The organism is Frankia sp. EI5c (genome assembly GCF_001636565.1).
In the GTDB taxonomy this organism is placed as follows: Bacteria; Actinomycetota; Actinomycetes; order Frankiales; family Frankiaceae; genus Parafrankia.
In genome coordinates this window covers 1-45,736 of the sequence record NZ_LRTK01000085.1, presented here as the reverse complement: position 1 = coordinate 45,736, position 45,736 = coordinate 1, and the positions used below count along the sequence as shown (strand labels likewise).

35 protein-coding genes, 1 tRNA gene and 5 pseudogenes are annotated in these 45,736 nt (G+C 72.2%); 13 read left to right on the top strand and 28 right to left on the bottom strand.

The genetic code is table 11. The features are described 5' to 3' along the window. Positions 1-1,310 precede the first annotated feature (1,310 nt). Positions 1,311-1,739, top strand: coding sequence for a hypothetical protein (locus tag UG55_RS29235; protein ID WP_157901547.1), 429 nt, complete (start codon positions 1,311-1,313; stop codon positions 1,737-1,739). 587 nt (positions 1,740-2,326) lie between these two features. Here UG55_RS29235 and UG55_RS23080 read toward each other — a convergent pair. From UG55_RS23080 to UG55_RS23025, 12 genes and pseudogenes are all read right to left on the bottom strand, one after another. Beyond that, positions 2,327-2,411: transfer RNA gene (locus UG55_RS23080), tRNA-Leu, on the bottom strand. Between the two features lie 196 nt (positions 2,412-2,607). After that, entirely contained in the window at positions 2,608-3,276 is a 669-nt protein-coding gene (locus tag UG55_RS23075) for a GPP34 family phosphoprotein (RefSeq protein WP_066072955.1), read from the bottom strand. A gap of 3,731 nt (positions 3,277-7,007) precedes the next feature. Next, positions 7,008-7,736, bottom strand: a complete 729-nt coding sequence (locus tag UG55_RS23060; protein WP_066072970.1) for a toll/interleukin-1 receptor domain-containing protein — start codon at positions 7,734-7,736, stop codon at positions 7,008-7,010. A gap of 602 nt (positions 7,737-8,338) precedes the next feature. Next, positions 8,339-9,097: helix-turn-helix domain-containing protein (locus UG55_RS30285; protein WP_206779412.1), on the bottom strand; the 759-nt coding region annotated here is incomplete at its 3' end. Between the two features lie 475 nt (positions 9,098-9,572). Then, positions 9,573-10,175: a serine/threonine-protein kinase gene (locus tag UG55_RS47995; RefSeq protein WP_396230985.1), complete on the bottom strand. Its 603-nt coding sequence runs from the start codon at positions 10,173-10,175 to the stop codon at positions 9,573-9,575. Position 10,176: 1 nt separating this feature from the next. Then, positions 10,177-10,380, bottom strand: a pseudogene (locus tag UG55_RS47990) (hypothetical protein); the annotation flags it as partial. 1 nt (position 10,381) lies between these two features. Further along, a pseudogene (locus UG55_RS47985) lies at positions 10,382-10,538 on the bottom strand (serine/threonine protein kinase); the annotation flags it as partial. 543 nt (positions 10,539-11,081) lie between these two features. Further along, positions 11,082-12,233: ATP-binding protein (locus UG55_RS30275; protein WP_206779411.1), on the bottom strand; the 1,152-nt coding region annotated here is incomplete at its 3' end. Positions 12,234-12,423: 190 nt separating this feature from the next. Beyond that, a complete protein-coding gene (locus UG55_RS23040) occupies positions 12,424-13,788 on the bottom strand; it encodes an NtaA/DmoA family FMN-dependent monooxygenase (RefSeq protein ID WP_066072945.1) in 1,365 nt (454 codons plus the stop codon). Between the two features lie 79 nt (positions 13,789-13,867). Further along, a partial coding sequence (locus UG55_RS23035; protein ID WP_242424969.1) for an LLM class flavin-dependent oxidoreductase occupies positions 13,868-15,077 on the bottom strand: 1,210 nt, incomplete at its 3' end. Next, positions 15,074-16,312 carry an LLM class flavin-dependent oxidoreductase gene (locus UG55_RS23030; protein WP_242424968.1) on the bottom strand — a complete coding sequence of 413 codons (1,239 nt, stop codon included), beginning with the start codon at positions 16,310-16,312 and terminating at the stop codon, positions 15,074-15,076. The genes UG55_RS23030 and UG55_RS23035, both read right to left, overlap by 4 nt. 202 nt (positions 16,313-16,514) lie before the next feature. After that, positions 16,515-16,811, bottom strand: coding sequence for a HypC/HybG/HupF family hydrogenase formation chaperone (locus tag UG55_RS23025; protein ID WP_066072939.1), 297 nt, complete (start codon positions 16,809-16,811; stop codon positions 16,515-16,517). Between the two features lie 463 nt (positions 16,812-17,274). On the opposite strand from UG55_RS23025, the gene UG55_RS23020 reads away from it, so the two are divergent. The 6 genes and pseudogenes from UG55_RS23020 to UG55_RS23000 all read left to right on the top strand — a co-directional run bounded on the left by UG55_RS23020 (position 17,275) and on the right by UG55_RS23000 (position 21,763). Next, entirely contained in the window at positions 17,275-18,459 is a 1,185-nt protein-coding gene (locus UG55_RS23020; RefSeq protein WP_066072937.1) for a hydrogenase small subunit, read from the top strand. Next, a pseudogene (locus UG55_RS42290) lies at positions 18,456-19,483 on the top strand (nickel-dependent hydrogenase large subunit); the annotation flags it as partial. The gene UG55_RS23020 and the pseudogene UG55_RS42290, both read left to right, overlap by 4 nt. 1 nt (position 19,484) lies before the next feature. Continuing rightward, positions 19,485-20,171, top strand: a 687-nt coding sequence (locus UG55_RS42285; protein WP_242424967.1) for a nickel-dependent hydrogenase large subunit, incomplete at its 5' end; no start/stop codon positions are given. Next, positions 20,168-20,875, top strand: coding sequence for a Ni/Fe-hydrogenase, b-type cytochrome subunit (gene cybH / locus UG55_RS23010; protein WP_066072932.1), 708 nt, complete (start codon positions 20,168-20,170; stop codon positions 20,873-20,875). The genes UG55_RS42285 and cybH, both read left to right, overlap by 4 nt. Further along, on the top strand, positions 20,872-21,450 hold the full coding sequence (locus tag UG55_RS23005) for a HyaD/HybD family hydrogenase maturation endopeptidase (protein ID WP_242424966.1): 579 nt from the start codon (positions 20,872-20,874) through the stop codon (positions 21,448-21,450). Before cybH ends, UG55_RS23005 begins: the two co-directional genes overlap by 4 nt. Then, complete coding sequence (locus UG55_RS23000; RefSeq protein WP_066072930.1) at positions 21,443-21,763, top strand: hydrogenase/urease maturation nickel metallochaperone HypA; 321 nt, start codon at positions 21,443-21,445, stop codon at positions 21,761-21,763. The genes UG55_RS23005 and UG55_RS23000 overlap by 8 nt, the downstream gene beginning before the upstream one ends. Before the next feature lie 48 nt (positions 21,764-21,811). Here UG55_RS23000 and UG55_RS22995 read toward each other — a convergent pair whose 3' ends face one another. The 3 genes from UG55_RS22995 to UG55_RS22985 form a co-directional block, all read right to left on the bottom strand. Continuing rightward, positions 21,812-22,756, bottom strand: a complete 945-nt coding sequence (locus UG55_RS22995) for an ADP-ribosylglycohydrolase family protein (protein ID WP_066072929.1) — start codon at positions 22,754-22,756, stop codon at positions 21,812-21,814. 2 nt (positions 22,757-22,758) lie between these two features. Beyond that, positions 22,759-25,209 carry a diguanylate cyclase gene (locus UG55_RS22990; RefSeq protein ID WP_128423139.1) on the bottom strand — a complete coding sequence of 817 codons (2,451 nt, stop codon included), beginning with the start codon at positions 25,207-25,209 and terminating at the stop codon, positions 22,759-22,761. Between the two features lie 222 nt (positions 25,210-25,431). Further along, positions 25,432-26,451, bottom strand: coding sequence for an alcohol dehydrogenase catalytic domain-containing protein (locus tag UG55_RS22985; protein ID WP_066072925.1), 1,020 nt, complete (start codon positions 26,449-26,451; stop codon positions 25,432-25,434). A 185-nt stretch (positions 26,452-26,636) separates the two neighbouring features. Here UG55_RS22985 and UG55_RS22980 point away from each other — a divergent pair, with 185 nt between their 5' ends. Next, on the top strand, positions 26,637-27,617 hold the full coding sequence (locus UG55_RS22980) for a helix-turn-helix domain-containing protein (protein ID WP_242424965.1): 981 nt from the start codon (positions 26,637-26,639) through the stop codon (positions 27,615-27,617). Positions 27,618-27,667: 50 nt separating this feature from the next. Then, positions 27,668-28,426: a DNA alkylation repair protein gene (locus UG55_RS22975; protein ID WP_083987112.1), complete on the top strand. Its 759-nt coding sequence runs from the start codon at positions 27,668-27,670 to the stop codon at positions 28,424-28,426. A 4-nt stretch (positions 28,427-28,430) separates the two neighbouring features. On the opposite strand, the gene UG55_RS22970 is transcribed toward UG55_RS22975, so the two are convergent. The 12 genes and pseudogenes from UG55_RS22970 to UG55_RS22920 all read right to left on the bottom strand — a co-directional run bounded on the left by UG55_RS22970 (position 28,431) and on the right by UG55_RS22920 (position 40,028). Beyond that, complete coding sequence (locus tag UG55_RS22970; RefSeq protein ID WP_396230986.1) at positions 28,431-29,114, bottom strand: adenosylcobinamide amidohydrolase; 684 nt, start codon at positions 29,112-29,114, stop codon at positions 28,431-28,433. A gap of 930 nt (positions 29,115-30,044) precedes the next feature. Beyond that, positions 30,045-30,692, bottom strand: coding sequence for a TetR/AcrR family transcriptional regulator (locus UG55_RS22960; RefSeq protein WP_066072921.1), 648 nt, complete (start codon positions 30,690-30,692; stop codon positions 30,045-30,047). A gap of 14 nt (positions 30,693-30,706) precedes the next feature. Further along, a complete protein-coding gene (locus UG55_RS22955) occupies positions 30,707-31,780 on the bottom strand; it encodes an SDR family NAD(P)-dependent oxidoreductase (protein WP_083987111.1) in 1,074 nt (357 codons plus the stop codon). Between the two features lie 46 nt (positions 31,781-31,826). Further along, positions 31,827-32,798, bottom strand: a complete 972-nt coding sequence (locus UG55_RS22950) for an alpha/beta fold hydrolase (RefSeq protein ID WP_128423138.1) — start codon at positions 32,796-32,798, stop codon at positions 31,827-31,829. Between the two features lie 161 nt (positions 32,799-32,959). Beyond that, positions 32,960-34,003, bottom strand: coding sequence for an ABC transporter ATP-binding protein (locus UG55_RS22945; protein WP_066072919.1), 1,044 nt, complete (start codon positions 34,001-34,003; stop codon positions 32,960-32,962). Next, positions 34,000-35,112, bottom strand: coding sequence for an ABC transporter ATP-binding protein (locus tag UG55_RS22940; protein ID WP_066072918.1), 1,113 nt, complete (start codon positions 35,110-35,112; stop codon positions 34,000-34,002). The genes UG55_RS22945 and UG55_RS22940 overlap by 4 nt, the downstream gene beginning before the upstream one ends. 4 nt (positions 35,113-35,116) lie before the next feature. Beyond that, entirely contained in the window at positions 35,117-36,043 is a 927-nt protein-coding gene (locus tag UG55_RS22935) for an ABC transporter permease (RefSeq protein ID WP_066072916.1), read from the bottom strand. Beyond that, positions 36,040-36,260: pseudogene (locus UG55_RS42280) on the bottom strand (ABC transporter permease subunit); the annotation flags it as partial. The gene UG55_RS22935 and the pseudogene UG55_RS42280, both read right to left, overlap by 4 nt. 1 nt (position 36,261) lies before the next feature. Further along, the coding region (locus UG55_RS22930) for an ABC transporter permease (RefSeq protein WP_242424963.1) at positions 36,262-37,014 on the bottom strand (753 nt) is incomplete at its 3' end. Positions 37,015-37,071: 57 nt separating this feature from the next. Continuing rightward, positions 37,072-37,875 (bottom strand): annotated as a pseudogene (locus UG55_RS42275) (ABC transporter substrate-binding protein); the annotation flags it as partial. Position 37,876: 1 nt separating this feature from the next. Then, a partial coding sequence (locus UG55_RS42270; protein ID WP_242424970.1) for an ABC transporter substrate-binding protein occupies positions 37,877-38,433 on the bottom strand: 557 nt, incomplete at its 3' end. Positions 38,434-38,861: 428 nt separating this feature from the next. After that, on the bottom strand, positions 38,862-40,028 hold the full coding sequence (locus UG55_RS22920) for an LLM class flavin-dependent oxidoreductase (RefSeq protein ID WP_066072909.1): 1,167 nt from the start codon (positions 40,026-40,028) through the stop codon (positions 38,862-38,864). Positions 40,029-40,191: 163 nt separating this feature from the next. Between UG55_RS22920 and UG55_RS22915 the strand changes: the two genes are divergently transcribed. After that, positions 40,192-40,869 (top strand): TetR/AcrR family transcriptional regulator, encoded by a 678-nt coding sequence (locus tag UG55_RS22915; RefSeq protein WP_066072908.1) that lies wholly within the window; start codon positions 40,192-40,194, stop codon positions 40,867-40,869. 46 nt (positions 40,870-40,915) lie between these two features. Here UG55_RS22915 and UG55_RS22910 read toward each other — a convergent pair whose 3' ends face one another. Then, positions 40,916-41,932 (bottom strand): LLM class flavin-dependent oxidoreductase, encoded by a 1,017-nt coding sequence (locus UG55_RS22910; RefSeq protein ID WP_066072906.1) that lies wholly within the window; start codon positions 41,930-41,932, stop codon positions 40,916-40,918. A gap of 193 nt (positions 41,933-42,125) precedes the next feature. On the opposite strand from UG55_RS22910, the gene UG55_RS22905 reads away from it, so the two are divergent. The 3 genes from UG55_RS22905 to UG55_RS22895 all read left to right on the top strand — a co-directional run bounded on the left by UG55_RS22905 (position 42,126) and on the right by UG55_RS22895 (position 45,454). Further along, entirely contained in the window at positions 42,126-43,601 is a 1,476-nt protein-coding gene (locus tag UG55_RS22905; protein WP_066072904.1) for an acyl-CoA carboxylase subunit beta, read from the top strand. 92 nt (positions 43,602-43,693) lie between these two features. Then, positions 43,694-44,161 (top strand): DUF6059 family protein, encoded by a 468-nt coding sequence (locus UG55_RS29020; RefSeq protein ID WP_066072902.1) that lies wholly within the window; start codon positions 43,694-43,696, stop codon positions 44,159-44,161. 78 nt (positions 44,162-44,239) lie between these two features. After that, complete coding sequence (locus UG55_RS22895) at positions 44,240-45,454, top strand: cytochrome P450 (protein WP_066072901.1); 1,215 nt, start codon at positions 44,240-44,242, stop codon at positions 45,452-45,454. The last annotated feature ends 282 nt before the right edge of the window (positions 45,455-45,736 follow it).

The following is a 45,736-nucleotide window of genomic DNA, read 5'->3' as shown; positions in this document are numbered from 1 at the left end:
GGCCGCGACGTCTGCTTCGGTGGTGGTGTACTGCGCGGTGCAGTCCATGATGCCGCCCGGTGGGANGGTGGTCGCCGGGCAGGTGATCGGCCCGAGCCTGTCATCGACCACCGCTATGTTCGACAGCTCCTCGGGGCTTCCGCCGAAATTTATCAGCCGGTAGGTGTAGGTGATTGTCTGGCCGGCTCCGGTGAACTCGGCCGGGCTGGCGAACTTGAAAAATGACAGGTTCGGTGACTGGGNAAATGCGGCCGCCGTCGTGAATGAGAACATTGCGCCACAGATCAGTAGCACTACAATAACCTGCGCGAGTAGGCGGCCGAACAGGCTCGGACCACTCCCGGGTCGGGCGGAATGCCCGCAGAACCGTGCCACGGAGAATTTCGGGCGAATCATGCGACTGACCTCGGAGTTGTGCTTCGAGCCGACAACCGGACTGCGAAGAGGCTAGTGAACTGTCCTCTCCTTCCAATGCAGGTGGCGGGTCGTGGCGTGTCATGCGAAGCGGTAATCCGTAGGTGGCCATTTTTCGACCTACCGTGACCGATCGCTCGGAAGTGGTCATCTTGTGGCCACCAAATGTAAAGCGACGCGCGCGTGATGATGCGCCGGTCCAGGTGATTGCGGTCCAGGTGATCGCGGAAGTGTCCCCCCGCATATGATCGACAGCTTGTGGGTGAAAGCAAAGGCGGGTGGCACGAACGACGGCGGCGCGGCGATGGTCTGCTGAACCTGATGGCAGGTGGTTCTGGAAAGGGCGCTCCGGGCCGAGATGACCGGTCATCTCGGCCCTTCCGGCAGGGGCGGCTGTCCGGAGAAATGTGGCGCCTCAGTGGCTCCTGGGCCACCTTCGACGCAACCTGCAGTTCACGCCGACATCGGCGTCGTTGACGGACCTGGTGGAACGCTGGTTTCCGGAGCTGGCCAACCGCAAGCAGCGTCGACCGGCGCAGCGGTCGGTCGTCGAACTCGAAGCCGACATCCGGCGGTGGTCCAACGCCCGGACGTTGACCGCAGCCGTTCGTCCGGGCCAAGACCGCGGACGAACGGCTGGAGACCCGCGCCGCGTACAGCCGGCGAATCGATGAACTCAGGACACTGGACACATGGGGTCGTACTGTGTCACGCTTACACCCGTCCCAGGCTGACGAGTCGCATGGAACAACCAAGTTCGACGCGGGTAAATCTCATGCTTCACCTGCCAGTGGCGCGCTGCGACGTCGACCTTTGTGAACACTGCGGGAATTGCTCGCTCAAGTTTATTCGGTACTGGACTCGCAATTTTCGGTCACAAAAGAGGGTGCTGAACTATGAATATCACCCGACGGAACATCGCCCGAGCCACAATTGGAGCCTGTGGTCCGGTCGCACTCATCGCCGGCTCCTCCTTTGTGGCACCCGCCGAAGCCGCGCCGACGGTGACGTGGATGGATTGCACAATTTACTCCTATGCGCCGGATGTCTACAATGGAAAAGTTCGCGGTGGAGGCGGTATGAATTGCGACGCCGGCCACCCCGGCGTTTTTCACACGTACCTTGATAAATACAACTCCAACACTGGCCAGTGGGTCGAGTCGGCGCACAACAGCTTCACGACATCAAATGCATCTGTCCAGCTGGACGCGCTTGCCGGTTGCCCTGGGGGGCCAGGTCTGTACCGGTCGCGCACATGGTTTGACGCCGTCAACTACTACGATGAACCGGTAGCAGTGACCGGCGGCGTGACTCGTACCTGCTAGTAGTTTCCGCTTCACGAACGGGGCGAGCGGCTCTGTTGCGTCGGCGGTAGCTGCCGGGAAGCGGACTCCGCCGATGCAACAAAGCCGCTGCACGTGATTGGCGCTGCGGGAGGCCGTAGGGCGGAGTACTCCAGCGGCGCTGCTGCATTCCGGGGACGCTGGGCACGCCAGCGGCCAGGGCTGCGTCATGCTCGCGTTTTGATCGGTTCTGTGGGTAGATCGCCGCTGACAGCGGTCTGTCCCGGTTGTCGGCGGAAGCCGTGAAGGTCGAGTGCGGCGTCGGCGACGGTGGCCGGAACAGGGCGAGGACGGCGGGACCGCGGCCGGTCCGGCTGGTGCCGGCGTCCTCCTCGGAGGTCACGTCGCGGACGTAGTGCTGACTGACCTCGGGTGCCACTGGGCCGTGGGCGAGATCGGCCAGTAGCGCGNGGCTGACCTGGCGACATCGCCAGCGCCTTGGCGGAAGCGGAGTCCGCCGACACGACGGATCTGTACCACTCGCTCCAGCTACGCCTGGTCTATCTTCATGATCAACATGGCAAGGGTCGACCTGAAGATCGGCGAAGGTCGCCACGGGTAATGGATTGTGTCCGAGGGGGGACTTGAACCCCCACGCCCGATAAAGGGCACTAGCACCTCAAGCTAGCGCGTCTGCCATTCCGCCACCCGGACAAGGTGTGGTTCTGGGCTGCTCGCCCGCACCGGAGATGACTCTACACGGTCGCGCGGGTGACTGACGCTACGCCCGACCACCAGCGGATCAAGCGCAGGTCGTGACTCCCTGTCGGCCTGCCCCGGCGGGGGCCACGGGCCACCGCTACCCGTCCACGCGGATGCGGACGGTCGGCGGTGCGCCTGGGTGGGACGGTCAGGAGGAGCCGATCGCCGCGGTCGCGGCCACGCTCGCGCCGATCGCCGCGGTCGTCGCTGCCTGGGCTTCCTGAAGGACGCGCGTCACGACCGGCGCGACCGGCGTCACGTTCGTGGCCGTGGCTATCCGCTCCTTCGCGTGTCTGCGGTGGGCGCGGTCGGGGGCCACGACTTCGAGGAGGCGGGACGGCCCGGCGAGCGCGAGCAGTGCGGCGGTCCGGGGGTCGAGCGGGCCGCTGCCGCGTGCGGCTTCCCGGGCCCGCCGCAGCACGTCGTCGCGCAGATCGGCGCGCAGCACCGGATGGCGGGTGACCGGGAACAGCAGTATCCGCCGCCGTTCCCGTCCGATGATCTTCTCTTCGGTGAGACGGTCGGTCACCGCGGTCCACACCCCGCCCAGGGCTTTGTCCAGCCCGCGTAGCTGGTCGGCGGCGCGGCGGCCTTTCACCTCGCCGATCGCTCGGTGCGCCGCGGCCAGCAGCGGGTCGGCCGGCGGTCGCCCCGCTGGCCGGAACCTCTTGCCGTCCACGACGACGCCGTCGGCGAGGCCGAGTTCGGCGATGAGCGCGCCGCTCAGGCTGATGGTCAGCGGTTGCCGCGACGAGTTCACCGTCGAGCCTTCGACCGGGTCGAGGGCGAGCAGAAGCAGTTCCTCGGCGATGAGCATGGTCAGCCCCCAAGATGGTTTCGGTCTGCCGCCGCTGGCGGTGACGGCGACCGGCCGCTCGGCGTCTCCGGCAGCCGCGACCGAACGGCCGCCGCCCGCCCACCGTGACACGGTGGGCGGGCGGCGTATCCGGACCGGCGTCGTGGTCTGGCGTCAGTAACGGCCGCCGGCTGTCGTGTGGTTCCGCGGCCGCCGCCGAAACCGCCGCAGACCCCGTGCCGCCGACCGGTCGGCCGCGTTCACGTCACGCCGGACCTCATTGCGGAGCCGTCGTAGCAACCTCATTGTTTCCTCCTCGGGCCTCGTCGTGTCCTTCGTCCCGCATGGACCTCGTCGTCCTGTCGTCGACCTGAACCCGACATGCCCGCCCTGCCGCCCTTAACACACCATCTCCGATTGTCTTTCTGTTGTGATGCCGCCCACCGGCGTAGGACGGTCCTCGGGGGCCGCCCGCGCTCAGCCGCCGTCGGGTGTGGTCAGGGGGCGCCATCCAGCTGGAGGAGAGGACGCGTCGTCTTCGGCCGACAGGCCGGCCGAACGATCCGTGTCCGTGTCCGTGTCCGTCTCGGTGCCGAGGCTCTCGTCGGCGTCACGCTCGGGACTTGCGGTGGACTGGTCGGACTCCTGGACCGCGGGCTGCCGCTCCGGCGCTGGTTCGCCCGGAACACCGCTGGGAGGCGTCGGTCGGAGTTTCTGCGCGAAGTCCGCCAGCTGGTATTCGTCAAAGAGATCGATGATCTGGTCGGCCAGCATCCGGCGCAGTTGCGCATCGTCGGTGAGGCCAGCGGCGTCCAGCAGGCTGTCGAGGTGGCTGACCGCGGTGTCGGGAGTGCGTTGGAAGGGGATGGCGTTCAGGTGGTGGGCCTCCGGGTCGTCGTCNCCGTCAGGATCATCGGCCTGGGGGAGGGGTTCCGGGGCTGGTGGGAAGGCGAGCTGGCGAAACCAGTCGGGCAGGTCGTGGTTGTTCGCGGCGGCGGAGAGCCGGGCGAGCTGGTGCAGATCCCCAACCGTGCGCTCAACGTGATGGTCGTTGCGGGCCAGCCACCACACGACCGTGCTGCCGATGTCCTTGAGCACGTCGTCGGCGAGGTACTGACGCCTGGTCTGCTCCCACCGCCATTCGTACTTCCAGACTTCCTCGTCCTTACGCATCTCCGCCAGGCGGTCGAGGCGTTCCTGATCCCCCCGCGAGAGGACGAGCTCAATGTTGTCGGCCATCACCAGCAGCTGCCCGGAACGGTCGCGCTCCAGGCCGCCGAGCCGACCGCCAAGCTCCTGTTCCACGAACGACGCGCCGGCGGGGGAGCGGTGCTGGGTCACCAGCCGGGCGCGTTGGACGATCGCCTCGCATGCGGCGCCTGCCTGGTTGCCGAGCATGCCTGCCTGAGCGGGCTCGTATACCGCCCATCGCACCGTCGCCGACAACAGGAAGTCGTAGTCCGCGGTGTCACTGGGCACCCGGACCGCGCTCAGCCGGAGCTCGTGTGGCCTTGCCGGTGGCGGCGCGGGGGCGGGAACGGAGAATGCGGGGCTGCTGCGGGGGGCGAAATCCCGCTGCCTCGCCTGGCGCAGAATCAGGTATCCGGCGGTAAGCGCGGCGAGCGCGAGTAGCACCGGAACCGTGGACCAGGACGGCCGGCCCCAGAAGGCGATCAGAATGACGACCAGGCCGCCGCCGACGACGAGCATGGCCACGACGGTTCCGCGGCGGATTGGCACGGTGATGTCTCCTCACACTGGTTCTCGGGTCAACACGCCCCGTCGGGCGGCGCGGATCTTCCGCCGCAGCTGTGCGGTGAGGTGGCCGCGCGCCGGGAGCGCGTCGGCGCCCGCGGCGTCCGCCCAGGAGCAGGCCACCCCGTAGAGCCGGGCCAGCAGGGCTACCTGGCGGTCGCAGGAGACCACCAGCAGCTCAAGGAGCACCTCGCGATAGCGCTGGGAACCGGCCGCCGCCTCAAGCCAGCTCTCGACCCGTTCGTTCCAGAGCACCTGGTCCTCGACCAGTACGCCGCGCCAGCAGGCCGCCAGGTGCTCGCGGACGGCCAACTCGTCGAGGAGCNGGCGAGCGACCCGGTCAGGAGCGTCGGTGAGACCCGCCGGGGCGGACAGCGTGAGGAAGAGCCCGGTGTCGACCTCCCAACGCGCCCGGTCAGGCATCTTCCCCTGCCTGAAGGTTCNGGCGAGCCGTTCGAACATCTGCCGTCGCAGGCTCTGGGAACCGGCGACCGTCCGTAGTAGTGCCGCGTAGGGTGAAGCCATGCCGCGGTGGCGTCGGGCAAGGTGGTGTAGTCGCACCATCGCCTNGTCCGAGTGACGTTCCGCCATCACCTCCGCACACATTTCGACNAGAATCCGCACCAGGCACGGGTGCAGCTTTGATTCGATGGACCAGTAATAGATCCTCTGCCGGAACGTCACGGCCGCGTCCTTATGGGACAAACCATGGCGGAGAACATGGCTGGCGGCGCGTGCACCTGGATCGTCGACCTGCCCGGTTGCCCATTTCTGTACATGCCTCATAAGGACCGAGAAGTCGTCCGGATAGCGCTCCAGAACGCACTGGTCGACGACTCTCGCGGCGAGTTCCGCCNGGCTGTCATCCGATATCCCGGGTGATCGGGCCAGCTGATCGATCCAGTTGATCNGATGTGGCCGCAGATCGGGCCTGCTGTTCCAGAAGTGCTCCCGGATCGTCGTGTCATAGCCGAGTTCGAGAAAACTGACGCGGCCGTCCTGGTCCTCCTGCGCGCCGATCGTCGCGAGCCGGGNCGCCAGGTCGTCCTGTGCCAGCANGGGCAGGTCGGCGGGTGGGTGCGCTGTCACCCGCAGGATCATCTCGGCGGCCAGCTGGATCTCGTGGAGCTCGGACTCGTGCAGCATCGCGACCGTGAGCAGAAGTGCTCGCTGCGAGCCGCTCTGAAGCTTCCGGACGAGGTCCCGCACCTTGCCTGACTGATCGGTCACGGCAGCGGAGGCCCGCTGGAGCCAGGCGGCGGGCCCTTCGTCCGGGCGGGCCTGGTCCCGCGCGCGGCAGGTGAGCGCGACGAGGTGCGACACCTGCCGCATCGAGGGGCGCGGGCCCAGCCGTTCGGCGAAGGGGGCGAGCGGGACGCTCTCACCCAGGTCGATCTTGGACGCTCTGAGGTGCCTCGCCAGAACCTCCGTCTCGAGCGGCCTGCCGATCTCGACACGCAGAAACTCGAATTCCGCCCGGAGCCGGTGCCTCCTCTCGGGGAGGATCAGGACCAGGTAGGCGCCACGCTCCCGCAGCGTCTCCCGGAATGACGACAGCGCACTCTGGACCTGCTCCCAGAGAACGTCGTCCGCGTTCGCGAGATTCAGCCACATCTGGTCGCCGGCGCCGACCCGTTCGCGGGCAAGGGGGCCTCGTTCGTCCTCCGGGGCCGCGGTCAGTTCGTGCAGAGTGCCCGACAGGCAGGCAAGGTCGTGGAGGAGGACCTGTGCCGCCGCCGTGCGCCCGCTGCCNGGTGCCGCGCTGAGCAGAACGGTCCGCCAGCTCAGGAGTTTCTCCCGGGCCTCCCGGTAGCGCGCCGGATGAACGAAGCGGTCGTACAGGCGCTCGAGCTCATCCCNGGCGACGCGCCGAGGAGCCCACCGCGCCCCGGCCGGCACCTCGACGCCGTAGTAGCGGATCGAGTTGTCGACGGTCAGTGATCCGTCGCCGGTGTTGACCGGACCGTGGGAGGCACTGACCGAGACGGTTCTTCCGATCATTCCTGGCTCGGCATGCTGGGCGGGACGTCGGACGCCTGGTTCAGGTTTCCCTGCTGGGCACCGGCCACGTAGTTCACGTTGCCACCGGCGAAATGCGGCGAGTTGGTGACCAGGCTACCGCTTCCGGTGTTCACCGGTCCGCTGTTGCCCTTCACGACCGTACCGGCGTCGCCGTCGACCGTACTTCCGACGAAAGCCGTCCCGTACACGTCGCCGGCGGAGTTCACCGGGGGAGCCGGCGCCGTGGTCCCCGCTTTGTCGCCGTCATTCCGGCACAGATCCGGGACCAGCTCACACAGCTTGTCGCCGAGAGTCCGGAGGTCGCGTTCCATGTTGTGCTCGTCGAGACGATACGACTGGCCCATGGCGAACCAGCGCAGGTCCCTGGGCAGGTCGGATGGGCGCAACCGGTCGACCTTCCGGCCGTCCAGCACCGGGATGACCAGGTTCCCGCTCCGGTGCGCCTCCAGGATCTCCCGCCTGACCCAGTCCGCCGGATCGTGCAGGTCGGCCGACGTGGCCCAGTTCGGCCCCACCACGGCGATCAGCACGGCGCACCGCCGGGCGTTCACGAGGAGGTCCTCGTCGAACCGCCGGCCGAGTTGGATCGACTTCGATGCCAGGAACACCCGCGTGGTTCCGAATCGGCCGGAGAGTTCCCGGTCGATCGTGCGGGCCGTCTTGTCTCCATCCTCGGTGCGATAGTTGATGAAGATGTCGGACACGGTCTGCTCCTCTGGGATCACGAGCGGGGTCACGATGGGGCCACGATGTTCAGCGCGGCGTTCAGGTTGGGGGCCACTGCCTGGACCGAGGGATTGCGGGCGTAGCGGGCGAGGGTGCGTGCCAGCAGCCGCAGGTCGGCCGCGATGGTCGCGGAACTCACGGTCAGCGCGTGCGGCAGGACGCGGCCGATGAGCTCGCAGGCGTGGTCGATGTCGCCGGCCGTCGCGTGAGCTCGGGCTCGGCGGGTGCCGTAGCGGGCGTGGGTGCGCAGGGCATGCGAAGGGACCTGCGCCATCTCCCGGTCCAGCGTCTCGGCCGCCTGCCTCGGGCGGCCGAGATCGAGCAGACACCAACCCGTGTTCATCGCCACCGGGTCGCTGAGGTGCGTCGTCCCGAAGACGGGCGCACCGTCGTCGGACGCGGCGGCGGCGAGCAGTTCACGGGCCTCGTCCAGGCAGCGCAGGCAGTCGTCATGGTCGCCGTTGATCGCATGCCCCTGTGCCTCGCGCTGCGCGGCAAGGCCCCGGATCCGCGGCGGGAGAGCACCGTCCCGCGCCTGACGGGCGAGCGCGACGGTCTCGGCGCCGTCCTCCCGGTAGANGGCGATCAACGCGTGGCGGACCTTGGCATAGGCCGCGAGATGCGGGTCGCCACCCGCGGCGGCCAGTTCGACGGCCCGCTGCGTCCACCACATGGCCGCCTGGTCGTCCCCGGTTTCCTGCGTCAGCCAGCCGACGTACTCCGCATAGCGCGCTCCGAGGCGGAGGAGGTCCTGCCGCGCACGTGGACCGGCCTGGGTGGAGAGCTCCCGCAGCGTGTGTGTCTGTGCGATGAGGGCTGGCAGCAGGACGCCCGGACTGACGGACTGGCCCAGCCGCCGATAGTTGTCGAACAGCGTGCGGAATACCTCCACATCCGGAATGGTCTCCAGCCCGGAACTGGCATCACCTGATCTGCTGCCGACGGTGAGCTGCTGGCTGTTTCCGATACCCATCACGGAGGCTACTCCGGCGGCCATGAGCGCTCGCCTGCCGATATACTGGAACTGGCTCGCGCCATCTGGGGAAAGTCGCATGAGCCAAACCTCCTCGTCGTCTCCGTCCTGGTCCGGTGACCGGCCGGCAGCGGATTCGGGTTCCCTGCTGGAAAGTAGTTCGACGAGGACACCACCAGTCCGCAGTTCCGCGTCGCACAGGCGGGCGAGTTCCCTGTTGGGGGCTTTCGTTCCGTGTTCGATCTTGCTTAGATGCCCCTTGCTGTAATGGATCGCGGCGGCGAGCTCGGTGAGCGTGCGGCCGGCGGCCAGGCGATTCCTCCGCAGTTCGCGCCCGAAAAGCTGATTCCAGCCGGTCACGGCCACCTCCGTCGCTGTCCGAACATCCGCGGTTGTCCGTTCGATCAGCTGAGTGTCCCGCAGGACAAGTGTGGCAGTCGGAGTGTGGAGATAGTTCGGGTGCGGGAGGTTTCCCGTTTCCTCTTTCCCGGCGTTCCGCGGCCGGGGCGCCGAAATTTCACGGCCTGCCGACATCAGTGAGATGTCCGGCTTATCGGGAATGTCGGTGGTGGCTGTGGCGCGCCCTACGAAGAACCGACTGCAGGCGGGCAGTCGAGGACGCCGGGTCGGGGTGTGTCAGGTCCTGGAGGTAGATCGTCTGCACCAGGCGGAGGGCCTNGGCGGCGGCCGAGTCGGGACCCGCCCCGCCCCCCAGACGGTCACCGAAGGCACCGACGCGATCGTCGCGCTGGCCACGATCGACGCCGACGGGCCGACCAACTCCTTCGTCGACCGCTACGGGAAGGTCCCGTGGTGACCCGGCGCGGTCACGCGGGCACCCTCAGATGAGGACCCGGGTGGAGTTCGGGTCGTTGGGGTCGGACGGGCGGAAGCGAGGAATCCCCGAACCGTGCTCACCAGGCGAGGCGGTCGAATCCGGGTCACCTCCGGCGTCACTGACGCGGGACGTGACCCAGCCAAAGGCGTTGGGCGGGAGTGTCGCATTCTCCTCGGGGACGGCGAGTAACGCCTGATACAGCTCCGTGCCGTTGCTGTAACGCAGCTCGCGGTCGCGCCGACAACATTTTCGGATGAGCGCCTTGAGCTCCTGGGAACAGGTCAGCGGGGCCACGTCGACATCCTCGTACACCCGGCGGAACATGACGTTCTCGATGCTGCCCGCGCCGGGATGCGCGCCGCCGAAAAGCTCCAGGAGGACGAGCCCGAACGAGAAGATGTCGGTGCGGTGGTCGACGGGCTGGCCGGTGATCTGCTCGGGAGCCATGTATGCGGGCGTTCCCACCAGTCCGTCCCCGGTCACCTGGGTGGAGTCGCGCTCGAAACTGCGGGCGACGCCGAAGTCGATTATGACGGGCCGGCCGTCAGTGCTGATGATGATGTTGCTCGGCTTCACGTCGAGCCGGACGATGTCGAGGTTGTGCAGNTACTCGATCGCCCGGAGAGTTCCCTTCGCTATCTGGATCGCCTCGGCGGCGCTGGGCCGGGGCCTGATCTCGCGTAGCAGCCGGTTCAGCCCGAGGCCGTCGACGAGGTCCATGACTATCCCGAGCCGGCCGTCCACCTCGTCGAGGAGCTGGTAGGTGCGGACGATGTTCGGGTGGTCGAGTCGAAGTGCGATCCTGGCCTCCNGCAGGAAACGGGTGCGGGCTTCCTCTTCACCGTTGAACGTCGAACTGAGCACCTTGATTGCGCGCCGGACACCGAGGCGGGTGTCCCTGGCCACGTAGACGGTTCCCATGCCGCCGACACCCAGGACGTCCAACAGCTCATAGCGCTCGCCGCCCATGAACCGTTCCGATCTGGGCACGCGAGGCGAGGTCGAGCTGACCTCCGGGTCTTCCGGTGGCGCCGGCCGGACCGAGCCAGGCGCCGGACGTCGGCTCCGCCACAGATTCGTGCCGGTGGTTTCCGGCGCGGGGCGTGCCCCCGGAGTGCCGGCGGGACCGCCCGCAATGACGCCACCGAGAAGATCCAGGCTCTCCCGCTCGTTCGCGCGCGCGACGCGCAGTACGCGGCGGCGCATCTCATGGCTGAGTCGGTAACTCGCCATGCGCGCCTGCGAGACCCCGCCCACCAGCGTGCCGTCGCCGGACGACTCCGGCCGCTGGTTCTCGATGACCCCGCCGCCGGCGAGATGCCGCAGGACGAGGTCCACCCGCCGTTCCGACAACGACAGCAGCGGCGACAGCGCACTCTCGCCGCTGACGACGTCTGTCGCGGTGAAGACGCCGCCCTCACTGCGCAGCACCCAGTCGGCCACGTAGTAGGCGCCCAGCCGGAACCGGTCCTCCTCCAGGCTGCGCCCCTCGCCGCCGGACCGCCCGAGCANGGTGTCGAGGATCGTCGACAGGTCGGCGTACAGGCTGAGCCGTTCTCGGCTGTCCGGGTTCAGGTGGATGAGTGGTCGGCCGTCGTTCCACAGGACCAGGTCATTCAGCTCCTGCATGAGCCGGCGTGGTACCCCGCGCCCCTTGTACTCCAGATAGCCGGCCACGAGGTCGAAAGAGTCCGCATCGGTGGTTCGCCAGCCGCTCGCCTCCCGCAGGACGTTCCTGCCGCCGTCCCAGATGCAGGGCACGTACACGCGCCAGGAGAAGACACTCTCGAAGATCCCGATACCGAAGGTGCTGTCGGTGGTGGCCCGGTCGAGGACATCCACGCCGGCGACGAAGATGAAATGGGCCGCGCTCGCGGTGAGCACGTTCTTGAACACGGTCAGGATCTCGTCGAAGCAGTCGGCGCCGCGTGGGCTGCTGGTCAGCTTGTCCAGTTCGTCGATGACAACGACGAGGTGGATCGGCGGTGCGCAGCGCCGACGTCGCCAGCGCCGCCGCGGAGGGTGGCCTGAACGCCGGTGCCCGGACCAGCGCAGCAGGTCCACGATTCGCAGGAAGTCATGCTCGACGTCCGCGTCGGCATAGGCGAGGAAAGACGCCTCGGTGGCCAGGGACCGCGTGGTCTTGGTGTTTCGTTCCAGCTTCGGGGCGAGGCCGGCGAAAGGGAGCTGGCCGGCGGCGGCAAACGACCGGGCAAGCTCGTGGCCCTCTTCGGAGCGGGCGGTCAACGACATCGACGTGCGGGCGTAGGCGAGCAGAATCGACTTCCTGATCGGCTCCTCGAGCGCGCCGAGCAGGCCGGTGTCGTCCAGGGTCTCCACGACCCGTCGCATCACCGCGAACAGGAACTCGTTGCTGCTGATCGGCCGGGCTACGTTCAACGAGACCGTGAGGTACCGGCGCCGCGTGTCCTCCCGGGCGAGTGCCCGCAACGTCGACCGCACGAGCGTGGTCTTGCCCACCCCACGAAAACCCGTGACGAGGAAGGCGCCGCCGTCGGATCGCCTCAGCCGTTCCCGCAGTGTGTCGGCCAGCGTGCCATGGCCGAGATGGCCGGGAGCATTCTCTTCCACGAGCGGGCCATGAATGTAGCGGAACGTGTCCGACAGTGGGAGGTCGGACGATAAGACGCTGCTCCCCGTCATGCCGTTACCCTACCGTGATGGTCACGGTGCGGCGGCGCTCGGTACCTCGCGGTCCCGCCGGTGCTCGTCGCACCGCAGTTGGCCCGGGCTTCACTCAGGTAAGCGGCATGGGTTTCGCCGGTCGGGATTTCGGCGGAGGCGGTCGGACGTGCGGATACGGATATCCTGGCCGAATACGGCGGGAACCTTTCTAGGGCCGCCCGCGGTCGGTGGCCGGCCGGACGAGGCCCAGGTGGTCGCGCAGGGTGGTGCCCTCGTAGTCGGCCCGGAAGACGCCGCGTTCCTGCAGCAGCGGGACGACGGTGTCGGCGAAGGTGTCCAGGCCCGCGGGCGTGATGTGCGGGACGAGGATGAACCCGTCCGCCGCCTCCTCCTGGACGAACCGGTTGATCGTCGCCGCGACGGTCGCCGGGCTGCCGACGAAGGTGTGCCGCCCGGTCACCTCCATGATGACCTCCCGGGTGCTGAGCCCGCGGCGTTCGGCCAGCTCGCGCCACTGGCGGGCGGTGGCGAGCCGGTCGGAGAACATGCGCACGCTGGCCCGGCCCTTGGCGATGGTGTGCTCACCGGGCAGCGGGTCGTCGGCGGGCAGCGGGCCGTCCGGGTCGTGGTCGCTCAGGTCGCGGTTCCACAGCTGTTCGAGCATGAGGATCGCGGTGGCACCGCTGACCTGCTGGCGGCGGACGAGGGCGGCCTGCTCGTGGGCTTCGGCGTCGGTGTCGCCGAGGACGAAGCTCGCGGCGGGCAGGACGAGCAGGTCCTCGGGGGCCCGCCCGTACCGGGGGAGGCGGCGTTTGACGTCCGCGAAGAAGGCCTGCCCGGCGTCGAACTCGCTGTGCCGGCTGAAGATCGCGTCGGCGGCGGCGGCCGCGAACTCGCGGCCGGCGTCCGAGTCGCCCGCCTGGAAGATCACCGGCCGGCCCTGGGGGGAGCGGGGCACGGTGAAACGGCCGCGGATGTCGAAGTGGTTGTCCTTGTGCTCGAAGGAGCCCGCGGTGGGACTGCGGAGGAAGACGCCGGACTCCTTGTCGGCGAGGAGGTCGTCCGCCTGCCAGGAGTCGAACAGCGCCCAGGCCGCCCGCAGGAAGCTCTCGGCGCGTTCGTACCGCTGCTCCTCCGGCAGGAAGCCGCCCCGGCGGAAGTTCTCGCCGGTGAAGGCGTCCCAGGAGGTGACGACGTTCCAGGCTGCCCGGCCGTCCGAGAGCCAGTCGAGGCTGGCGAACTGGCGGGCCACCTCGAACGGCTCGTTGAACGTCGAGTTGATGGTGCCGGCCAGGCCCAGCCGGTCGGTCACCGCGGCGAGGGCGGCGAGCACGGTGAAGGTGTCCGGACGTCCGACGACGTCGAGGTCGTGGATCTGGCCGCGCTGTTCCCGCAGCCGCAGCCCCTCGGCGAGGAAGAGGAAGTCGAACTTCGCCCGCTCCGCCGTCCTGGCGAAGTGGACGAACGAGTCGAAGTCGATGTGGCTGCCCGACCTCGGGTCGGACCACACGGTCGTGTTGTTCACCCCGGGGAAGTGCGCGGCGAGGTGGATCTGCCTGGTCGGCCGGCTCATCGGGCACCTCCGGCGGCGTAGCGGTTCACCGCATGGCCGAGCCCCAGCCTCGCCNGCAGCGTTGCGGGCTCGTACTCGNGGCGGAACAGGCCGCGGCGGCGCAGCTCCGGCACCAGGCCGTGGGTGACCGCGGCGAGATCGGTGGGGAGGACCGCGGGCCGCAGCTGGAACCCGTCGATCCCGGCCCCGGCCCACTGCTCCAGCAGGTCGGCGAGACCGGTCGGCGTGCCGACGAACACGTGTGCGTCGGAGCGGAACGGGCGGGTCAGACCGGCGCGTTCGTCGAGGCGTTCCCGGCGGGCCGCGGCCCGGCGCGGGTCGTCGTCGAGGAAGACCACGAGGTCGGCCCAGACCCGCGGCGACGCCGCCGGACGACCGGCGGCCGCCCCTTCCGCCTCGACCTCGGCGCGGATTCTCGCGGCGTCCTCGACGTCACGCGGTGTCACGTGGACGAGGTCGGCCGAGCGGGCGGCGAACCGGTAGGGGAGCGTCGCGTGGGCCAGCGCCGTGACCGGGGGCTGCCCCTGCGGCGGCCGCGGCACGATCGACGGGCCGCGGACGCTGAACCAGCGGCCGGTGAAGTCGATGTAGTGCAGTTTCTCCCGGTCGATGAACCGCCCCGTGGCCACGTCGCGGATCTCCGCGTCGTCCTCCCAGCTGTCCCACAGCCGGCGCACCACCTCGACGTAGTCGGCGGCCTCGTCGAACAGGTCCGCGACGAAGGCCGCCGCCGGCCCCCCGGCCGAACCCGCGCCCCCGGCCTCGGCCGAGCCGGCGCCCCCGGGCGAGCCCACCGCCGTGGCGGAACCCGCCGCCGAGGTGGCTGCCGACCAGAACGACGGCGGGACGTCCCGCCGGCCGAAGTGCGCGGCGTCGCCCGGTGACCCGGAGATCCGCACCCGCACCCCGGCCCGCCCGGAGCTCAAATGGTCGAGAGTGGCGATGGCCTTCGAGATGTGGAACGGCTCCGTGTGGGTGACGACCACCGTCGGGACGAGGCCGATCCCGCGGGTGCGCGGGGCGGCGCGGGCCGCGACGAGGACCGCGTCGAGCCGGCCCCGCACCGCGTCGAGACGTTCGTCCGGCCCGTCGCGCCGGGACGACTGCAGCGCCAGCGTGTCCTCGATCGTCACGAAGTCGAGCCGGCCGTGCTCGGCCGCCTGGACGAGATCCGTCCAGTAGCGGCCGGTGAACAGCTCGTTCGGTCGGGCGTCGGGCTCACGCCAGGCGGCCGGATGCCACCCGCAGCCGTCCAGCGCCACGGCGAGGCCGAGCTCCCGGGCGGTCACTGGTCGTTCCAGGCTTCGGCGAGCAGCTCATAGGAGCGCACCCGGTCGGCGTGGGAGTGGGTGATGGTGGTGATGAGCAACTCGTCCGCTCCGGTGACGTCTCGCAGTGTCCGCAGGCCGCGGACCACGGTCTCCGGCGAGCCGACGAACTGGGTGTCGACCCGGTCCGCCACCAGGGCACGGTCCGCCTCGCTCAGGCCGGCCGCCGCGGCCTCCTCCGGGCTCGGGTAGGGGATCGCGCCCTGCCCCGCGCGGATGCTCGCCACCCAGGCGCCGTAGCCGCTGGCCAGCCGCCGCGCGCTGGCGTCGTCCGGGCCGACGACGACGTCCGCGGAGACCATCACCCACGGTTTCGCCAGCACCCCGGGCCTGAACGCCGCCCGGTAGGCCTCGACGGTGTCGAGCACACCCCACGGGGCGACGTGGTAGTTCGCCCCCAGCGGCAGCCCGAGCTCAGCCGCCGTCCGCGCGCTCCCGCCCGCGCTCGACGCGAGAATCCAGATCTCGAGGTCCGCTCCCTGGGCGGCGGGTGCCGAGAGCACGGTGCCGTCCTCGGTGCGGAACGAGCCGGCGATGAAGGCCTGGATGTCGCGGACGAGGCCGGAGTAGTCGTCGTCCGGGTCCTCCCGGAAACCGACGAGCCGGAGCTGCCGGCCGAGGCGTTCGACGTCGAAGGTGAGCGCCGGCGGCGCCGGGACCAGCAGACCCTCGACCACCCGCGCCGCGGGCTTGGACGCCGCCCCGGGCGGTTTCCCGGCGGTCGGCTCGGCCGCGGGCCCGCTCGCGGACGCCGCGTCGCCTCCGGCTGCCTTTCCGGCTGCGCCTGCGCCTCCGCCTGCGGCTTTGGCTCCGCCGCCGGCCCGGGCCGCCAGTTCGAGCAGCCGCCCGATGCTGGACCGGCCGAGGCCGAGATCGACCCGGCCGGGGTGCAGATGCGCGACCGTCCCGAACTCCTCGGCGATGACGACCGCGGTGTGGTGGCCGGTCTGGACCGCCCCGGAGCCGACTCTGATCCGTTCCGTCGCCGCGGCGACCAGCCCGATCAGCACCGCCGGCGCGGCGGAGGCGACGCCCGGGGTCAGGTGGTGCTCGGCCAGCCAGTAGCGGCGGTAGCCGAACTTCTCGGCGTTGCGGGCCAGGTCAACCGTGTTCCGCAACGCGTCGGCCGCGGACGAGCCGGAGATGAGAGGTGCCAGGTCCAGCACTGACAGGGGAACAGCTCCAGGTGAGGACAACGGGCCACCGCCCTCTCGATCACCATGGCGGGATCTACGGCAAGGTCACTACGAGTAACACCACTTTGTCCAGCTACGTAGTGAACATAGGCCCGGGTGTGCACCCCGTCCAGTGCCCCCGGGCGCCGTCGGCGGCCGCCGTCCCGGCCGGCGGACGCCCGGGAGGTCCATCCCTTGACCAGCCGTCAACTGCTAGCAGCCGTCAACTGCTACCGGTCGGCCTGGCTCGCGGTGTCGGCGGTGCCGCGTCCTGCGCGGCGAGCTCCTCCTGGATGACGTCCCCCAGCGAGCGGAGCATCTCCAGGGTTCGGTGCGCCTCGGCCTCGTCGACGATGCTGATGGCGAAGCCCACGTGGACGATCACGTAGTCACCGATCCGCGCGTCGGAGACGTAGGCGAGGCAGACCTCGCGGGTCACCCCGTCGAAGTCGACGGTGCCCATGAGCAGGCCGGCGACATCGACGGTCGCCACGATTCGGCCCGGTATCCCGAGGCACACGGCGCCGCACCCCCCTTCCGGCCGGGCGGCGGCGGCCCCGGCGACGGCCGAGGCCCGCCTGCCGCCGTCAGTCCGCTGCGATCCGCTCGTCGAACGGTGGATGACGGCCGGGCAGCCGGATTCCCGCAGGCGCGGGCCCGGCGCTGTTCCACCGGCTCATGTACCGCGTCATTCTTCGCCGCGGTTCCCGGCGGAGCAAGGGACATTCGGCCCGCCCATTCGGCTCAGATGGACTCCCGCGGGCCATCGTTGCGGCTCCTGTTCCGCACCGCGGCGGGCACTACCGTCCATTCGCACAAAGCGCCGCGCCGCGCTGCCGGCGGTTATNCCCGAACGGGAACACCGGAACCGCCGCACACGAACACCGAACACCGAACAGCGAACACCGAACACCGAAGTGCCGAACAGTCGAAACAGCCGAACAGGACGCACTGGGGGGCAGCCCCGGGCGGGAGGCACCCGAATGGCGAGCGAATCCGGCCGGTCGTTGTCCGCGCGGCTTGCGGGCGCGGGCGTCGACCGGCGGTCGTTCCTGAGGTTCTGCGCGGGTGTCACCGCGACGCTGGCGCTGCCGCCGCAGCTGGCACCGAAGGTCGCCTACGCGCTGGACAGCGTCGACCGCCCGAACGTGATCTGGCTGGAGTTCCAGGACTGCGCCGGTGACAGCGAGGCCTTCCTGCGCTCGCGTAACCCGTCGGTGGCGGACCTGATCCTGGGAATGATCTCCCTGGACTACCACGAGACGGTGATGGCGGCCGCCGGCGCGGCCGCGGAGAAGGCCCGCGACGACGCGGTGGCCGCCGGCGGGCACCTGGTGGTCGTGGAAGGCTCGATCCCGACCGGAATTCCCGGGTCCTGCACGATCGGGGGACGCTCGGCCGAGGACATTCTGCGGGCGGCGGTCCGCGGAGCCGCCGGCATCATCAACGTCGGTACCTGCTCGGCCTTCGGTGGTATTCCCGCGGCCGGCCCGAACCCGACCGGCGCGGTCCGGGTGGAGGACGTCGTCAGCGGGGTCGAGGTCGCCAACCTGACCGGCTGCCCCGTCAACGCGGACAACCTGACCGCCACCATCGTGCATTTTCTGAGCTTCGGCGGGTTTCCCGCGCGGGACCGTTTCAGCCGCCCGCTGTTCGCCTACGGGGAACGCATCCACGACACCTGCCAGCGGCGCGGCCATTTCGACGCCGGCCAGTTCGCCGAGCAGTGGGGGGACGAGGGCCACCGCAAGGGCTGGTGCCTTTACCGGCTGGGCTGCAAGGGGCCGAGCACCTTCCACAACTGCCCCAGCGTCCGGTTCAACGGCGGGACGTCCTGGCCGGTGGCGGCCGGGCACGGGTGCGTGGGCTGCTCGGAGCCGAACTTCTGGGACACGATGTCCCCCTTCTACGACCGGCTGCCGCACGTGGCGACGTCCCGCTTCGACCTGACCGCCGACCAGATCGGCGTCGGGGTGCTTGCGGCGACCGCGACCGGGTTCGCGGCGCACGGTGTCGGCAAGGTCGTCCAGCACAAGGTCGCCGCCCGCCGGGAGAAACAGGCCGCGGACCGGGCCGCCGAGCACGCCGAGGAAGCCGAGCGGGCTGAGGAAGCCGCGCGGCAGTCAGCGACAGCAGCCAGTGACACACAGACGGGCGAGGTGAAATGAGTCGGCTTGTCATCGACCCGGTAACCCGGATCGAGGGCCACCTGCGCGTCGAGGTGCAGGTGGACGGCGGTCAGGTCACCGAGGCCTTCGCCTCCTCGACGATGTGGCGCGGCATCGAGACGATCCTGACCGGCCGGGACCCGCGGGACGCCTGGCTGTTCGCGCAGCGGATCTGCGGCGTGTGCACCTCGGTGCACGCGCTGGCCTCGGTGCGGGCGGTGGAGGACGCCGTCGGCGCCGTGCCGCCGCGCAACGCCCGGCTGCTGCGGGACATCATCGCCGCGTCACTGTGCGTGCATGACCATGTGGTGCACTTCTACCACCTGCAGGCGCTGGACTGGGTCGACCCGACGGCGGCGCTGAGGGCCGACCCGGCGGCCGCGGCGTCGCTGGCGCAGTCGATCTCCGACTATCCGCGCGCCACCGCCGGGCTGTTCGCCGCGGTGCAGACCCGGCTGAAGGTCTTCCTGGAGAGCGGAAAGATCGGGCCGTTCACCAACGGGTACTGGGGGCATCCGGCCTACCGGCTGAGCCCGGAGATGAACCTGGTGGCGTTCAGCCACTATCTCGACGCCCTCGACTTCCAGCGGGACTACATCCGCGTGCACGCGCTGCTCGGCGGCAAGAACCCGCATCCGCAGACCTACGTGGTCGGCGGAATGGCGTCCCCGATCGACCTGAACAGCCAGGACGCCATCAACGCGAACACGCTGCAGGAGGTGGCCCAGATCCTGCGGCGGGGGCTGGAGTTCGTCGACCAGGTGTTCCTGCCGGACCTGGAGGCGATCGCCGGCGCGTATCCCGAATGGACGACCTACGGGCGGGGCCTGGGCTCCTACATGGTCTTCGGTGACTATTCACCGTCCCCGCCGGGAATCGCCCGGCCGCCCCGGGACGGGCTTTTCCCCGGCGGGGTCATCCGCAGCGGGAGCCTTTCGGTGGAGCCGTTCGACCCGGCGGGCATCACCGAGTCGGTGGCCCACTCGTGGTTCCGCTACGAGCGGGAGGGCGCCGCGCTGTCACCNTGGCTGGGGGAGACCGAGCCGCAGTACACCGGCCCCGAACCGCCCTTCGAGCAGCTGGACGTCGAGGGGAAGTACACCTGGCTCAAGGCGCCGCGTTACAAGGGGCTCGCCGTGGAGGTCGGCCCGCTGGCCCGCATGCTCGTCGGCCACGCCACCGGCGACGCCCGCATCGACCCGCTCGTGCGGGGCGCGCTGGACCGCCTGCACCTGCCGCCCGAGGCGCTCATGTCCACCCTCGGCCGGGTGCTGGCCCGCGGCCTGGAGACGAGGCTGATGGCGCAGCACTCGCTGGAGCTCGTCGACCAGCTGCGGGACAACGTCGCCGGCGGCGACCTGGCGATCGCCGACACCGGGAAGTGGCGCCCCACCTCCTGGGCGGACGGCACCCTGCGCGGGGTCGGCTTCCACGAGGCGCCCCGCGGGTCGCTGTCGCACTGGGTCGTGATCGAGAACGACCGCATCCGCAACTACCAGGCCGTGGTGCCGACCACCTGGAACGCCAGCCCCCGCGACGCCGACGGCAATCCCGGCGCCTACGAGGCGTCCCTGGTCGGCACGCCGGTCGCCGACCCGCAGCGGCCGCTGGAGATCCTGCGCACCCTGCATTCGTTCGACCCGTGCATGGCCTGCGCGGCGCATCTCTACGACGCCGACGGCCGCGACATCATCGAGGTGCGGGTCCAGTGACCGGCTCCGCTTCCACACCGTCCGCCGAGGTGGCGGCCGCGGCCGGCGAGCCGCAGGAACTGGTCCGGGTCCGGGTGTGGGACCTGCCGGTGCGCCTCATCCACTGGCTGCTCGTGCTGGACCTCGTCGTCCTGTCGGTCACCGGCTACCTCATCGGCAACCCGGACATCGACCCCGGCGGCCACACCTACTGGGTCTCCTGGACGAGAACCATCCACCAGGTCACCGCCTACGTGTTCATCGCGCTGATCCTGGGGCGCGTCGGCTGGCACCTGCGGTCGCCCAACCCGTGGTCGCGGTGGACGGAGTGGATACCCGCGACCCGGGAGCGGATCGGGCAGATCGTCCCGTCGCTGCGCTTCTACATGTTCCTCACCCGGGAGGCGCCCCCGGTCATCGGCCACAACCCGCTCGCCGGTCTCACCTACTGCGTGCTCTACACGATGTTCGCGGTCGAGATCATCACCGGCCTGGTGCTGTGGGGCGCGGAGGGGAACAGGTGGGCGTCCTGGCTCACCGGCTGGCTGCTGCACGTGGTGTCGCTGCCGACGATCCGCCTCGTCCACCATCTGATCATGTGGTTGACCTGGGGCTTCATGATCCATCACCTGTACAGCGCCATTCTGGTCGACCGGGTGGAGGGCACCGGGGTGATCGGTTCGATCTTCTCGGGCAACAAGTTCCTTCCCAAGGACCACCGGTGACGCCGGCCGGCGGCGCCCACCGGGCCGACCCTGAGGCGGCGGTGCTGCGTCAGCAGATCCCGGTGGGGGAGACGGCCGCGCCCGTGCTGGTCCTCGGCATCGGCAACGAGCTGCTCGGCGACGACGGGGTCGGCGTGGTTGCCGCCCGGCGGCTCGCCGCGGCGCCGATGCCCGGTGTCGACATCCTCGACGGCGGCACGCTCGGGCTGATGCTCATGCCGTACCTGGCCGGCCGGCAGGCCGTCCTCGTCCTGGACGCGGTGTCCACGGCGCACGGCCGGCCCGGTGACGTCATCGTCATTCCTGACGGGGATGTCCGCCGTGGTCACGGGGTGCGTGCCACCGCCCACGACGTCGGGCTCGTCGACGCACTGGCCGCCACCGAGCTCGCCGGCTGCGCCCCCCGGCACGTCGCGCTGGTGGGCGTCGTGCCCGAGTCGATCACCGACCGCTTCGGCCTCAGCGCTCTGCTCGAGGCCCGCGTCGACGCGCTGGTCGACGCGGCCCGCGCCGTTCTCGCCGACTGGCGCCCCGTTCCCTCCGACTGGAAGGTGCAGGTACCCGGACATGCATGAGGCTGGCCTCGCCCGCGCCGCGGTCACCACCATCATTGAGGCCAGCGCCGGTGCGCCGGTGCGCACCGTGGTCCTCGCCGCGGCGGACGGGGTCGACATCGCCTCCGCCGCCGCCGCCTGGCGGGCCGCCGCGGCCGGCACCTGCCTGGAGACCACCGACGTGGCCTGGCAGCGTGTCCTGGACCGGTTGCGCTGCTTCTCCTGCGGCCACGAGTACGACGGCACCCGCCTCGACCCGTGCACGGCCTGCGGCGGCAACGGCCTCGTCGTGGCTCCCGCGGACGAGCTGGCCGTGGTCAGCTGGACGACCTGACCGCATCCGCAGCCGGCTGCGCGCCGCATCCCGCGCTTCCCGGCAGCCTCAGGTCCGCGGGGAGTCCGCGCGGGGGTCCTGGCCGCGGACGGAGTGCAGGGCGGCGGCCAGGTCAGCGATCTCCGGCGCGTACTCCAGCCGCCGTGCCCAGCGCTCCGGCACGGCCCCGGCACCGTCCCGGGCGCCCAGCAGGCCGCCCACGATGGCGCCGGTGGTGTCGGCGTCGTCGCCGCGGTTGACCACGCCGATCAGCAGCTCCTCCAGCGACGCCGGCTGCTGGAGCGCCCACACGGCCACGGCCAGGGAGTGCACGACGTAGCCGGTGGTCGGCAGGTCGGTCAGCGGAGTCGCTTCGGGGGTGGCGAGGGCCGCGGCGATCTCGTCATCGCGGACGGGGGTCGCCGCGTCGCGTCCGGTCCGCAGGGCCGCCGCCGGCGGCGCTCCGTCGACGAGGGCGGACACGATGGCGGTGTAGGCGACGCAGGCGTGCACACAGCGTGGATCCGCATGCGTGACCGCGCTGATCTCGGCCGCCTCCCGGGCGCACCGGCCCGGCTCGGCACGGGCCAGGCCGGTCGGGAGGGCCCGCATCAGGCTGCCGTTGCCGGCGCCGCCACCCTGGGCCGCAGCCGTCGCGGCGGCGCCCGCCGCCAGCGGCTCGGCACCGTCGGCGAGCAGCCGCAGGGACGCGGCGGTCATCCCGCCGATGTCCCGGGGCCGACCGTGGTACCAGCGCAGGAAGTGCTCCGCGACGGCGGTGAGCCGGTAGCCGCCGGCGTAGGCCCGGGCCACGGCGACCGTCAGGTCGGTGTCGTCGGTGCCCTGGCCGGGCCGCCAGCCGAACGGGCCGCCGCCGATGATCTCGGTGTGGACGCCGTGCCGGCGGCGGATCTCGTCGGGGGTCTGGAACTCCAGCGTGGCGCCGAGGGCGTCGCCGGCCGCCAGCCCGAGCAGCGCGCCGTGGATGCGGTGCGCCGCGGTCAGAGTCGTCATCGTCAGGACGGTATCCAAGGCCCCCGCATCGGCGGCCGGGCCGGCCGCGGGCGGGGCCGCCGGCCCGGCGCGGAGCGGCTCGGCGGGGACCGCCGGTCGTAGTAGGGGCCCTCCCCGAGGCGGCAGCCGTCGGCGAGCAGCCGGCGCTCCTGCGTTCCGCTGCGGATGCCCAGGACGATGACGGGGAGCCCGTCCCGGGTGACCGCTCCGACCAGCGCCGAGCGGACCACGTCGACGAAGGCCGGCTGCCCGTCGAGGGAGCCATCCTGGAGTGACTCGTCGCAGTCGCCGGTGAGCGAACCGTGAAGTCGGACGATCGCGATGGGCAGCTCGCGGAGCAGGCGCAGGGAGGTGGGGTCGCCGGCGACGTCGGTGAGCGCGCAGCGGACGCCGTGATCGCGCAGCCGGCCCAGCACCGCCCGCGCCGCGGCCGGGTCGCCGAAGCCGGGTGCCGCCGCACTGAACGCGGGGATGATCGCCCGCGGTGGGATCCCGCGGGCGGTGAGTCCGTCGATGATGTCGGTGACCAGCGAATCGTCCACGGCCCGGCCGGCGGAGAACGGTACGAGGAGCACGGGAGGGACCTCGCCGCGGACGAGGTCGTCGAACCCGCGTCGCAGCAGGAACGAGTCGAGGTCGCGGCCGAACCCGCCGCGGTCGGCGAGTTCGTGCAGCCGCTGTGGCGTGATGGTGCCGATCTGGGGGTGGTCCCAGCGCACCTGCACGTCGCGGGCGACGGTGTGACCACCGCCGAGGTCGACGACGCGCCGGTAGTCGACGTCCAGGGTGCCGTGGCCGGGCTCGCCGCGCAGCACCGCCGCGAGCTGGCCGCCGAGCTGGCCGCCGGGCCGCACCACCGGCACGGCGGGGGTGGGCCTGCCGGCCCGGCGCACGACGAGGCCGCCCTGCCGGGCGCTCTTCGCCTCGTACATGGCGAGGTCCGCGTCCCGCAGCATGCTGTCCGCCGTGATGGGCGGCGCGTCGGCGGGCCGGGTGGGGCCGGCGATGACGAGGCCGAGGCTGATCCCCACCGGGTGGCTGCGGGCCGCCAGCTCGCAGGGTGCCGGCAGGGTGCGGGCCAGCCGGCGCGCCACCGCCTCCGGGTCGTCGCTCGCGCTGTCCAGCACGACGGCGAACTCGTCGCCTCCCAGGCGGGCGACGGTGTCGGTCGGGCGGGTGCCGCGCTGGAGCCGCTCGGCGACGACCCGCAGCAGCGTGTCACCCGCCGCGTGCCCGAGACTGTCGTTGATCTGTTTGAAGTCGTCGATGTCGCAGTAGAGGACCGCGAGCTGCCGGCCGTCGCGGACATGGCCGGCGACGGCCTGCTCCAGCCGCTCGGTGAACAGCGCCCTGTTCGCCACGCCCGTCAGCGGGTCGTGGAACGCCTGGTGGTGCAGTTCGCGGCGGCTGGCCTCGACGAGGGTCAACAGCCGGGCGCGCTCGCCCAGCGTCGCCAGCTGCCGGCCCACGAGCAGGACCAGAAGACAGATCAGGGCGTACAGCTCAAGATCGCCGGTGCGGGTGCCGGTGGCCAGCCGGATCAGGATCAGCGTGCCACACCCGCCGAAGGCGAGGTAGGGCAGCGCCGCGCGCAGTCCGAGGACCCACGGGCCGGGCGCCGGCCGGGGGGCGGGGTCCGCGGGCCGCGGTGGGAGCGGGACCAGCGCGGCGAGCAGCAACAGCAGCCAGGCGAACAGGTAGCCGAGATGCACCGCGACGGGCACCCGGCCGTTGTTCGCCGCGGCCAGGTGCAGGTAGCCGGCCATGGTCAGGGACATCACGGTCAGGCCGGCGCCGAGCAGCGCCAGCGTCCGGACGGACCGGGGCCGGCGGACCATGCCGAGCAGCGCCGCGGCGACGACGAGGACCAGGCTGACCGCGGTGGCGCCAAAAATGATCATCATTGCCGACTTGTTGAGCGAGGTCCGCTGCGCCACCGGGCCGAGGATGGCGGACCAGGCCACCAGGGCGATCGAGCCGACGATGAGCGTGCTGTCCAGCACGGTGATCGCGTACCAGTGCCGGCCGTGCGGGAGCGGGGGCCCGCGCGGCCCCACCCGCGCCGGCAGCGGCTCGGACGGCAGCAGGAGCAGCCCGGCCAGCGCCGGCAGGTAGATCAGGATGAACCCGGCGTGCGTGACTTTGATCTGGTCGTACACGTCGGCGCCGTGCACGAGGCCGTACCAGCCGTTCAGGAGTCCGAGCCCGAAGCCGCCGAGCGTGGTCAGACCGACCAGCACGCGCCAGAGCCGGTCCTCCGGCGGCGCGTGCCGGGCGGTCACCAGCAGCGTGCCGGTGAGGGCGAACGTGGCGACGGCGCAGGCCACGTCGACGGACTGCAGGTCGCGGGGCGCCGGGAGGACCACCATGCAGATCACGACGAGGAGCGCGAAGATCCCGCATGCCAGGGCTCCCCAGGCCAGCGGGTGGGCCCGCAACCCTGATCCGTCCATCGACCCGCGTCACCCCCGATCGGCACCGGGCGATCGCCGCACCGGCCGGGCCGGAACCGCTCCCGCACTGTTCCGGGCCCGTGCCGGTGGGCCTCCCAAGCGGCATCATTCTAACCGTTGGTAGTCAATCAAACCCTCATCGTGCTTATTTTCATGATCCTTTACCGGTTTGGCGGTGTCGGAGGTGGTTCGGAGTCCACCCCGGCGCCTCCGCGGGAGCCGTCACCGGCCGGTGGTGAGGACCATCCGGTGGCGGACGTCGCCGGAGAGCATCCGCTGGTAGGCGGCCTCGGCCTCCGCCAGCGGGCGGGTCTCGGTCATCGGCCGCACCCCCGTGAGCGCGGCGAAGTGCAGGGTCTCCTCGACGTCGAGGGCGGTGCCCGAGGGATGGCCGTGCACGGACCTGCTGGTCGAGATGAGCTGGAACGGGCTGACCTGGATCGGCTCCGGGTCGGCCCCGAGCACGATCAGCTCGCCGCCGGGCCGCAGCCCGTCGATGGTGGTGCTCATGGCCGCGGAGCTGCCCGCGGTGGCCAGCACGACCCTGGCACCACCGAGCGCCTGCAGCTGCTTCGCGACCTCACCGGCGGTGCTGTCGATGTAGTGGTGGGCGCCGAGCCGCGCGGCCGCGTCGGCGCGGCCGGAACCGCGGGCGATGGCCACCGTCTCGAACCCCAGCCGGTTGGCGAACTGCACACCCAGGTGACCGAGACCGCCGAGGCCGAGGACGGCGACGAGGTCACCGGGTCGGGCGGGGCTGCGGCGCAACGAGTTGAAGGTCGTCACCCCGGCGCAGCCCATCGGAGCCGCCTCGACCGCGGTCAGCGAGTCGGGGATGCGCGCCAGCGCGGTGGCCGGAACGACGACGGCCTCGGAGTAGCCGCCCGGGTAGGCCCAGCCCGGCACCTGCATCCGCTCGCAGTGGATGAAGTCGCCCTCCCGGCAACCGCGGCAGCTGCCGCAGTTGCCGCCGAACCAGCCGACCGCGACCCGCTGCCCGGGCACCCAGCCGGCCACATCGTCGCCGAGCGCGTCGATGCGGCCCGCGATCTCATGGCCGGTGACCAGCGGGAACGGAACATCGGGGAACACGGCGTTGATGAAGGCCGAGTCGGAGCGGCACACGCCGCAGGCCTCGACGGTCACCCGGACCTGGCCCCGGCCGGGCTCCGGCAGCTCGCGCTCGACGATGCGCAGCGCGCCCCCGGGTTCGTTGACCTGGGCGGATCGGATGGTGGGCATGGGCAGACCTCGCTGTCGATGCGGAAGACGCCGATCTGGGACGACGTCGGTATTGGGCGGGAACCGCGGCCCGGTGGCGTGCCGCTCGTCCATCTCATGCCCCGAGAGCGCCCGCTGAGGCGGCCAGAGTGGCCCGGCCCCGCCTAGGAACGCCAGGACCACCTTCGCCGCTCGGGTGCCGTGCCGTGCCACGGATACTGGTCGTCGTGGTGTACAACGCCGAGCTCAGGGAGTTCCTCCGGTCCCGCCGCGCCCGGCTGCGGCCGGAGGAGATCGGCCTCGCCGGCGCGGCCGGCGGGGCCGGCAGCCGACGGGTGCCGGGCCTGCGGCGGGAGGAGCTCGCGGCGCTGGCCGGCGTCAGCGTCGACTACTACGTGCGCCTCGAACAGGGCCGGAACCTCAACCCGTCCGAAGCCGTCCTCGACGCGATCGCCCGCGCGCTGCGGCTGGACGAGACCGAGCGCTCGCACCTGTTCCACCTCGCCCGGCCGCCCGCCGCCCGCCAGCGCCGCGCCCCGCGCCGCCCGCAGCGCGTCGCCGGCGCCACGTACCAACTGCTCGAGACACTCGACGAGGCCGCCAGCCCGGCCCTCGTCGTGGGCCGGCGGATGGACGTGCTCGCGATGAACAGGACCAGCCGGGCGCTCCTCGGCGACTTCATCGCCCTGCCCGCCCGGCAGCGCAACTACGCCCGGTTCCTCTTCCTGGACGACAACGCCCGCGACCTGCACCTGGACTGGGCGACCATCGCCGCCGAGGCCGTCGCGACCCTCCGCCTCGACGCCGGCCAGCACCCCGACGACACCGAACTCTCCGCGCTGGTCGGTGAGCTGTCGGTCAAGAGCACCGAGTTCCGGCGCTGGTGGGCCGACCACCGGGTGCTGATCCGCACCGCCGGCACCAAGCGCTACCACCACCCGGTGGTCGGAGACCTGACCCTCACCTACCAGAACCTGAAACTGTCGGACGATCCCGAGCAGACCGTGCTGGTCTACACCGCCCCGGCCGGTTCCGCCGCGCACACCGCCCTGCGGCTGCTCGCCCACTGGAACACCGACACGGCCCGGCCCGCGAACCCCAGCGAGCCCGCCACCGCGAGTGAGCCCGTCACCGCGGGCGAGCCCAGGATTCCCGGCGAGCGAGCGAGGCCCGGCGAGGACGGCTGACGCCCTCCCGGTCGCCGTTCTGTCGGTGGTGGGCGAGAGCATCTCGCGGTATGGAGACGAACACCGCGGACCGCAACACCGCGGACCGCAACACCGCGGACGGCAACACCGCGGAGGGGGCGGTCGACGAGGGGCTGCTCGCGGCGGTCCGCGCCGCCCTGGCCGCGGCCGCGGAACCGGAGCGGGCGCCGGCCATGCGGTCCTACATGAAGTCGGCGATGCCCTATCTCGGAGTGCGCAAGCCGGTGCGGGTGCTGGCGCTGCGGCCGGTGTTCGCCGCGCGGGTCCTGCCGGACGCACCCAGCTGGTCGGCGACGGTCCTCGCACTGTGGCGGCAGGCGGAGTTCCGCGAGGAGCGGTACGCCGCGATCGACCTGAGCGGCCATCGGGCCTACCGGGCATACCAGCGCCCCGAGACGCTGGACCTGTACGACGAGCTGATCACCACCGGCGCCTGGTGGGACTACGTCGACGAGATCGCCGCACACCGGGTCGGCCCGTTGCTCGCGGCCCATCCCGAGGTGATCCGCCCCGTGATGCTGCGGTGGGCCACCGACAGCCAGCTGTGGCGGCGGCGGACCTCGATCATCTGCCAGTTGTCGTTCAAGGCGGCGACCGATCTCGACCTGCTCTACGCCTGCATCGACGCCAACCTCGACGACCGGGACTTCTTCATCCGCAAGGCCATCGGCTGGGCGCTGCGGCAGTACGCCTGGACGGACCCCGCCGAGATCCGCCGCTTCGTCTCGGCCCGGGGCGACGCCCTCTCCGGGCTGTCACGGCGCGAGGCCCTGAAGAACCTGGGCTGAACGATCAGGCCAGCGGTCCAGTCCACCGGGCGGCGTAGCCCGCGGTGCCTTCGGCGACGGCGGTGTGGACGGCGCGGGCCAGGCGCGCTCCCCATTCGGAGCGCGGGCCGCAGTACTCGGCCGGCGGCTGCCCGTCGGGCGGGCTGTTCGGGCAGCACACCACGATGGCGTCGGACGCCGTGCCGGTGCCGGGCATACCGGCCTCCAACAACGCCTGGCTCTTCGCCTCGGTAGCCGTGATCACCGCGTTGACCAGGGCGGCGTCACTCAGGTGCACGGGCAGCAGGCACACCAGATTGACCGTGCCGGGGCGCCACCTGGCCGCCGGCAGCGCCAAGCCCTCCGGCGCGGCGGCCCAGGTCGGGTATGACAGCCCGACGGTCGCGTCGCAGCGGACACCGCCGTCGTCGGCGCTGCACATCCGCCGGACCTCCGCGGCGGTCATCAGCCCGGCGCCGGTCTCCACGGGCAGGCCGAGCTCGGCGGCTACTTCGCTGAGGTGGCGGGCGGGATCGTCCCGGCGGTAGTCCAGCGCCACCTCGGCGTTGACGACCCAGCTGCCGTGCGTGAGCCCACCGCCGAGCACCGCACTGGAGATCATCCGCACCGGCGCCGGGAACCGCCAGACCAGCACCGGCCGCCGTCGGCCGGCACCGTCGTCCCGGTGCTCACGCTGGTCGAACTCCACCGCCAACGGCGAGGGAACCGCGGCCAACGGCGAGGGAACCGCGGACCCGGCCGGTTCCGCGGAACCGGCGAGCTCGACGCTCACCACGGCCGTACCGCCGAAGCGGGCGGGCAGGCACTCACCGGTGCCGGCGGCCCGGCGCACGCGCCGGCCTGATCTCGCCGAGCCTGGCAGCCACCCCGTCAGCCTTCCTTGCCGTCTCGACCATCTTCCTTGCCGTCTCCACCGTCAACTCCCTGCCGACACCTTAGCGAGGAGTCCGGTCGCATCCGGGCCGAGAGGGCCCGCCGCGGCACTTCCGCCGACCGGGCGATCCGCGCCTTCCGCATCGCCGCGGTGTGCCGCCACACGGTCCGTGCCAGCGCTGTCACGTTCGCCGACACATTCCGACCGTTGATCAGCCAGCCGGAGTTCTGTACGACCTGGTTGCGGTTCTGAAGCGCTCCCAGACCCATTCCGGAACGTGGGGAGGACCTTCGGGGAGTGTTCCGAGCCAGCCGACCCCCCAGGTGTCGACGGTCATTCCGCGGGCTCCTCGGCCGAGTGGCTCCTCGACGAACTGGGAGACCAGTTCAAAGGCGAGATCGTCGGGGGACGGGACTCCCGCGTGGCCTTCGAGGCCCCGGGAGACATCCCAGCGCACCGCGGCCACGACCTGGTTACTGACGTAGGAACTCGTGAAAAAGAGTATGCAGACGGCCGTTCCGCCGCCGCGTTCGTCGAGCCAGGCCGCGACCGGTCGACCATCGGTACCCGCTGCCAGCCTTCTTCGTACGGCCTCCAGCACTTCTGATGCCCGGGCCGTGAGCGAAAGAGAGGTGAGCGGATCGCCGGCCGAAGATGGTTCCACTTCTGGGAGTACTCCCTTCTCGCGCCAGCCAGGAAAAGCCGGTCAGCTGGTGAGGCATGAGATCTGCCGCGAACGCACGGTCAACCGGTTGGCCGGGGCGGCGGTGGTGGAATGCCGGGGCCGCGCAGGGACTGCCAGACCCGCTCGGGCAGGAGTTCGGCGGCGGTGGTGAGAGCGAGGCCGGCCGGGCCGGCCAGCCAGCGGCGGGCGAGTTCGGCGGGTGGCCCCACCAGCAGCATCTCGATCAGGGCGTCGGGCAGGTCGACGATCCGGCCGGCGCTGGTGTGCGGGCGCAGCCAGGCCAGCAGGCGCTCCATCCGGGCGGCCTTGGCGGGGGCGAGGAACGCGGCCTGCTCCGGGGTCCTCGGCGCGAACCCGGAGAGATGGATGACCCGGGCGGCCGTGGGTTCGTCGGCGACGAAGCCGAGGTAGGCGGTGACCGCGGCGCGGATCCCGGCGGGTGCCCCGTCCGCCTCCTCGACGGCGGCCACCAGGCGGTCCAGCAGTCGGGTCAGGCAGCGGCTGTAGAGCGCGGCGGCCAGGCCGTCGAAGGTGCCGAAGTGGTGGTAGAGGCTGCCGAGACTGACTCCGCTGGCGGCGGTGACGGCGGTGACGGTGAAGCCCTCGGCCCCCCGGGCCGCGTACACGTCGAACGCCGCGGTGAGCAGCCGCTCGACGGTCTCCTCGCCGCGCTGTTGCCGGGGAGCCGTCGCCTTCCGGGGAACCATCGCCGGTGAGGATCTCACACGGCCAGCCGGGTCTCCGGCGGGCCGGTGCCGACGCCGGTCAGTGCCAGCGCCTGCTCCCACAGCCCGCGGGCCAGGTCGGGGTCGTTCACGGGTGGGCCGAGCGGCGTCTCCTTCTCGACCTCGAAGTACCGGCCGGACGCCCCGGCACCAAAGCCGGCACCAAGGCCTGCACCAAGGCCGGCACCGGGGCCGGGTTCCGGGCCGGCGTCGAGCGCGAGGCGGACGACGGGCGCCGCCCCCGCCTCGGCCGGCGTCCAGAACCGCTTCGCGACCTTCAGGACGAGCCCGAGCGGGCCGGGCCTGTCCCCGAGCCCGGTGCGGATGACGCCCGGATGCACGGCGTCGATCCGGATGCCGGCGCCCGCGGCCCACCAGTCCTGGGCGAACAGCGGGACCAGCGCGAGGTTCGCCGCCTTGGTGTTGGCGTAGGTGCGGATCGGGTGGAAGTCCTCGCCCCGCGGTGTCCGCCCGAGATCGATCCGCGCCTTGGCGTACAGGCCGGCGGTGACCTGCACGACATGGGAACCGGTGGCGGCGAGGCGGTCCCGCAGGAGGTGGTTGAGCAGGAAGGGCGCCAGGTGGTTGGTGGCGAACGCCTGCTCCACGCCGTCGGCGTTCAGAACCCGGCTGGCGGGCCAGATTCCCGCGTTGTGGACGAGGACGTCCAGGCGCGGGCAGGCGTCCAGGAGCCGCTCGGCGGCGGTGCGCACCCCGGCGGAATCCGACAGGTCACCGACGACGAGGTCGATCCGGGGCTCGGGCGGCCCCGCGGCGCCGTGGGGGAGGCGGGTGTCGCCGGTGCCGCACGGGGCGTCGAGCGCCGTCCGCCGCAGCTCGGCGCAGGCCCGTTCGCCGCGCGCGGGATCCCGCGCGACGATGACGACCCGCAGGCCCGCCCGGGCGAGCTGTCCGGCCACGGCCAGGCCGATCCCACGGCCGCCGCCGGTCACGACAGCCGTGGCCACCCCGCCCTCGCCGGTCTCGCCGACCTCGCAAGGCTCGTCGCTTTCGAGGGCCTCGTGGATCCCGCGGGGCTCGTGGATCTCCGCCGCGTCGCTGTCATCCATGCGTGGGAAGGTAACAAGTTCTAGAAACTAGTTCTAGAAAAAGTTTCTAGAACTGGGTCAGCCGCCCGAAGTGGCTGTCGACCGCGGTCAGCCAGGCCAGCGGGCGGCTTGCGTGCGGGCTGTGGTCGGCTCCCGCGATCACGGCCAGGTGCGCGCCGGGAATCCCGTCGGCCAGCACCCGCGCCGGGGCGCGCAGGGTCGAGTCCCGTTCCCCGACGATGACCGTCACCGGGCAGCTGATCTCGCCGAGCCGGTCGACCATCGACGGGTACTCGCCCAGCTCGCGGCCGAACGCCACCAGTGCCTCCGGGTCCAGCCGGCCGAGCCCGTCAACCTGGCGATCGGCCACGCTGCCACCGCTTTCGACGGCGCCGACGGTGTCGTCGACGCGGTCGCCGCCGTGGCTGCCGGCGACAGCCGGAGCCGGTGCGGGCTCGTGCGCGTGCCGGACGGCGGTGGCGATCGCCGCCGCGCCCTCCAGCACCGCGGAGACCAGCAGCCTGGCGGCCACGCCCGTCGCGGCGGCCGGCGCCGCCGCCGTGTCGACCAACAGCAGCGAACGGACCCGTTCGGGATGCTCCAGCACGTACCGCAGCGCGACGACACCGCCCATCGAATGCCCGACCAGGTCCACCTGCGGCAGGGCGAGCGCGTCCAGCAGCGTCGCCAGATCCGCGAGCAGCAGATCGAACGTGTAGGACGCCCGCCCGCCGGCCCGGTCACTCGCGCCGTGGCCGCGCTGGTCGTAGGCGATGACCCGGCGGGACGCCGCGAGTTCCGGCGCCACCCGCGCCCAGTCGGCGGTCGTCCCCGCGATGCCGTGTACCAGGACCAGCGGTGGGCCGGCCGCGCTGGCGGCGACCGGGCGCAGGTCCTCGACGTGCAGTTCCAGCCCGCTCGCCACGCCGATCCGCCGCACCACCGGCTCTACCACCGGCTCTACCGCCGGCCCGATCATCGGCCCGATCACCGGCTCAACGGCCGGCCCACCTACCGGCTCGACGGTCGGCTCGATCATCGTCCGCACCCCCGCCGCCCCGCGGTCTGATCACCGTGCGCCGCCGGTGCCGCGCCTCACCGGCCACCAGATCCTGACACGGAAGGGGCCGGGCCGGCCGCCCGCGCGGGATTCGGTGGTTCGCGATTCGCCGGTCCGGGTGGCTGTGGTTCGGAGCGCGTTCAGGCGGGGTAGTGGCAGGCGACCTGGTGGCCGGGGGCCACCGGGCGCGGGGCCGGCTCCTCCTCGGCGCAGCGGGGACGGGCCTGCGGGCACCGGGTCCGGAACCGGCACCCGCTCGGCGGCCGCAGCGGGGAGGGGAGCTCGGGCGGTTCGGTGACCGCACCGCCAGCCCGTTCGCCGCTGTGTCCGCCGGCCGTCGGCATGCCGCCGGCCGCCGGTGACGCCGGCGCTCGACCGCCCGCCGGCGCACCCCTGCCCGCGGGGACGTCGTCGACGGAGGGCACGGCGTCCAACAGCAGGCGGGTGTAGGGGTGCCGGGGCTGGGCGTACAGCTCCTCGGCGGGCGCCAGCTCGCAGATCGTGCCCAGGTACATGACCCCGACCCGGTCGCTGACCTGCTTGACCACGGCCAGGTCGTGGGCGATGAACAGCAGGCTGAGCCGGTGGCGCAGCTTCGTGTCCGCCAGCAGGTTGAGGATCTGCGCCTGCACCGAGACGTCCAGGGCCGACACCGGCTCGTCGCAGACCAGCAGCGCCGGGGCCAGGACGAGCGCCCGGGCGAGCGCGACCCGCTGGCACTGGCCGCCGGACAGCTCGTGCGGCCGCCGGTGCGCGACCGCCGACGGGTCGAGGCCGACCGCGGACAGGGTCTCCTCGACCCGGGCCGTCCACGGCCGCGGGTGCCGGTGGACGGCGAGGCCGTCCGCGACGAGGTCGGCGACGGTCCGGCGGGGGCTCAGCGAGGACGCCGGATCCTGGAAGATCATCTGTAGGTGTGGGCGGACCTTCCGCAGCTGCCGGCCGGACAGCGCGGTCAGGTCCTGCCCGTCGAACTCGACCTGCCCGGCGGTCGGCCGGCGCAGCATCATCACGGCCCGGGCGGTGGACGACTTCCCGCAGCCGGACTCGCCGACCAGGCCCAGCGTCTCCCCCCGGTGGACGCTGAAGCTGACCCCGCTGACCGCGCGCAGCGTCCCCCGGCCGGCGGCCCGGTACTCCACGACGAGGTCGCGCACCCGCAGCAGGACGTCCGGCTCGCTCATGGCTCTTCCTGCCTGCGCTGGTCGCTTCCGGGCCGGGAGCCGGCCGGCGGGCGGTCGATCGGATGGAAGCAGGCGACCTCACGGAGCCCGTGCGCCCGGGCGGGGCCGTCCCGCGAGTCCGCGCCGCGGATGGCGGTCAGTACCGGGTCCTCGCTCCCGCAGCGCTGCCGTGCCCGGGCGCAGCGGGGAGCGAAGCGGCAGCCGGGGGCGGGGTCGACGGCGGCGGCGGGCGCGCCGGGAATCGCGGCCAGCCTGCGGTGGCTCGGCTGGTCCAGCCGGGGGATGGAGGCGAGCAGCCCCGCGGTGTACGGATGCCGCGGGGCGTGGATGAGATCCCTGGTCGGCCCGGCCTCGACGACCCGCCCCGCGTACATGACGAGGAGCCGGTCGGTGCGGCCGGCGACCAGGGCGAGGTCGTGGGTGATCAGTACCAGCCCCAGGCCCTCGCGGTGGCGCAGGCCGGCCAGCAGGTCGAGAATCTGGCGCTGCACGGTGACGTCCAGGGCGGTGGTCGGCTCGTCGGCGACCAGCACCCGCGGGTGGCAGGCGATGGCTAGCGCGATGCAGATCCGCTGGCGCATCCCCCCGGACAGTTCGTGCGGGTAGCTGCGCACCCGCCGCAGCGGGTCGGGGATGCCGACCAGACGGAGCAGCTCGACGGCCCGCTCCCGCGCCGCGCGGCGGTCGAGCCCGCCGCGCAGCCGCAGCGTCTCGGTGAGCTGGTGCCCGATGCGCGTCACCGGGTGCAGCGACGTCGCCGGATCCTGGAAGACCATCGCGATGCCGGGGCCGAGGGCGGCCCGCAGCCGCGCCGGGCCGGCGGCCAGCAGGTCGAGGCCGGTCGAGGGGGCGAGGGCGGTCGAGGGGCTGAGGCCGGCCGGTGGGTCGAGGCCGGCGAGCCAGGCGGAACCGGTCGTCCGGGCCGCCGCCGGGGCCAGGCCCATGATCGTGCGGGCCAGCATCGACTTTCCCGAGCCGGACTCACCCACGATGCCCAGCGCCTCGCCGGGCGCGAGGCGGAACGAGACGCCGTCGACCGCCCGCAGCCGGCCGCCCGGCACCGGCAGGGTGGTGGTGACGTCCTGGACCGCCAGCAGATGCTGGGTCATGGCGTCAGGTCAGCCCGGTCGCGTGGGCCAGCCCCGAGTCGCGGCCGTCCAGGCGGCGCCGGGCCCGGTCCCCGACGGTGGTGAACGCGGCCACCGTCAGGAACACGCAGCCGGCGGGCACGAAGACCAGGTAGGGCTCGCCCTGCAGGTAGGGCCGGCCATCGTTGATCATTCCTCCCCAGCTCGGGGTCGGCGGGGGCACGCCGAGGCCGAGGAACGTCAGCGACGCCTCGGCGACGACCGCGAAGGCCACGAACACGAAGGCGAACGGCGCCACCCGCACGGCCACCTCGGGCAGCAGCTCCCGGCGCAGGATGCGGCCCGGCCCGGCTCCCAGCGCCCGGGCGGCCTCGATGTGCGGGCGGTCGGCGAGTGCCAGCGTGTTCGCCCGGGCCAGCCGGGCGAAGCTCGGCATGCCCACCACCGCGAGCCCGACTACGACGGTGGCGGTGCCGCGCCGTCCGACGGCGGCGATCGCCAGCAGCAGCACCAGGGCCGGCACCGCCAGCAGCGCGTCGAGCAGCAGGCTGATCGTGGTGTCCAGCCAGCGCCGGAAGAACCCGGCGGCCAGCCCGAGAGCCAGCCCCACGGCCATGGCCAGCCCGGTCGATCCGACTCCGACGACGAGTGACTCCCGGGCGCCGTAGGCCAGCCGGGCGGTGATGCTGCGCCCGATGGCGTCGGTGCCGAGGAACTCCCGGACCCAGCCGGGTGGGGTCCGGGCGTCGAGCCCGGCGACGATCGCCCCGTAGGGGCGCAGCGGCAGCAGGTCGGCGAACACCGCGACCGCCAGGACCAGGGCGATCCAGGCGAGTGACAGCGTCAGCGCGACGTCGCGGCGCCGCCTCGCGGTTGGCTGGGCGGGATGGGTTGGCTCGGCTGGCCGGGCTGGCCGGGCTGGCTGGGTTGGCTGGGTTGGCTGGGATCTCACGCCGGTCGCACCCGCACTCTGGGATCGAGACAGCTGTAGAGGATGTCGGTGCCGGCGGTGACCACGCAGTAGACGACCGCCATGAACATGACGACTCCCTGCACCACCGGGACGTCGTTCGCGACCACGCTGGTGACGATGAGCTGGCCGAGGCCGGGCAGGGCGAAGAGGACCTCCACGACCACCGCCCCGCTGATCAGCTGCCCGATGCTGAGCCNGGCCAGGGTCACCAGGGAGAACGACGACGGACGCAGCGCGTGGCGGAACAGGATCCGGCGCACCGGCAGCCCGCGGGCGCGGGCGGTGAGGATGAAGTCCTCCCGCAGGGTCGCGATCATGTCGGCTCGCAGCATCCGCGAGAAGGTCGGTACCAGGGCGAAGGCCAGGGTGGCGGCGGGCAGCACGGCGTGCCGCAGGTTCTCGCCGAGCCCGTCGGCGGGCGCCACCCAGCCGGTGGCCGGCAGGCCGCCGACCCGCAGGGCGAGCAGGTAGACGAGCAGCAGCGCCAGCACGAACGGCGGGGTCGCGATCAGTGCGGAGGAAGCCAGTGACCAGGAGCGGTCGGCCCAGCCGCCCGCGCGGTGCGCGGTGAGCACGCCGACGGGCACCGCGGTGACCAGGGCGGCGGCGAGCGCGAGCCCGATCAGCTCGCCGGTCACCGGCAGGCGCTCGGCCACCGAGCTCAGCACCGGTTCGCCGGTCAGATAGGACGTCCCGAAGTCGCCGTGGGCCAGCCCGCTCATCCAGTGCCAGTAGCGGGTCGGGAACGGGTCGTCCAGGCGCAGCCGTTCGTGTACGGCGGCGATCTGGTCGGCGGTCGCCTGGTCGCCCAGCAGGGCGTACGCGGGGTCACCCGGGGTCAGCTCGAGCAGCAGCGACACCCCGAGACCGACCAGGAGCAGCACCGCGGCGGCCCGCAGCAGTCGCGGCCCGACGAGCCGCAGGAGCGTGCCGCCGCGGTGCCCACTCATCCGTTCAGCCCGCTCTTTCGCCCAGTTCACCCACGCCGTCCAGTTCACCCGGGCCGTTCAGTTCGCCCGGGTGAGCCGGGTGATGTCGAGTGCGCCGTCGTTGAAGACGGGCAGCCGGCCTTCCCCGAACGCCGAGCGGGCGTGCAGGTACTGCGCCGGCAGGCGGTAGAGCGGGCCGGCGAAGGGGATCCTGTCGACGAGGATCCGCTGCGCCGTCTCGTAGGCCGCTGCCCGGGCGGTGTCGTCCTGCGACTGCTGCCCCGCGCGCAGCGCGGCGTCGAGCTGTGGGTCGGAGAACCCGCCGTAGTTGCTGGCCCCGCCGGTGCCCAGGTTGAGCGCCAGCTGCGGGTAGGGGTCGACGAAGCGCGGGGTGCCGGTGAGCGTCGCCTGGAAGCCGGCCTTCAGCGCCGGCAACGTCGCCGCCATCGCGTTCACCTCGACGCTGACGTTCCGGAAACCGGCCAGCGTGGACTGCACCCATTCCGCGACGTTGCTGAAGTTCAGCGGGGAGACGATGGTGAACCGCACCGGCCTGCCCGCGGCGGCCAGCTCGTCGAACAGCGCCTGGGCCTTCGCCGCGTCCGGGCGGATCAGCGGGACGTCGCTGTGCAGCGGCGAGTCGTCGCGCAGGAACGACGTCGGGATGTTCGCCGTCCCGTCGAACAGCGCCTTGTTGAGCGCCTGGGTGTCCAGGGCGTAGGCGACCGCCTGGCGGGCCCGCAGGTCGTCGAACGGCGCGTTCGTGACGCTGAACAGCAGGTTGAGCCCGCCGTCGCTGAATGTCTGCTCGTTGACCAGGCCCGCCCGGGTCGCGGTGAGGCCGGTGCGCAGGTTCGCCGAGAAGGCGATGTCCCCGCCGCCNGCGAGCAGGGTGTTGTAACGCTGCGTCTCATCCGGGACGGACCGGACCACGATGGTGTCCAGGTGGGCCCGCACCGAAGACGAGGGATTGCGCGCCAACGTGATGTGATCGTTGCGCAGCCACTCGGTGACGGTGTAGGCGCCGGCGCCGACCGGCGCGGTCCGGAAATCGTCACCTCGCTCGCGCAGCGCGGTGGGGGAGCCGATGAACGTCAGCGCGGTCTGCGCGACGAGGCGGGGGAACTGGCCGTCGGACTCCTTCAGCGTGATCCGCAGCGTGGTCGCGTCGACGGCGGTGAGCGGGCCGATCCGCTGGGCGATCGCGGCGCTGGGGGACTTGCGGGCGGGGTCGGCCAGCAGCGTCCAGTTGTCGCGGACGGCGGCGGCGTCCAGCGGGGTGCCGTCGCTGAACTTCAGGTCCGGGCGCAGCTTCAGCGTCCAGGTCAGCGAGTCCTCGGAGGTCAGGGAGGTGGCGAGGCGGTATTCCAGCTCGTCGGCCGGCGTCAGTGCGACGAGCGCGTCGAAGACGGCGAGCCGTTCGATCGACCCGGCGATCATCTGCAGGCCGAACCCGTCGTCGGTAGACAGGTCCGGCGGGTCGGTGGGCCACAGGACGGTGAGCTTCCCGCCTTCGGTCGGCCGGGCGCCGCGGCTGCCGGCGGCGGAGGTTGCGGAACCGCCACAGGCGGCGAGCACGCCGGCGGCCAGCACGCTCACGGCGACCGCCGCGACGGTTCTGGTCTGCCGGGAACGGGGCACCCGGGCGGCCGGGGAAGCCCCGGTGGCCGGACAAGCCCCGGTGGCCCGGGTCGCCTCGGCGGGCCGGAGCGGTCGGATGGTTCGGTGTGGTCGGACGGTTCCGAGCGGTCGGATGGTTCGGTGCGGGCGTCTGAACCTCATGGTTGCGCTGCTCCGGGAGGACGCGATCTCACGACGTGCGGTTTCGGGGTGGGGCGGGTTGGCGGGTACCCAGGGGCGGCGGGAACTCAGTCGGCCCGGGGGAGTCCCCACTCCGCTGCCAGCAGCTCGTAGGAGCGCCGCCGGTCGGCCTCCGCGAACGTCGTGGTCACGACCAGCAGCTCGTCGGCGTCGAACCGGTCGCGCAGCTCGCGCAGCCCCGCCGCGACGTCGGGGGCCGTCCCGACCAGGCGGGAACGTCCCAGATCCGCGACCAGCTCGCGGTCCGCGGGTGTCCAGGAGTGCGCGGCCGCCTCCTCGGGCGCGGGGAAGACGGTCGGCTCGCCGACGCGGTTCGCCAGGCTCCACAGGTCGTGCCCGGCGGCGGCCCGCCGGGCCGCGGAGTCGTCCGGGCCGACGAGGGCGTCCACCGTGACGATCACATACGGCTGCGGCAGTGCCGCCGACGGGCGGAACGCCTTCCGGTAGGCCGCCACCGAGTCGGCCGTCGTCGACGGGCTCGCGTGGTAGTTCGTCGCGTAGGGCAGGCCCAGCTGCCCGGCGACCTCGGCGCTCTCCCCGGCGGTGCGCCCGAGGACCCAGACCTCCACCTCAGCCCGGTGCCCCGGGACGGCCTCGACGGTCAGCTCCCCGGCGCGGTGCGTGCCGTCGAGCAGGGTCAGGACGTCGAGTACCTGGTCGAGGTAGTCGGCGCTGTTGAGCGGGTTACGGGGCAGCAGCAGCCGGTGCAGGGCGAACAGGTCGGAGGCGCGCAGCCGCGGGTAGGGCGCGGGCGGCTCGGCGGGCTCGGCGGGCCCCGCCGGTGCGTGCCCGTTCTCGGCGGCGGTGGGCGCAGCATCGGCCGGCGCCGCGGGCGGGTGCCAGCCGGCGCGGCCCAGCCCCAGGTCGAGCCGCCCCGGGTGCAGGCTGTCGAGCAGGCCCCATTCCTCCGCCACGGACAGCGCGGTGCGGTGCCCGAGCTGCAGGGAGCCGGAGCCGACGCGCACCCGGCTGGTGGCCTCGGCGACCAGCGCGGTCAGCAACGTCGCGGAAAGCCCGGCGGTGCTGCGGTTCACGTGGTGCTCGGTGACCCAGTACCGCCGGTAGCCGAGCTGATCAGTGAGCCGGGCCAGGTCGACGGTGTTGCGTAGTGCCGTCGCGATGCTTCCGCCGGCTGCTATGGGGACGAGGTCGAGCACGCCCAGAGGCACGTCGCCGTCGCGTGGATGAGTGCGGGTGGGATCCGAACCGGTCACGGGGAGTTTCGACCTCGCTCCAGAACGATGAACTGTCGAGTTCAGCGGAACTTACCACCTAAACCCATCGTCTTGATGGGAAATCCGCAGGCTGGGGGTTTACCNTGACCACTCGCCCCGTCGGCGGCCCGGTTCGCCGGGCTCGCCCGGGTAGGGTGACCGGATGGGCAGAGCGAAGATCGCGGACGTGGCTGGAGGTGCCAGCACGCGGGGAAGGATCGACAAGCGACAGGCGATCCTCGACGCCGCCTTCACCGTCTTCGCGCGTGAGGGCTACGCCCAGGCGAGTATCGACATGATCGCCACCGAGGCGGGCGTGGCGAAGCCGACGATCTACAACCACCTGGGCGGCAAGGAGAACCTCTTCCGGCACGCGATGGCGGCGTCGGCGGACAAGACCACCGCCAAGACCCTCGCCGTCGTCAGCCGGCTCACCGTCGACGTCCCCGACCTGCACAACGCGTTCGTCGAGGTCGGCCGCGAGCTGCTCGACTGCTACTGCGCCGAGGACTCCTGGGCGCTGCGCCGACTGCTCCACGCCGAGATCGTCCGCTTCCCCGACCTGTTCGACATGATCGGGGCGAACGGGCCGAGCCAGGTGGCCGAGGCCATCGCCGACCGGCTGGCCCGGCTCGCGCTCGCCGGCCGCCTTCGGCTGACGGACCCCGTCGAGGCGGGCGAGCAGTTCCTCGCGCTGCTCACCAGCCCGGTCGCGGGCCGCTCCGCGCTGGGCACCCGCCCGTTCGACGACACCCAGCGCCAGCACGCCGCGCAGAGCGCGGCCACCACCTTCCTGCGCGCCTTCGGCGCCGCGCCACCGGCCGAGCCCTCGGTGGCGTGACAGCCGAAGGCCGGCGTGACAGCCGAAGGCCGGCGGGCAGTGACGTTCAGGAGCCGCTGAGGTAGGGCAGGACCTGCGCGGCGAAGCGGCGCCGGGAGCGTTGGCTGACGCGGGGGTGCAGGTACCCGAAGGCGAAGCTGGCGATGACATAGGTGATGCCGGCCGCGGCCAGCTCGCGGAACCGCTCGAGCACCTCCGGGGCGGACCCGGCGATGAGGACTTCGCGCGCCTTCTCCTCCATGGCCGGATCAGGGGTCGCGGGGGTCGGCGCCGCCCCGGCGCCCGGGTGCGTGCCCTCGGCCAGCGCGGCCGACGTCTGCAACTGGCGGGCGATCTCCCGGACGGCCTGCTCGCGTCCCTCGTCGTCGCCCAGGTAGACGAAGCGGTTGACCTGGAACTCGCGTCCCGCCGGCAGCCCTCCGGCCTGCTCGATCCACTGCCGCCGTTCCACGATCTGCGGGAACGTCGTGCCGGCGGGCAGCATGAAGTTGAAGTCGCGGTCCGCGGCGAAACGCAGGGATTCCTCGCTGGTGGCCGCCATCCAGATCGGCGGATGCGGCTGCTGGGCCGGGCGCGGCAGCACGGTGACCGGCGCGTTGACCTGGTGGAAGCGGCCGCTGAACTGCTCGTCCGGCCTGGTGAGCAGTTGCTGGAGCAGGTCGACGGCCTCGGCGAAGACGGCCCGGTTCTCCGCCGGGTCCCGGCCGAAACCGAGGAACTCGTGTGGCTGGTAACCCCGGCCGATCCCCAGGTCGAGCCGGCCGCCCGACAGCGCGTCCAGCGTGAGCGCGTCGGCGGCCAGCCGAACCGGATCCCAGAAGGGCAGCACCAGGACGGAGGTCCCGAGCCGGAGGCCGGGCGCGGCCAGTGCGGCCTGGGCCAGCAGGAGCAGTGGTGACGACGTCAGGCTGTAGGTGGAGAAATGATGCTCGGTGATCCAGATGCCGGCGAAACCCGCCGCCTGGGCCCAGCGGGCGTCCCGCAGGAAGCCCGCGTAGAGATCCCGGGCGGTCACGGCGTCGCCCGCCGGAGCCATGTTGAGGTATCCCAGTCCGACCCGCATGGCTGACCGTGGCGTGCCGCGCTGACAGGCATCTTGGCCGCGACTAAAACGCCTTGTCGGCCCGCATGACGGCGGCCGCCACAACGAGCGTCAAGCGACGCTTTAGAAGCCGTCCGCACGATGGACGTCGGACAACGGGGCCGTCGCCGGTGACGCAGTGCCCGCCCCGCCGTTCTCGGGAGAGGGAAAACCGATGGTGGAAACGGTCGGCAACGAGCGGCTCGCTGTCCGCGTCCCGGAGCAGGGCGACCCACGCGAGCAGGGCGACCCTCGAGGCCCGCAGCGGCGCCTGGCCGCCCTTTTCGACCAGGGGACGTTCCGGCCGTCGCCCGGTGCCGCCGGGTCCCGGGTGCTGGTCGGGCGGGGCACTCTCGACGGCGTCCCGGCCGCGGCGTTCTGCACTGACGGCACCAGCATGGGCGGGGCGCTCGGGGGTGTCGGCGCGCGGCAGATCGCGGTGGCGATCGACCAGGCCGCGCGGGACGGGGTGCCGATCGTCGGGCTGTGGCATTCCGGCGGGGCCAGCCTGCGGGAGGGCGTCGAGGCGCTCGACGGCATCGGGCAGATCTTCGCCGCCACCGTGCGGGCCTCCGGGCGGGTCCCGCAGATCTCGGTGGTACTGGGGCCGGCGGCCGGCGGCGCCGCCTACGGCCCGGCACTGACCGACGTGGTGATCATGGCTCCGGCCGGGCGGGTCTTCGTCACCGGCCCGGATGTCGTCCGGTCCGTTACGGGCGAGCAGATCGACATGGAGGGCCTCGGCGGTGCGCAGGCCCACGGCACCCGCTCCGGCGTCGTGCACGTGCTGGCGGAATCCGAGAGCGACGCGTTCACCCGGGCCCGGCACATCGTCTCGGTGCTCGCCGGTGGCGACCTGGTGCTCGCCGGCGACAGCCCGGCGCCGGCGGCCGAGGCCGACCCGCGCGACCTCCTGCCGGACCGGCCGCGGCGGGCCTACGACGTCCGCCCCCTCGTGCGCGCGCTGCTGGACGAGGACCCGCGCGACCCCGGCCTGGGCTTCCAGGAGCTGCAGCCGCGGTGGGCGGCGAACGTCGTCATCGGGCTCGGTCGGCTGCACGGCCGGAGCATCGGTGTGATCGCCAACAACCCGCTGCGCAAGGGTGGCTGCCTGGACTCGCTGAGCGCCGAGAAGTCGGCACGCTTCGTCCGGATGTGCGACTCCTTCGGGATTCCGCTGCTGGTCCTCGTGGACGTCCCGGGCTACCTGCCCGGGGTCCGGCAGGAGTGGGAAGGCGTCGTCCGCCGGGGAGCCAAGCTGCTGTACGCCTTCGCGGAGGCCACGGTTCCCCGCGTGACCCTGGTGACCCGGAAGTCCTTCGGCGGTGCCTACATCGCGATGAACTCCCGCTCACTCGGCGCCAGCGCCGTCTTCGCCTGGCCGGAGGCCGAGCTGGCGGTGATGGGCGCCGAGGCCGCTGTCGGTGTCCTGCACCGCCGGGCGCTCGCCGCCGCCGACCCGCAGGAACGGCCGGAGCTGCTGCGCACACTGGCCGAGGAGCATCGGCGGGCGGCCGGCGGCGCCGAGCGGGCTGTCGAACTGGGCCTGATCGACGCCGTCATCGATCCGGTGGACACCCGCCGCCGCGTCGCTGAGGCGATCGCCGCGGCACCGCCGCGCCGTGGCTGGCACGGCAACATCCCGCTGTGACCGCGGGGCGGGACGGCACCGGACGGGGCGGTATGTTGCCGGGCCGTGCGGGGCGGGGCGTTGCGCGGCGCCTGCGCGGGTTGTCCGCGCGGGTGCGGCGTCTGGCCACGGCCGAGCTGAAGTCCTTCGAGGCGACCGCGGCCTTCCTGTGCACCGGATGGTGGATCGGGCCGCCCGACCCGTGGACCGGAACCACCCCGGGCCCGCCACCGCCGCCGCCGCCCGCGGCGAAGCCGGGCGAAGCGAACGCGGGCCCGGCGGCGAACCCCACCGCCGCTCCCGGCACGGACGACGACAGTACTGATCGCGGTACCGGCGGGGGCACCGGCACCGGCGGGGGCACCGGCGGGGGCACCGGCACCGGCGGGAGCGGGGGCACCGGCACCGGCACCCGCGCCGGCACTGGCACCGGCGGGGGCGTCCAGGACGGGGGCGGCGGCGGGCGGACACCGCCGGGACATCCCGAGCGGGTCCGTGCCGATCTGCCGGCCTCCGCGCGGGAACGTCTGCTCTGGCAGCAGCTCTCAGATCTCGACGGGCCCGCCCACCGCGGGATTTAGCCCCGATTTACCGCCGCTTCGCACGATCATGCCCCCGCGTGGCGTCAGGGGCCGCGCCTGAGATGTCAGGGGCCAGGCATGAGCAGCGACCAGGCCGTCGTGGCGGATCCGCCCGCCTTTCCCATGGACCGCGGCTGTCCCTACCACCCGCCCGCCGGCTACGCCGAGCTGCGACAGGACGGGCCGGTCACCCGGGCGAAACTGTTCGACGGCCGGGAGGTGTGGGTGGTCACCGGCTACGAGGAGGCCCGCCGACTCCTCGTCGACCCGCGGCTGTCCTCCGACCGCTCCCGGCCCGACTTCCCGGTGCTGGTGCCGCGGATGGCCGCCGCCAAGCTCGTCGCGCTCGTCGGCATGGACCCGCCGGAGCACGACATCCAGCGTCGCATGCTGATCGGCAACTTCACCGTCCGGCGGGCGAACGCGCTGCGTCCTGACATCGAGCGCATCGTCGGTGAGCGGATCGATGCCGTGCTCGCGCACGGCCCGGACGCCGCCGTCGACCTGGTGCCCGAGTTCGCGCTGCCGATCCCGTCCACCGTGATCTGCGAGCTGCTCGGCGTGCCCTACGACGACCACGAGTTCTTCGAGGAGCAGACGCGGCTGATGGTGATCGCCACCAGCACCGCGGAGCAGGCCGCCGCCGCGTCGCGGGCCCTGGTCGGGTACTTCGACGAGCTCATCACCAGGAAGCAGGCCAGCCCCGGGCAGGGGCTGCTCGACGAGCTGATCAGGGAGCGGCTCGAAACCGGCCAGCTTTCGCGGGAGGATCTCGCCACCATCGCGATGTTCCTGCTCGTCGCCGGGCACGAGACGACCGCGAACATGCTCGCGCTGAGCGTGTTGGCACTGCTGGAGCACCCCGAGCAGCAGGCGCGGCTGGTCGCGGACCCGGCCGGGCGGGCGCCGGGAGCCACCGAGGAGCTGCTGCGGTTCCTGTCGGTGGCCGACGAGATCCAGCGCATCGCCGCCGACGACATCGAGGTCGGCGGCGTGGTGATCCGTTCCGGTGAGGGGGTGTACCTGCCGACGGCGGCGGCGAACCGCACGGCGGCGACGTTCCCGGACCCGGACGTGCTGGACATCGGCCGGGTTCCCCGCGGGCATCTCGCCTTCGGGTACGGCATCCACCAGTGCATCGGCCAGAACCTGGCCCGGGTCGAGCTGGAGATCGGCCTGCGCGAGCTGTTCCGCCGCATCCCCACGCTGCGCCTCGCCGAGCCGCTCGCCACGCTCGGGGCCAAGCCCGGTGGCTCGGTGCAGGGCGTCTACCGGCTGCCGGTCACCTGGTAGCTCGGTCACCCAGGCAGCTTTCCGGGGAGCAGAGCACTGAGCCGGATGAAGATCGCGGCAATCGTGATCGGGGTGGGTCCGCGGGCGGGGTGGGCCCGCGGGCGGGGCGGGTCCGCGGGCGGGGCGGGCGCCTGCCTACGCGGGGGCGGGCGGTGCCCGCGTACGCGGGGGATGGGTGGGTGCCTGCCTACGCGGGGGCGGTTGGCACCCGCGTAGGCGGGGGATGGGTGGGTGCGTCCGGTGATCTGACGGTGGCGGTCAGCGTTTCGGGTGGCGGCGCGG

Bases quoted from the DNA above. Each gene is read 5' to 3' on its own strand.
- UG55_RS22990 (WP_128423139.1), bottom strand. From the start codon at position 25,209: ATGGACGGATCAGGGTTGCGGGCCCACCCGCTGGCCTGGGGAGCCCTG.
- UG55_RS22955 (WP_083987111.1), bottom strand. From the start codon at position 31,780: ATGGATGACAGCGACGCGGCGGAGATCCACGAGCCCCGCGGGATCCAC.
- UG55_RS22950 (WP_128423138.1), bottom strand. From the start codon at position 32,798: ATGATCGAGCCGACCGTCGAGCCGGTAGGTGGGCCGGCCGTTGAGCCG.
- UG55_RS22905 (WP_066072904.1), top strand. From the start codon at position 42,126: ATGGTGGAAACGGTCGGCAACGAGCGGCTCGCTGTCCGCGTCCCGGAG.
- UG55_RS23040 (WP_066072945.1), bottom strand. From the start codon at position 13,788: ATGAGCCGGCCGACCAGGCAGATCCACCTCGCCGCGCACTTCCCCGGG.
- UG55_RS22960 (WP_066072921.1), bottom strand. From the start codon at position 30,692: ATGGTTCCCCGGAAGGCGACGGCTCCCCGGCAACAGCGCGGCGAGGAG.
- UG55_RS22995 (WP_066072929.1), bottom strand. From the start codon at position 22,756: ATGACGACTCTGACCGCGGCGCACCGCATCCACGGCGCGCTGCTCGGG.
- UG55_RS22895 (WP_066072901.1), top strand. From the start codon at position 44,240: ATGAGCAGCGACCAGGCCGTCGTGGCGGATCCGCCCGCCTTTCCCATG.
- UG55_RS22975 (WP_083987112.1), top strand. From the start codon at position 27,668: ATGGAGACGAACACCGCGGACCGCAACACCGCGGACCGCAACACCGCG.
- UG55_RS23020 (WP_066072937.1), top strand. From the start codon at position 17,275: ATGGCGAGCGAATCCGGCCGGTCGTTGTCCGCGCGGCTTGCGGGCGCG.
- UG55_RS23000 (WP_066072930.1), top strand. From the start codon at position 21,443: ATGCATGAGGCTGGCCTCGCCCGCGCCGCGGTCACCACCATCATTGAG.
- UG55_RS22940 (WP_066072918.1), bottom strand. From the start codon at position 35,112: ATGACCCAGCATCTGCTGGCGGTCCAGGACGTCACCACCACCCTGCCG.
- UG55_RS22915 (WP_066072908.1), top strand. From the start codon at position 40,192: ATGGGCAGAGCGAAGATCGCGGACGTGGCTGGAGGTGCCAGCACGCGG.
- UG55_RS22945 (WP_066072919.1), bottom strand. From the start codon at position 34,003: ATGAGCGAGCCGGACGTCCTGCTGCGGGTGCGCGACCTCGTCGTGGAG.
- UG55_RS23075 (WP_066072955.1), bottom strand. From the start codon at position 3,276: ATGCTCATCGCCGAGGAACTGCTTCTGCTCGCCCTCGACCCGGTCGAA.
- UG55_RS22910 (WP_066072906.1), bottom strand. From the start codon at position 41,932: ATGCGGGTCGGACTGGGATACCTCAACATGGCTCCGGCGGGCGACGCC.
- UG55_RS29235 (WP_157901547.1), top strand. From the start codon at position 1,311: ATGAATATCACCCGACGGAACATCGCCCGAGCCACAATTGGAGCCTGT.
- UG55_RS22985 (WP_066072925.1), bottom strand. From the start codon at position 26,451: ATGCCCACCATCCGATCCGCCCAGGTCAACGAACCCGGGGGCGCGCTG.